The 56843-nt window shown below is 65.1% G+C and carries 53 protein-coding genes (1 of these 53 running past the window's edge); 30 read left to right on the forward strand and 23 right to left on the reverse strand.

The features are described 5' to 3' along the window. The 7 genes from P5705_RS16605 to P5705_RS16635 form a co-directional block, all read right to left on the reverse strand. Positions 1-774 (reverse strand): TenA family transcriptional regulator (locus P5705_RS16605; protein WP_277461941.1); only part of this gene is annotated, 774 nt, incomplete at its 3' end. A gap of 38 nt (positions 775-812) precedes the next feature. Further along, the gene (locus P5705_RS16610) at positions 813-3269 is read right to left on the reverse strand and encodes an EAL domain-containing protein (RefSeq protein WP_277461942.1); all 2457 of its coding nucleotides are present in this window, start codon (positions 3267-3269) and stop codon (positions 813-815) included. Between the two features lie 220 nt (positions 3270-3489). Further along, on the reverse strand, positions 3490-5322 hold the full coding sequence (locus P5705_RS16615; RefSeq protein WP_277461943.1) for an ABC transporter ATP-binding protein: 1833 nt from the start codon (positions 5320-5322) through the stop codon (positions 3490-3492). Next, positions 5315-5947: a DsbA family protein gene (locus tag P5705_RS16620; RefSeq protein ID WP_277461944.1), complete on the reverse strand. Its 633-nt coding sequence runs from the start codon at positions 5945-5947 to the stop codon at positions 5315-5317. Before P5705_RS16620 ends, P5705_RS16615 begins: the two co-directional genes overlap by 8 nt. Before the next feature lie 3 nt (positions 5948-5950). Further along, the gene (locus tag P5705_RS16625) at positions 5951-6883 is read right to left on the reverse strand and encodes a rhodanese-related sulfurtransferase (RefSeq protein WP_277461946.1); all 933 of its coding nucleotides are present in this window, start codon (positions 6881-6883) and stop codon (positions 5951-5953) included. A gap of 190 nt (positions 6884-7073) precedes the next feature. After that, positions 7074-7370 carry a BolA family protein gene (locus tag P5705_RS16630; RefSeq protein ID WP_248919132.1) on the reverse strand — a complete coding sequence of 99 codons (297 nt, stop codon included), beginning with the start codon at positions 7368-7370 and terminating at the stop codon, positions 7074-7076. A gap of 10 nt (positions 7371-7380) precedes the next feature. Beyond that, a complete protein-coding gene (locus P5705_RS16635; protein WP_213660036.1) occupies positions 7381-7899 on the reverse strand; it encodes a DUF2059 domain-containing protein in 519 nt (172 codons plus the stop codon). A gap of 153 nt (positions 7900-8052) precedes the next feature. On the opposite strand from P5705_RS16635, the gene P5705_RS16640 reads away from it, so the two are divergent. Continuing rightward, positions 8053-9447, forward strand: coding sequence for a class II fumarate hydratase (locus P5705_RS16640; protein ID WP_277461947.1), 1395 nt, complete (start codon positions 8053-8055; stop codon positions 9445-9447). 70 nt (positions 9448-9517) lie between these two features. Here the strand turns inward: P5705_RS16640 and P5705_RS16645 are convergent, their stop codons facing one another. Further along, positions 9518-10474, reverse strand: coding sequence for a DMT family transporter (locus P5705_RS16645; protein ID WP_277461948.1), 957 nt, complete (start codon positions 10472-10474; stop codon positions 9518-9520). Positions 10475-10716: 242 nt separating this feature from the next. Continuing rightward, positions 10717-12201 (reverse strand): polyphosphate:AMP phosphotransferase, encoded by a 1485-nt coding sequence (gene pap, locus P5705_RS16650; RefSeq protein WP_277461949.1) that lies wholly within the window; start codon positions 12199-12201, stop codon positions 10717-10719. A 176-nt stretch (positions 12202-12377) separates the two neighbouring features. Between pap and mnmC the strand changes: the two genes are divergently transcribed. The 5 genes from mnmC (at position 12378) to P5705_RS16675 (ending at position 19803) form a co-directional block, all read left to right on the forward strand. Further along, positions 12378-14342 carry a bifunctional tRNA (5-methylaminomethyl-2-thiouridine)(34)-methyltransferase MnmD/FAD-dependent 5-carboxymethylaminomethyl-2-thiouridine(34) oxidoreductase MnmC gene (mnmC, locus tag P5705_RS16655; RefSeq protein ID WP_277461950.1) on the forward strand — a complete coding sequence of 655 codons (1965 nt, stop codon included), beginning with the start codon at positions 12378-12380 and terminating at the stop codon, positions 14340-14342. 234 nt (positions 14343-14576) lie between these two features. Further along, a complete protein-coding gene (locus P5705_RS16660) occupies positions 14577-16364 on the forward strand; it encodes an N-acetylglutaminylglutamine amidotransferase (RefSeq protein ID WP_277461951.1) in 1788 nt (595 codons plus the stop codon). Between the two features lie 3 nt (positions 16365-16367). Further along, positions 16368-18113, forward strand: a complete 1746-nt coding sequence (gene ngg, locus P5705_RS16665; RefSeq protein ID WP_277461953.1) for an N-acetylglutaminylglutamine synthetase — start codon at positions 16368-16370, stop codon at positions 18111-18113. A 96-nt stretch (positions 18114-18209) separates the two neighbouring features. Then, positions 18210-19394: an osmoprotectant NAGGN system M42 family peptidase gene (locus P5705_RS16670; RefSeq protein ID WP_277461954.1), complete on the forward strand. Its 1185-nt coding sequence runs from the start codon at positions 18210-18212 to the stop codon at positions 19392-19394. 181 nt (positions 19395-19575) lie between these two features. Then, positions 19576-19803 carry a YheU family protein gene (locus P5705_RS16675; RefSeq protein ID WP_213660028.1) on the forward strand — a complete coding sequence of 76 codons (228 nt, stop codon included), beginning with the start codon at positions 19576-19578 and terminating at the stop codon, positions 19801-19803. A 6-nt stretch (positions 19804-19809) separates the two neighbouring features. Here the strand turns inward: P5705_RS16675 and csrA are convergent, their stop codons facing one another. Both csrA and P5705_RS16685 read right to left on the reverse strand, forming a co-directional pair. After that, complete coding sequence (gene csrA / locus P5705_RS16680) at positions 19810-19995, reverse strand: carbon storage regulator CsrA (RefSeq protein WP_277461955.1); 186 nt, start codon at positions 19993-19995, stop codon at positions 19810-19812. 124 nt (positions 19996-20119) lie between these two features. Further along, positions 20120-20935 (reverse strand): SDR family oxidoreductase, encoded by an 816-nt coding sequence (locus tag P5705_RS16685; protein ID WP_277461956.1) that lies wholly within the window; start codon positions 20933-20935, stop codon positions 20120-20122. A gap of 216 nt (positions 20936-21151) precedes the next feature. On the opposite strand from P5705_RS16685, the gene P5705_RS16690 reads away from it, so the two are divergent. After that, positions 21152-21304 (forward strand): DUF3309 family protein, encoded by a 153-nt coding sequence (locus P5705_RS16690; RefSeq protein ID WP_009682861.1) that lies wholly within the window; start codon positions 21152-21154, stop codon positions 21302-21304. Positions 21305-21435: 131 nt separating this feature from the next. Here P5705_RS16690 and P5705_RS16695 read toward each other — a convergent pair whose 3' ends face one another. From P5705_RS16695 to P5705_RS16705, 3 genes are all read right to left on the reverse strand, one after another. After that, complete coding sequence (locus P5705_RS16695; RefSeq protein WP_277461957.1) at positions 21436-23100, reverse strand: cation acetate symporter; 1665 nt, start codon at positions 23098-23100, stop codon at positions 21436-21438. Next, entirely contained in the window at positions 23097-23408 is a 312-nt protein-coding gene (locus tag P5705_RS16700) for a DUF485 domain-containing protein (protein WP_240065929.1), read from the reverse strand. Before P5705_RS16700 ends, P5705_RS16695 begins: the two co-directional genes overlap by 4 nt. A gap of 246 nt (positions 23409-23654) precedes the next feature. Beyond that, complete coding sequence (locus tag P5705_RS16705; RefSeq protein WP_277461958.1) at positions 23655-24515, reverse strand: glycine betaine ABC transporter substrate-binding protein; 861 nt, start codon at positions 24513-24515, stop codon at positions 23655-23657. Between the two features lie 249 nt (positions 24516-24764). On the opposite strand from P5705_RS16705, the gene P5705_RS16710 reads away from it, so the two are divergent. Beyond that, the gene (locus P5705_RS16710; protein ID WP_277461959.1) at positions 24765-26300 is read left to right on the forward strand and encodes a beta (1-6) glucans synthase; all 1536 of its coding nucleotides are present in this window, start codon (positions 24765-24767) and stop codon (positions 26298-26300) included. Between the two features lie 70 nt (positions 26301-26370). Here the strand turns inward: P5705_RS16710 and P5705_RS16715 are convergent, their stop codons facing one another. Then, positions 26371-26742: a hypothetical protein gene (locus P5705_RS16715; protein WP_277461960.1), complete on the reverse strand. Its 372-nt coding sequence runs from the start codon at positions 26740-26742 to the stop codon at positions 26371-26373. A gap of 218 nt (positions 26743-26960) precedes the next feature. Between P5705_RS16715 and P5705_RS16720 the strand changes: the two genes are divergently transcribed. Then, complete coding sequence (locus P5705_RS16720) at positions 26961-28259, forward strand: serine/threonine protein kinase (protein WP_277461962.1); 1299 nt, start codon at positions 26961-26963, stop codon at positions 28257-28259. After that, positions 28252-29067, forward strand: coding sequence for an MlaA family lipoprotein (locus tag P5705_RS16725; RefSeq protein WP_277461963.1), 816 nt, complete (start codon positions 28252-28254; stop codon positions 29065-29067). The genes P5705_RS16720 and P5705_RS16725 overlap by 8 nt, the downstream gene beginning before the upstream one ends. A 108-nt stretch (positions 29068-29175) precedes the next feature. On the opposite strand, the gene P5705_RS16730 is transcribed toward P5705_RS16725, so the two are convergent. Next, the gene (locus P5705_RS16730) at positions 29176-30324 is read right to left on the reverse strand and encodes a patatin-like phospholipase family protein (protein WP_277461964.1); all 1149 of its coding nucleotides are present in this window, start codon (positions 30322-30324) and stop codon (positions 29176-29178) included. A 92-nt stretch (positions 30325-30416) separates the two neighbouring features. Further along, positions 30417-31352, reverse strand: coding sequence for a lipid A biosynthesis lauroyl acyltransferase (locus P5705_RS16735; RefSeq protein WP_277461966.1), 936 nt, complete (start codon positions 31350-31352; stop codon positions 30417-30419). A gap of 100 nt (positions 31353-31452) precedes the next feature. On the opposite strand from P5705_RS16735, the gene minC reads away from it, so the two are divergent. The 7 genes from minC to P5705_RS16770 all read left to right on the forward strand — a co-directional run bounded on the left by minC (position 31453) and on the right by P5705_RS16770 (position 38139). Beyond that, positions 31453-32214 carry a septum site-determining protein MinC gene (minC, locus tag P5705_RS16740; protein WP_277461968.1) on the forward strand — a complete coding sequence of 254 codons (762 nt, stop codon included), beginning with the start codon at positions 31453-31455 and terminating at the stop codon, positions 32212-32214. A gap of 97 nt (positions 32215-32311) precedes the next feature. Then, the gene (minD, locus tag P5705_RS16745; RefSeq protein WP_277461969.1) at positions 32312-33124 is read left to right on the forward strand and encodes a septum site-determining protein MinD; all 813 of its coding nucleotides are present in this window, start codon (positions 32312-32314) and stop codon (positions 33122-33124) included. A 3-nt stretch (positions 33125-33127) separates the two neighbouring features. Next, positions 33128-33382 (forward strand): cell division topological specificity factor MinE, encoded by a 255-nt coding sequence (minE, locus tag P5705_RS16750; RefSeq protein ID WP_277461970.1) that lies wholly within the window; start codon positions 33128-33130, stop codon positions 33380-33382. Between the two features lie 150 nt (positions 33383-33532). Continuing rightward, on the forward strand, positions 33533-34168 hold the full coding sequence (locus P5705_RS16755; RefSeq protein WP_277461971.1) for an RluA family pseudouridine synthase: 636 nt from the start codon (positions 33533-33535) through the stop codon (positions 34166-34168). A gap of 133 nt (positions 34169-34301) precedes the next feature. Continuing rightward, the gene (locus P5705_RS16760) at positions 34302-35591 is read left to right on the forward strand and encodes a M18 family aminopeptidase (protein WP_213660013.1); all 1290 of its coding nucleotides are present in this window, start codon (positions 34302-34304) and stop codon (positions 35589-35591) included. Between the two features lie 203 nt (positions 35592-35794). Continuing rightward, complete coding sequence (locus P5705_RS16765) at positions 35795-35962, forward strand: hypothetical protein (RefSeq protein WP_011532728.1); 168 nt, start codon at positions 35795-35797, stop codon at positions 35960-35962. A gap of 44 nt (positions 35963-36006) precedes the next feature. Beyond that, positions 36007-38139, forward strand: coding sequence for a mechanosensitive ion channel family protein (locus tag P5705_RS16770; protein WP_277461972.1), 2133 nt, complete (start codon positions 36007-36009; stop codon positions 38137-38139). 109 nt (positions 38140-38248) lie between these two features. Here P5705_RS16770 and phnR read toward each other — a convergent pair whose 3' ends face one another. Further along, positions 38249-38962 carry a phosphonate utilization transcriptional regulator PhnR gene (phnR, locus tag P5705_RS16775; protein WP_277461973.1) on the reverse strand — a complete coding sequence of 238 codons (714 nt, stop codon included), beginning with the start codon at positions 38960-38962 and terminating at the stop codon, positions 38249-38251. Between the two features lie 325 nt (positions 38963-39287). Here phnR and P5705_RS16780 point away from each other — a divergent pair, with 325 nt between their 5' ends. The 6 genes from P5705_RS16780 to P5705_RS16805 all read left to right on the forward strand — a co-directional run bounded on the left by P5705_RS16780 (position 39288) and on the right by P5705_RS16805 (position 44587). Then, entirely contained in the window at positions 39288-40346 is a 1059-nt protein-coding gene (locus P5705_RS16780; protein ID WP_277461976.1) for an ABC transporter substrate-binding protein, read from the forward strand. A 156-nt stretch (positions 40347-40502) separates the two neighbouring features. Next, the gene (locus P5705_RS16785; RefSeq protein ID WP_011532724.1) at positions 40503-41309 is read left to right on the forward strand and encodes an alkaline phosphatase family protein; all 807 of its coding nucleotides are present in this window, start codon (positions 40503-40505) and stop codon (positions 41307-41309) included. After that, positions 41306-42145 (forward strand): ABC transporter permease, encoded by an 840-nt coding sequence (locus tag P5705_RS16790; RefSeq protein WP_277461977.1) that lies wholly within the window; start codon positions 41306-41308, stop codon positions 42143-42145. The genes P5705_RS16785 and P5705_RS16790 overlap by 4 nt, the downstream gene beginning before the upstream one ends. Next, positions 42135-42929: an ABC transporter permease gene (locus tag P5705_RS16795; RefSeq protein ID WP_277461978.1), complete on the forward strand. Its 795-nt coding sequence runs from the start codon at positions 42135-42137 to the stop codon at positions 42927-42929. The genes P5705_RS16790 and P5705_RS16795 overlap by 11 nt, the downstream gene beginning before the upstream one ends. A gap of 1 nt (position 42930) precedes the next feature. Further along, positions 42931-43920 carry an ABC transporter ATP-binding protein gene (locus tag P5705_RS16800; protein ID WP_277461979.1) on the forward strand — a complete coding sequence of 330 codons (990 nt, stop codon included), beginning with the start codon at positions 42931-42933 and terminating at the stop codon, positions 43918-43920. 13 nt (positions 43921-43933) lie between these two features. Beyond that, positions 43934-44587 (forward strand): HAD family hydrolase, encoded by a 654-nt coding sequence (locus P5705_RS16805; protein ID WP_277461981.1) that lies wholly within the window; start codon positions 43934-43936, stop codon positions 44585-44587. Between the two features lie 60 nt (positions 44588-44647). Here P5705_RS16805 and P5705_RS16810 read toward each other — a convergent pair whose 3' ends face one another. Further along, positions 44648-45610 (reverse strand): NAD(P)H-quinone oxidoreductase, encoded by a 963-nt coding sequence (locus tag P5705_RS16810; RefSeq protein WP_277461982.1) that lies wholly within the window; start codon positions 45608-45610, stop codon positions 44648-44650. A gap of 142 nt (positions 45611-45752) precedes the next feature. Here P5705_RS16810 and P5705_RS16815 point away from each other — a divergent pair, with 142 nt between their 5' ends. Both P5705_RS16815 and P5705_RS16820 read left to right on the forward strand, forming a co-directional pair. After that, positions 45753-47834: a carboxy terminal-processing peptidase gene (locus tag P5705_RS16815; protein ID WP_277461983.1), complete on the forward strand. Its 2082-nt coding sequence runs from the start codon at positions 45753-45755 to the stop codon at positions 47832-47834. A 108-nt stretch (positions 47835-47942) separates the two neighbouring features. Then, positions 47943-49694 carry a bifunctional diguanylate cyclase/phosphodiesterase gene (locus tag P5705_RS16820; protein WP_277461984.1) on the forward strand — a complete coding sequence of 584 codons (1752 nt, stop codon included), beginning with the start codon at positions 47943-47945 and terminating at the stop codon, positions 49692-49694. 100 nt (positions 49695-49794) lie between these two features. Here P5705_RS16820 and P5705_RS16825 read toward each other — a convergent pair whose 3' ends face one another. The 4 genes from P5705_RS16825 to P5705_RS16840 all read right to left on the reverse strand — a co-directional run bounded on the left by P5705_RS16825 (position 49795) and on the right by P5705_RS16840 (position 52053). Continuing rightward, complete coding sequence (locus tag P5705_RS16825) at positions 49795-50169, reverse strand: hypothetical protein (protein ID WP_011532716.1); 375 nt, start codon at positions 50167-50169, stop codon at positions 49795-49797. Further along, entirely contained in the window at positions 50166-50510 is a 345-nt protein-coding gene (locus P5705_RS16830; RefSeq protein ID WP_277461985.1) for a helix-turn-helix domain-containing protein, read from the reverse strand. The genes P5705_RS16825 and P5705_RS16830 overlap by 4 nt, the downstream gene beginning before the upstream one ends. Before the next feature lie 90 nt (positions 50511-50600). Continuing rightward, positions 50601-51041, reverse strand: coding sequence for a YkvA family protein (locus P5705_RS16835; RefSeq protein ID WP_011532714.1), 441 nt, complete (start codon positions 51039-51041; stop codon positions 50601-50603). 283 nt (positions 51042-51324) lie between these two features. Continuing rightward, a complete protein-coding gene (locus tag P5705_RS16840; protein WP_011532713.1) occupies positions 51325-52053 on the reverse strand; it encodes an FKBP-type peptidyl-prolyl cis-trans isomerase in 729 nt (242 codons plus the stop codon). Between the two features lie 258 nt (positions 52054-52311). Here P5705_RS16840 and P5705_RS16845 point away from each other — a divergent pair, with 258 nt between their 5' ends. From P5705_RS16845 to P5705_RS16865, 5 genes are all read left to right on the forward strand, one after another. Next, on the forward strand, positions 52312-53046 hold the full coding sequence (locus P5705_RS16845) for an AraC family transcriptional regulator (RefSeq protein ID WP_277461986.1): 735 nt from the start codon (positions 52312-52314) through the stop codon (positions 53044-53046). A gap of 206 nt (positions 53047-53252) precedes the next feature. Next, positions 53253-54308 (forward strand): SDR family oxidoreductase, encoded by a 1056-nt coding sequence (locus P5705_RS16850; protein ID WP_277461988.1) that lies wholly within the window; start codon positions 53253-53255, stop codon positions 54306-54308. Positions 54309-54331: 23 nt separating this feature from the next. Beyond that, positions 54332-55573 carry an aspartate aminotransferase family protein gene (locus tag P5705_RS16855; RefSeq protein WP_277461990.1) on the forward strand — a complete coding sequence of 414 codons (1242 nt, stop codon included), beginning with the start codon at positions 54332-54334 and terminating at the stop codon, positions 55571-55573. Between the two features lie 10 nt (positions 55574-55583). Next, complete coding sequence (locus P5705_RS16860; RefSeq protein ID WP_213659997.1) at positions 55584-56027, forward strand: type II toxin-antitoxin system RatA family toxin; 444 nt, start codon at positions 55584-55586, stop codon at positions 56025-56027. A 4-nt stretch (positions 56028-56031) separates the two neighbouring features. After that, positions 56032-56843 carry the 5' portion of an acyl-CoA dehydrogenase family protein gene (locus P5705_RS16865; protein ID WP_277461991.1) on the forward strand. Its footprint extends 334 nt past the window's final position, so 812 of the gene's 1146 nt are visible here — the first part of the coding sequence; the start codon lies at positions 56032-56034; its stop codon lies off the right edge, out of view.

Raw genomic sequence — 56843 nt, forward strand, 5'->3', positions numbered from 1 at the left:
CAATGCCGGGCGCACCCGCCCCTGCTGGCGCCCTTCCAGCTGCATGCAACGCTCCAGGAACAGGAACATGCAGTCGTAGCTCTTGCAGATCGACCTGCGCAGCTCGGTGCGCAGCCCCAGCGTGGGGTTCTCGCCGGCCAGCGTGCAGATGATCTCCAGCGCCTCCCACGGGTGGGCATCGTCGTACTGGGCGTGCATCTTCAGCCACTTCATCGCGCGCTTGCGGGTTTCCTCGGGGAAGCCCTGGGCGTAGGTGTCGGTCGAGCAGACCACCGCCGACCATTCGCCCGTGGCGCCTTCGATGGCGTAGTTGGTGGCCGCCATCGAGATGGCCAGCGACTCGGTGGCGCACACCCGCCAGCACCAGTCGTTCAGACCATTGAGCTCGGGTGGCACTTCCTGGGCCTGCAACTCGTGCAGGTGGATGCCATGGGCCTGGCACCAGTGCACCCAGTAGTCGGCATGGTTGAGTTCGACGCGAATGTTGCGCATCAGCCAGCGCCGCGCCATATCCTCTCCTGGATGACGGGCGTAACGGGTCTTGGTGAGGTTGTGGGCCATGTACAACGAAAACTGTTCGACCACCGGCCAGCCGCCTATCAGGTACTGGCGGATGGTGGCCGGCCGCAGCTGGCCATCGCGCAGGCGCTGATAGAACTCGTGCTCGACTACTCGGCGTTTGCTTTCGCGGCAATCCTCGATCAGTTGCTGGGCCCAATCCGGATAACTGGCCGGATCCATCAATGGTCCGATCCTTACGAACGAGTCAATCACTGTCAGCTCCTTGATTCCCTGTGATGACCGGGCAAAGTTCAGCGAAAGGTCCCCGGCGCCCGGTGCAGGAGGGGCCTCGCGGCAATCCGTTGGCGCTGCAGGCTGTCGCAGGTGAAGACCTGCGGTCGTTCGATGAGGTAGCCCTGGGCGTAGTCCACGCCGATCTCCTGCAACGCCTGCTCGATCAACGGCGTCTCGACGAACTCGGCGATGGTCCGCTTGCCCATGACGTGGCCGATGTGATTGATCACTTCGACCATCGCCCGGTTGATCGGGTCATCGAGCATGTCCTTGACGAAACTTCCGTCGATCTTCAGGAAGTCTACAGGCAAATGCTTCAAATAGGCGAATGACGACATTCCGGCACAGAAGTCATCCAGGGAGAACTTGCAGCCCAGTGCCTTCAATTCATTGATGAATCGAATCGCACTGCCCAGATTGGCGATCGCGCTGGTTTCGGTAATTTCAAAACAAATCAGCCAGGGCGGGATGGAAAACTCCTCGAACAGCCGCTGCAGGTACTCGAGGAACTTGTCATCGCCAATGCTCGACCCCGACAGGTTGATCGCGCACATCGCCAGCGGCCCCTCACGGCCTTCGTCCAGGCACTGGCGCACCACCTGGAACACACTGCGCACCACCCAGCGGTCGAGGGCGGTCATCAGGCCATAGCGCTCGGCGGCGGGGATGAAGCTGTCCGGCAGGATGGTGCGGCCGTTTTCGTCGTGCAGGCGCAGCAGGATCTCGAGATGCCCGGCGCCCTCCTGTGGCCGCAGGGGCGCGATCTCCTGGGCATAGAGGCAGAAGCGGTTCTCTTCCAGGGCCACATGCAGGCGCTGGATCCAGGCCATCTCGCCGAAACGCATGGACAGCTCGCTGTCGTCGGCGTGGTACACCTGGACGCGGTTGCGGCCTTTTTCCTTGGCCATGTAGCAGGCCATGTCGGCGGCGCGCAGCGAGGCTTCCAGGGTGCCGGGTGGCTGGGCAATGTGCACCAGGCCAATGCTGACCGTGGTGACGAATGGCCGCCCCTTCCAGACGAAATGCAGGCTTTGCACCGCCTGGCGCAGGAGCTCGGCGATGCGCTCAGCCTGATCCGACGGGCAGTTCTCCAGCAACACGCCGAACTCGTCGCCGCCCAGCCGGGCCAGTGTGTCACCCTCGCGCAGAGCGGATTGCAGCACCGCACAGATATGCCGCAGCAGTTCATCGCCGGCGGCATGCCCGCAAGTGTCGTTGACCAGCTTGAACTGATCGAGATCGAGGAACATCAGCGAGTGGCGCCCAGCCTGGCGCGCCAAGGCATTGAGCGCCTGTTCCAGGCGATACTCGAACTCGCGCCGGTTGGCCAGGCCAGTGAGCGCGTCATGGGTGGCCTGCCAGGACAGGTTGGCGATGTATTGGCGCTCCTGGGTCATGTCGTGCAGCACCACGACGATGCCGCTGACCTGCCCTTCGGTGAGGATGGGCGACCCCACCAGGTTGACCGACACGGTGCTGCCGTCCAGGCGCTGGATCAGCCGCGCGTGCTCGGCTCCACCCTTGAGGCTGCCACTGAGCACCTGCTCGACCAGGGTGCGGCTGTCGCTTTCGGCGTTCTCGTCGAGCAGGCTGAACAGGGCGGCCAGGGGCAGCCCCTGGGCCTGGGCGGCCTGCCAATGGGTCAACTGCTCGGCAGCCGGGTTCATATAGGCGATGCAGCCGTCGACATCGGCGGTGATCACCGCGTCACCGATAGACTCGAGGGTGATCTGCGCCCGCTCCTTCTCCTCTTGCAAGGCGATGGCGAAGGCTTGGCGCTGGGCCAGCAACTTGCTCGAGCGCCGCCAGGCCATGGCGATCAGGAACAGCGCCGTGGCCAGGTTGGTGAGCATGAGCACTTTGAGCAGTGCCCGCGAGCCTTCGCCCAGCGCATCGCTGAACGCCCTGGCGGCCGGTGTCACGCCATCGTTGATGGCAACGATATGCGCCTTCCAGTCCAGTACCTGCCGCGCCTCGATGCCACCGGCGTTGAAGCCGTCGCGCATCTGTACAGCCAGCACATCGAGCTGGCGCAGATAATCGTCACCGATATCCCAGTAGTCGATCGCGGTTTCCATGTAGCTGATATGACGGAAGTTGCGGTAGAACCAGATGATCCGGGCAACGTCGTCGGGGTGGTTGCCACCCTGCAGGATACCCGCGCGCGCGGCCTCAAGGTCTGGCTCGGGGCGATCCAGGGCCAGGCGCAGGTCATGGTCGCCTTTCGGCACGAGGATGGCTCGCTGGTAGCGTTCGAAGGTCCGCGGGTCACGGTCTTCGGCGTAGAGGCTCAGGTAGTAGATGGCATCTTTCTGTGCCTTGGACCACAGGCTCTCGCCCGCCACATAGGCGCGCACGGCGGACAATGCATAGAGGCTCAGGCTGCCCAGCAGCACCTGGAAGACCACAACGGCGACGAAAGGCCAGATGATACCCAGCAGCCTTGGTGCCTCGAGCGTCCGATTTCCCTTCATGTGGTCCCTGTCACTGAGGCAGATAAGGCACGAATCGACCTAGACAAGCACAGCGTAGGCCATTTGCCATGCCTGTGGGAGCAGGTTTGCCGGCGAAAATATCAACGCCAGCATTGTTACCGCCTGACACGGCACATTTGCACCCGCCCCCACAGATACCGCGCCGCCCCCGTAGGAGCCAGCCTTGCTGGCGATGCCCGGCACAGCCGGGCGAAAAATCTCAAGTTTGCTGCAAATGCCCGTACAACTTGGCATACAACCCACCTTCGGCGATCAATTGCTGATGCCCACCGTCCTCGGCCACATGCCCGCCATCGAACACCAGCACCCGGTCGGCCTGCTTCACCGCCGAAAGACGGTGGGCGATGATCAGGGTGGTACGACCACTGAGGAAACGCGCCAGGGCTTGGTGCAGGTTGTACTCGGTAGCCGCGTCCAGTGCCGAGGTGGCTTCGTCGAGAATGACCACCTTGGGCTCGGCCAGCACCATGCGGGCAATCGCCAATCGCTGACGCTGGCCTCCGGACAAACGCACCCCCGAGCGCCCGACCACGCTGTCCAGCCCCTGGGGCAAGGCGGCGATGGTGGCGTCCAGCTGGGCGATGCGCAGCGCCTGCCAGCAGGCTTCGTCACTGCAGTCACGGCCCATGGTGAGGTTGGCGCGCACGCTGTCGTTGAACAGCGACGGGTGCTGCAGCACCACCGCGACGTTCTCGCGCAAGGTCTCCAGGCCAATCTCCTGCAGGCTGGCGCCACCGAAGCGAATGGTTCCGGCCTGGGCGCTGTACAACCCCAGCAGCAACTGCACCAGGGTGCTCTTGCCACCGCCACTGGCCCCGACGATGGCCACCTTCTCACCCGGGGCAATGGACAGGTTGAGCTGGTCGAGTACCGGTTCTTCCGCGTAGGCAAAACGCAAGTCGCGCACCTCAAGCCCCACCGTCTCGCGCCCGGCGAACGGATCGCTGGCCGCCGGATACTGCGGCTCGTCGGCACGCGCCAGCAGCTCATTGAGCCGGCTGAGCGCACCACCTGCGGCGTAATAGGCGTACTGCAGGTTCAACAGCTGCTCCACCGGGCCGATCATGAACCACAGGTAGCTGAACACCGCCAGCATCTGGCCGATGGACAGGTCGGAGAACAACACGGTGAGCATGGCCGCGGCGCGGAAGATGTCGATACCGAACTGGAACAGCAGGCCACTGGCGCGGCCACTGGCATCGCTCTTCCACTGCGAGGCCACGGCATAGTCGCGCACCTCGCGGGCGCGCAGGCCCAGGCGCCCGAGGAAATAGCCCTGGCGATTGCCGGCGCGGATTTCCTGGATGGCGTCCAGCGTTTCGGTCAGCGCCTGGGTGAAACGCGCGGTACTGTCGTTCTCGAGCTTCTTCAGGTGCTTGACGCGCTTGCCCAACTGCACGGTGAAGTAGATCACCAGCGGGTTGAACAGCAGGATCAGCAATGCCAGCTGCCAGTGCATCCAGATCAGGATCGCGGCGGTGCCGGTGAGTGTCAGCACGGCTACCAGGAAACGGCTGAGGGTTTCGCCGACGAACTTGTCGAGGGTGTCCAGGTCGGTGACCAGGTGGGTGGTCACGGTGCCGCTGCCCAGGCTCTCGTATTCCTTGAGCGAAATGCGCTTGAGCCGCTCGATCAGGCGGATGCGCAGGCGGTAGACGATATCCTTGGCCAGCCCGGCGAACAGCTTGGCCTGGACCACGTTGAACGCCAGCGCGGCCAGGCGCAAGCCGAGGGTGGCGCACAGCATCAGGCCGATGTAGCCAGCCGCGACCTGCCAGCCGGCAGGCAGGAAGTTGTTCATCCACTTCAGCGCGGCGTCGCCATGCCCCAGCAGCACTTCGTCCACCAGCAGCGGCAGCAGCAACGGGATCGGCACGCTGCACAAGGCCGCGAGCACGGCCACCAGGTTGGCGGTCCACAGGGCTTTCTTGTGTTGCAGGGCCAGACGGCGGATTTCCGCCCAGCTCAGGCGATCAGGCACAGCGGGGGGCTTCCCTGGCACAGGGTCTGGCGACCCTGGCAGATCAAGCACAAGCGGCCTGCTGCAGCCAGCGGCCGAGCAAGGGTTGCAAGCTGTCCAGCGGCTGGTAGCCGTTGGTCAGCAGCGCCAGCTGGCCGTTGCGCTCGGCCAGCAGCGTGGGGAAGCCGGCGATGCCCAAGTCCTGCACCCAGGCGAAATCAGCGCTGGTGGCGGCACGGGTGTCGTGGCTGGCAAAACGCTGCGCGAACGGCTCACGGTCGTACCCGGCCTGCTCGGCCAGGTCCACCAGCTGCGGGGCGCGGGTGACGTCCACGCCCTGCTCGTAGAACGAACGCTGGATCAGCTTGAGCAAGCTCCAGGCCCGCTGGCCATCCAGCTCGCGCGCCGCGACCAGGGCGCGGCACGCAGGTTCTGTGTCATAGACGAAACCGTCGGGCATCGCGCCTTCGAAGCGGAACGGCTGCCCGGTGGCATCATGCACCGCCTGCCAATGCTCGAGGATGTACTTGCGGGTCGAGGCGTCCAGGGCGCTGCCGCCGCTGCGCAGGCCGCCCGGCACCAGCCGGGTGTCGACCCCGGCTTCACGGGCCTGGGCGATCAATGCCTCGGCCACCGGGGCGAAACCCCAGCACCAGGAGCACATCGGGTCCATCACATAGAGCAGGCGTGCGGACATGCATCAAGCCTCGGCTTTGTAGTTGTAGCCGATCGGGTGCGGCTGGTTGCGCGCCTTGGCCAGTTCGATCTGCTTCTGGCGGTCGATGGCGCTGCGCCGGGTCTTCTCGCTCAGGGTGTCCCAGCAATGCGGGCAGCTCACGCCTGGCGAATAGTGCTCCGACTCCCGGTCCTTCACATCGATCGGGTGGCGGCAAGCGTGGCACTGGTCGTACTCGCCTTCGCTCAGGTCGTGACGCACGGTGACCCGGTTGTCGAAGACGAAGCAGTCGCCGTCCCAGAGGCTTTCTTCCTGGGCCACTTCCTCGAAGTATTTCAGGATGCCGCCTTTGAGATGATAGACCGCTTCGAAGCCCTCACCGAGCATGTAGCTGGAGGCTTTTTCACAACGGATGCCGCCGGTGCAGAACATGGCCACTTTCTTGTGCTTGCTCGGGTCGAAGTTGGCCTTGATGTAGTCGGGGAACTCGCGGAAGGTTTCGGTCTTCGGGTCGACGGCGCCCTTGAAGGTACCGATGGCCACTTCATAGTCGTTGCGGGTGTCGATCAGCAGCACTTCCGGGTCGCTGATCAGGGCGTTCCAGTCTTTCGGGTCGACATAAGTACCCACCGCCTTGTTCGGGTCCACGCCGGGCACGCCCAGGGTGACGATCTCTTTCTTGAGCTTGACCTTGGTGCGATAGAACGGCTGCTCGTCGCAGTACGACTCTTTATGGTCGACATCCACCAGGCGCGGGTCGTTGCGCAGCCAGGCGAGCAGCGCGTCGATGCCTTCGCGGGTGGCCGACACGGTGCCGTTGATGCCTTCGTTGGCCAGCAGCAGGGTGCCTTTGACACCGTGGTCGGTCATGGCCTTGAGCAGGGGCTCGCGCAGTTCGACGTAGTCTTCCAGGGTGACGAACTTGTACAGCGCCGCCACGACGATCGGTTGGGACATGGATGTGTATCTCCAGGTGGTTGCCCTCGTAAGGGGCGGACCGGGTTTGACAAAAGCAAGGGGGCTGCTGCGCAGCCCATCGCCGGCAAGCCGGCCCCTACGGGATTTGTAGGAGCCGGCTTGCCGGCGATGGGCCGCACGGCGGCCCCCAAGGGAATGACGCGAATTGTACCAGAACGACGGAAAGGATTCAGTGCCCGCCGCCGGCGCACACCGGCGAGGCTGGCGCCACGCCGACCGCCGCCCACTCTTCGGGCGTGTAGGTATGAATGGCCAGGGCGTGGATCTCGCCCATCAGCTCACCCATGGTGGCGTAGACCTTCTGGTGGCGCTTGACGCTGTTCAGGCCGGCGAACTGCTCGCTGACCAGCACGGCCTTGTAGTGCGTTTCCTGGCCACGGCTGTGCATGTGGCTCTCGTTGTGCACTTCAAGGTGTTGCGTGGCCAGCGGCGCCAGTTGCTGTTCGATGCGTTGCTGCATGCTCATCGCGTCAGGCTCACTTCTTCGCTGGCGCCTTGCCGGCGTTCGGGTCGAGTTCCTTGGTCATGTCGTCGAGCAGCTTGTTCACCACCGGCACGGCCGGCTCCAGGCTTTGCTGGGTCAGTTGCGCCGATTGCTGGGTGACTTTAGGCATTTCGCGCAGGACTTTCTTGCCCAGCGGCGACTCGTAGAACTTGACCAGGTCGTTCAGCTCGCCTTCGGTGAAGGTGGCGGTGTACAGGTCGACCATCTTCGGCTTGAGTTTCTTCCAGCCGATGGCGTTGTCCAGGGCGGCGTTGGCCTTGGCCTGGTAGCTGTCGAGGACGGACTTCTTGGAGGCTGGCGCCTTGGTTTGCTCGAAACGCTGGGCGAACATCTGCTGGACCTGCATGTACACCGGGGTGCCCAGCTTGTCGGCATTGGCCAGGGTCAGGAATTTCTCGGCGGCAGCATTGTGGCTGGGGGTTGCGGCGAGTACCTGGCCGCTGGCGCAGACCAGGGCAACGGCGGCACAGAGGACACGAAGACGGGTCATTGCATTTCCTTCAAGAAAGAGAGGCGGGTACCTCAGAGTAGAGCATTCTGCGCCGTGGTGGCGAAGTGCTCAAGTGGCACGACGAGCGATGGAACCGCGCTGTCGAATCAGGGCCTAAACTGCGATTTCGGACTACAAAGGAGTGAGCGCAGCATGAGCCGTATCGAGACAGACAGCCTGGGCCCGGTCGAAGTTCCGGAGCAGGCCTACTGGGGTGCGCAGACCCAGCGTTCGCTGATCAACTTCGCCATCGGCAAGGAGCGCATGCCGCTCGCGGTGCTGCATGCCCTGGCGCTGATCAAGAAAGCGGCGGCGCGGGTCAACGATCGCAACGGCGACCTGCCCGCCGACATCGCCCGGCTGATCGAACAGGCTGCCGATGAAGTGCTGGATAGCGAACACGACGACCAGTTCCCGCTGGTGGTCTGGCAGACCGGCAGCGGCACCCAGAGCAACATGAACGTCAACGAAGTGATCGCCGGGCGCGCCAACGAACTGGCCGGCAAAGGCCGAGGCGGCAAGGTACCGGTCCACCCCAACGACCACGTCAACCGCTCGCAGAGCTCCAACGACTGCTTCCCCACCGCCATGCACATCGCCGCGGCCCAGGCGGTACACGCGAAGCTGTTGCCAGCGATCGGCGAGCTCGCCTCGGGGTTGGCGGAGTTGTCGGAGCGCCACGAAAAACTGGTGAAGACCGGCCGCACGCACATGATGGACGCCACCCCCATCACCTTCGGCCAGGAAGTCTCGGCGTTCGTCGCCCAGCTCGACTACGCCCAGCGCGCCATCCGCGCGACGTTGCCGGCGGTCTGCGAGCTGGCCCAGGGCGGCACCGCCGTGGGCACCGGGCTCAATGCCCCGCATGGTTTCGCCGAAGCCATCGCCGCCGAACTGGCCGCCCTGTCCGGCCTGCCGTTCGTGACCGCGCCGAACAAATTCGCCGCCCTCGCCGGCCACGAGCCATTGACCAGCCTGGCGGGCGCGCTGAAAACCCTGGCCGTGGCGTTGATGAAGATTGCCAACGATTTGCGCCTGCTCGGTTCGGGCCCGCGCGCGGGGCTTGCCGAAGTACGCCTGCCGGCCAACGAGCCCGGCAGTTCGATCATGCCCGGCAAGGTCAACCCGACCCAGTGCGAGGCATTGTCGATGCTGGCCTGCCAGGTGCTGGGCAACGACGCGGCGATCGGCTTCGCCGCCAGCCAGGGGCATTTGCAGTTGAACGTGTTCAAGCCGGTGATCATCCACAACCTGCTGCAGTCGATCGAGCTGCTGGCTGATGGCTGCCACAACTTCCAGCAGCATTGCGTGGCCGGCATCGAGCCGGATGCCGGGCAGATGGCGGCGCACCTGGAGCGCGGACTGATGCTGGTGACGGCGCTGAACCCGCACATCGGTTACGACAAGGCGGCAGAAATCGCCAAGAAGGCCTACAGCGAGGGCAAGACCCTGCGGGAGGCGGCGCTGGAGCTGAAGTACCTGACCAACGAGCAGTTCGACCAATGGGTGCGGCCGGAGAACATGCTGGCGCCGGGGGGCAAGGGCTGATCTGCTGGTTCGCCGGCAGCCGGCTCCTGCAGGGGATCGCACCCGCAGGAGCCGGCTGCCGGCGAACCGATCAACGCGACACTTCTGCCCTCCTCGCCTTCCACCCCGCCACCAGCGATGGCCCCAAGGCCACCAGCGCCGAGCCCAGCACCACCGTCACCGCGCCCACATACCCCAGGCCGTTGATATCCTCGGCATGCACATACTCCGGCCACACCCAGGCCGCCAATGCCACGGCAACAAAGGTCACCAGCGGCGTCAGCGCCAGCGTGGCGCTCACGCGTGAGGCCTCCCAATGCGCCAACGCCTCGGCGAACGCACCATAGGCCACCAGGGTATTGAGGCAGCAGGCCAGCAACAGCCAGCCCTGCACCGGGCTCAGTTGCAGCGCCTCCAGTGGATGCACCCAGGGCGTGAGCAGCAGCGCACAGCACAGGTAGATCACCATCATCACCTGCTGCGAGTTCCACACCGTCAACAATTGCTTCTGGCTCAAGGCGTAGAACACCCAGATGCTGGTGGCGAGGATGATGGTCAGCACACCGGTGGTGTAGGTGCCGAGCGATGTGAAAAGCTCCTCCAGGCGCTGGTTGAAGAACAACCCGAAGCCTGCCAGCAACACCAGCAACCCCAGGCCCTGCCCGAGGCTGAAGCGCTCCTTGAACACGAACACACTGGCCACCAGCAACAGCACCGGCCCGAGCTGCACCACCAGTTGCGCGGTGCCGGGGCTTAGCAGGTTGAGCCCGACCAGATACAGCACATAGTTGCCCACCAGGCCACCCACCGCGACCGCCACCAGCCCCTTGCCCTTGAGGCCCAGGCGCCCGAATGACGGCAGCCGTCGATTGGCCGCCAGCCAGGCGAACAGCAGGCCACCCGAGACGCTCAGGCGATACCAGGTGACCGTCACCGGGTCGATCACCTGCAGCACCTGCTTGAGCTTGATCGGCAGGATGCCCCAGAGAAACGCGGTCAACAGGGCCAGCGACAGGCCGTAGGCCCAGCGGCCGGAAGAAATGTGCATGGTGTCCTCGATCAGGCCGGTAGCGGGAGAAGTGCAGTCTAAGGGCTTGGCGGGGGGAACGTGGCGGGAAAAGATTTCATCAGGTCATTCCCTGAGTGCATGTCTGATTGCCCCTGCCGGGCTGACACCGTCTTGTAGGAGCGGCCTTGCGCCGCGAAAGGGCCGCTACGCGGCCCTCTGGACTGCTCGGTTTACACATGGACGGGGCCGCTACGCGGCCCTTTCGCGGCACAAGGCCGCTCCTACTTCTTGGCGAACGCCGCCTCCAGCGCTTCATTGATCGTGCGCAGCACCTTCACCCGTGCCCAGCGCTTGTCGTTGGCCTCCACCAGGGTCCACGGCGCGATCTCGGTGCTGGTACGGTCGACCATGTCGCCCACCGCCTCCGCGTACACATCCCACTTGTCACGGTTGCGCCAGTCTTCCTCGGTGATCTTGTAGCGCTTGAACGGGATCTGCTCGCGCTCCTCGAACCGCTCGAGCTGGGTCTGCTGGTCGATGGCCAACCAGAACTTGACCACCACCACGCCGGCATTACGCAACTGTTCCTCGAAATCGTTGATCTCGCCGTAGGCGCGCATCCAGTCGGTCGGGCTGCAGAAACCCTCGACCCGCTCCACCAGCACCCGGCCATACCAGGAGCGGTCGAAGACGGTGAATTTGCCGCGCGCCGGAATGTGCCGCCAGAACCGCCAGAGGTACGGCTGGGCACGCTCTTCCTCGGTGGGCGCGGCAATCGGCACGATGCGGTACTGGCGCGGGTCCAGCGCCGCCGCCACGCGGCGAATGGCACCGCCCTTGCCAGCCGCGTCGTTGCCTTCGAAAACCGCCACCAGCGCATGCCGGCGCATGTGCTTGTTACGCAGAAGCCCCGCCAGGCGCGCCTGCTCGGTGACCAACTGCTCCTCGTAGTCGCGCTTGTCCAGGCGCTTGCTCAGGTCGAGCGCACCCAGCAGGCTCTTCTGGTCGATGCTGCGCCCCAGCGGTGCGACGTTGCCCTGGTGCTTGGGCGGCTTGTTGCCCAGTGCGGCCTGCAAACTCTCCAGCAGGATGCGCCCCACCGCCAGGCTGCGGTAATGCGGGTCGACACCCTCGATCACGTGCCAGGGCGCATAGTCGCGGCTGGTGCGGCGCAGCACACGCTCGCCGAAGCGCACGAAACGGTCGTAGGTTTCCGATTGCTGCCAGTCCAGCGGGCTGATGCGCCAGTTGTGCAGCGGGTCTTCCTTGAGCGCCTTGAGCCGCGCCTTCATCTGCTTCTTCGACAGGTGGAACCAGAACTTGATGATCAGCGCGCCCTCGTCGCAGAGCATCTGTTCCAGGCGCTCAGCACCGGCGATGGCCTGGTCGAGCACGGCATCCTTGAACTGCCCATGCACGCGGCCTTCGAGCATCTGGCTGTACCAGTTGCCGAAGAACACCCCCATGCGCCCCTTCGGCGGCAGCGCCCGCCAATAGCGCCAGGCCGGGGGACGGGCCAGCTCTTCATCGGTCTGCTGGTCGAAGGTGCGCACTTCGATCAGCCGCGGGTCCATCCATTCGTTGAGCAGCTTGACCGTCTCGCCCTTGCCGGCACCCTCGATGCCGTTGATCAGCACGATCACCGGAAACCGCGCCTGCTGCTTGAGTTCGTACTGGGCTTCGAGCAGTGCCTCGCGCAATGCGGGGACTTCTGCTTCATACGTTTCCTTGTCGATGCTGTGACCGATTTCCGCGGATTCGAACATGGATGGCTCCCTCATTGGATAAGCAAGACTAGCGGAAATGTACTTCGCCTGTACCGGCCCTTTCGCCGGCAAGCCGGCTCCTACAAGGGGCACGCCGGCCATGGATGGGCAGGCACGAACTGCGCAAATTGCACGGATGACATAAAATCCGCCCATCCGCTGCAACCGAGCCAACCATGTCCACCCTTCTTCAGCATGCCCAGATCGACTGGGACGACCAGGGCCGCCCCCACTCGCGGCAATACGACGATGTCTATTTCGCCATCAACGAGGGCATCGACGAGACCCTGCACGTGTTCATCGAGCAGAACCATCTGCGCCAGCGCTTCGCTGAATTGACGCCGCACGACTGCCTGGTGATCGGCGAGACGGGCTTTGGCACCGGCATGAATTTTTTCTGTGCCTGGCAACTGTTCGCCGAACTGGCCCCGGCCGGGGCACGCCTGCACTTCGTCAGTGTCGAGAAGTACCCGCTGAGCCGCGACGACCTTGCCCGCGCCACGCAGCTTTGGCCAGGGCTGGCTGCGTTCACTCGGCCGTTGCTCGAACAGTACGTGGCCATCCACCCAGGCTTCCAGCAGTTCAACCTCGACGGTGGCCGGGTCACCCTGACCCTGATGATCGGCGATGCGCTGGAGCAGCTGCCGCAGCTCGACGCCCGCATCGACGCCTGGTTCCTCGACGGTTTCGCCCCGGCGAAGAACCCCGACATGTGGACCCCCGAACTGTTCAGCCAGCTGGCGCGCCTGTCACGGCCCGGGACCACGCTGGGCACCTTCACCACTACCGGCTGGGTGCGCCGTTCGCTGATCGAAGCCGGCTTCTCCATGAAGAAGGTGCCGGGCATCGGCAAGAAATGGGAAGTGATGCACGGCCTCTACAACGGCGCCGCGCCGGCGCCAGCCGCGCCCTGGTACGCGCGCCCGCCCAGCGTTCCGGGCCCACGCGAAGCGCTGGTGATCGGCGCCGGCCTGGCCGGCAGCGCCACGGCCAGGAGCCTGGCCGAGCGTGGCTGGCAGGTCAGCGTGCTGGAGCGCCATAGCGGTCCGGCCCAGGAGGCCTCGGGCAATCCGCAGGGGGTGCTGTACCTCAAGCTTTCCGCCCATGGCACTGCGCTGTCGCAGATGATCCTCTCGGGCTTTGGCTACACCCGCCGCTGGCTCGAACACCTGCAGCGCGGCCAGGACTGGGATGCCTGCGGTGTGCTGCAACTGGCCTTCGACGACCAGGAAGCCGCACGCCAGGCCAAACTGGCGGCTGCGTTCGACCAAAGCCTGCTGCAACGGCTGGAACGCGACCAGGCCGAGGCCGTGGCCGGCATCGCCCTGGCCAGTGGCGGCCTGTTCTATCCCGAAGGCGGCTGGGTGCATCCACCGGCCATGTGCCAGGCGCAACTGCGGCATCCAAATATTCGCCTGCTCAACCACCACGAGGTGATCGAACTGCGCAAGGCCGATGGCCTGTGGCAAGCCTGGGATGGCGAGCGCCTGCTGGCCTGCGCGCCGCTGGTGGTGCTGGCCGGCGCCGCCGATGTCCGCCGCTTCCCGGCCTGCGCCGAGCTGCCGCTCAAGCGTATTCGCGGGCAGATCACCCGCCTGCCGGCAACAGAAGCCAGCCGCGCGCTGCGCACGGTGGTCTGCGCCGATGGTTATGTCGCGCCGCCGCGTGGCGACGAGCACACCCTCGGGGCCAGCTTCGACTTCCACAACGAAGACCTCACACCGACCACCGCGGAGCACCAGGGCAACCTCGGGTTGCTGGAGGATATCTCGAGCGACCTGGCCACGCGCCTGGGTACCACCGAGCTAGATGCCGAACAGCTCGAAGGGCGCGCGGCGTTTCGCTGCACCAGCCCCGACTACCTGCCCATTGTCGGGCCAGTCGCGGATGTCCAGGCGTTCAACACGACCTATTCAATGCTGGCCAAGGATGCGCGACAGGTGCCGGATATCGCCTGCCCGTGGCTGGAGGGGTTGTATGTCAACAGCGGGCATGGATCGCGCGGGTTGATCACGGCGCCGTTGTCCGGCGAACTGATCGCGGCGTGGGTCTGCGGCGAACCGTTGCCGGTCCCCAGGGCCGTTGCCGAGGCGTGCCATCCCAACCGGTTTGCATTGCGCCGCCTGATTCGCGGTAAATAACGCGCGATCCGATAAGACCACCGTAGGAGCGGCTTCAGCCGCGATCACCCGCGCAGCGGGTGCCAGGCACCGTGATGCCCCCATCGCGGCTGAAGCCGCTCCTACAGAGGGCAGGCAAACTGCCGCCACCCTATATAACAGATCGATATAAAACTCTCGCAACTCACCCATGTCCTTCACTAGGTGCCCGGAATAAAGGGCACACCTCCCCAACGGCAAAACCGGTAAGGACCTATGTGCGGATTAGCAGGAGAGTTACGTTTCACCCCCCTCGACCAAGCCCCACGCCCGGCGGACCTTGCCGCCGTGGAGCGCATCACTCACCACCTGGCGCCCCGCGGCCCCGACGCCTGGGGCTTCCATAGCCAGGGCCCGATCGCCCTCGGCCACCGCAGGCTGAAGATCATGGACCTGTCCGACGGCTCGGCCCAGCCCATGGTCGATACCCCCCTGGGGCTGTCGCTGGCCTTCAACGGCGCCATCTACAACTTCCCCGAACTGCGCCAGGAGCTTCAGGACCTGGGCTACCGCTTCCACTCGGACGGCGACACCGAAGTGCTGCTCAAGGGCTACCACGCCTGGGGCGCGGCGCTGCTGCCCAAGCTCAACGGCATGTTTGCCCTGGCCATCTGGGAGCGCGACAACCAGCGCCTGTTCCTGGCCCGCGACCGCCTCGGCGTCAAGCCGCTGTACCTGTCGCGCAACGGCGAACGCCTGCGTTTCGCCTCGACATTGCCGGCGCTGCTCAAGGGCGGCGACATCGACCCGATGATCGACCCGGTGGCGCTCAACCACTATCTCAACTTCCACGCCGTGGTGCCCGCGCCACGCACCCTGCTGGCCAATGTGCAGAAGCTCGAACCCGGCACCTGGATGCGTATCGACCACCACGGTGAAGTCGAACGCCAGGCCTGGTGGTACTTGCACTACGGCCCGAACCCGGATGAGCACGAACTCGACCTCGAAGGCTGGACCACCCGGGTGCTCGATACCACGCGCGACGCCGTGGCGATCCGCCAGCGCGCGGCGGTGGATGTCGGCGTGCTGTTGTCCGGTGGCGTCGACTCCAGCCTGCTGGTCGGCCTGCTGCGCGAAACCGGGGTGGACGACCTGTCGACCTTCTCCATCGGCTTCGAGGATGCCGGCGGTGAACGTGGCGACGAGTTCCAGTATTCCGACCTGATCGCCAGGCACTACGGCACCCGCCACCACAAGCTGCGCATCGCCGAACACGAGATCATCGAGCAGTTGCCGGCGGCCTTCCGCGCCATGAGCGAACCGATGGTCAGCCATGACTGCATCGCCTTCTACCTGCTCTCGCGGGAAGTCGCGAAGCACTGCAAGGGCGTGCAGAGCGGCCAGGGCGCCGACGAACTGTTCGCCGGCTATCACTGGTACCCGCAGGTCGACGGCGCCGAAGACGCATTCGGTGCCTACCGCGCCGCCTTCTTCGACCGCAGCCACGATGAATACCGCGAGACCGTGCAAGCGCCCTGGCTGCTGGAGAGCGATGCCGCAGGTGACTTCGTGCGCGAGCATTTCGCCCGCCCGGGTGCGCCCGATGCGGTGGACAAGGCCCTGCGCCTGGACAGCACGGTGATGCTGGTGGACGACCCGGTCAAGCGGGTGGACAACATGACCATGGCCTGGGGCCTGGAGGCGCGCACGCCGTTCCTCGACTATCGCCTGGTGGAGCTGTCGGCGCGCATCCCGGCGCGCTTCAAGCTGCCCGACGGCGGCAAGCAGGTACTCAAGCAGGCGGCGCGACGGGTCATCCCCCATGAGGTGATCGACCGCAAGAAAGGCTACTTCCCGGTCCCCGGCCTCAAGCACCTGCAAGGCGCGACCCTGGAGTGGGTGCGCGAGCTGCTGACCGACCCCAGCCAGGATCGCGGCCTGTTCAACCCGGCGATGCTCGACCGCTTGCTGAGCAACCCGCACGGCCAGCTCACCCCGCTGCGCGGCTCCAAGCTGTGGCAGCTGGCCGCCTTGAACCTGTGGCTCAGCGAGCAAGGAATCTGATCGATGAAAGCGCATGAAATTGCCTACGGGCAACGCCTGCTGCGCGGCCAGGCGCCCTCCTACGAACGCCTGCAGGCGCGCCTTGCGGGTGACGGCAACCAGCCCCACGACCAGCCGCGCGCGTTGCACTGTGGCTGGGGACGGCTGCTGATCGGGCACACCTTCCCCGACCCGGCCAGCCTTGCCGAAGCCCTGTTGGAGGAGCAGGCCGGCGAGCGCGACATCGCCCTGTACGTGGCCGCCCCTCAGCAGGTACTGGCCCAGGCGCCGCAACAACTGTTCCTCGATCCGTCCGATACCCTGCGCCTGTGGTTCACCGACTACCGCCCGGCGCAACGGGTATTCCGCGGCTTTCGTATCCGCCGCGCGCAAAGCACCGCGGACTGGCAGGCGATCAACAGGCTGTACCAGGCCCGTGGCATGCTGCCAGTTGATGCGCAGTTGCTCACCCCACGCCACCTCGGTGGCCCGGTCTACTGGTTGGCCGAGGATGAAGACAGCAACGCGGTGATCGGCAGTGTCATGGGCCTGGATCATCACAAGGCCTTCGACGATCCCGAACATGGCTGCAGCCTCTGGTGCCTGGCCGTCGAGCCACATTGCACGCGCCCGGGCGTCGGTGAGGTGCTGGTACGCCATCTGGTCGAACACTACCTGAGCCGGGGCCTGGCCTACCTCGACCTCTCGGTGCTGCACGACAATCGCCAGGCCAAGCGCTTGTACCACAAGCTCGGTTTTCGCAACCTGCCGACCTTCGCGATCAAGCGCAAGAACGGCATCAACCAGCCATTGTTCCTGGGCCCGGGGCCGGAAGCCGGGCTCAACCCTTATGCCCGCATCATCGTTGACGAAGCCCTGCGTCGCGGCATCGAGGTGCACGTAGACGATGCCGCCAGCGGCTTGTTCACCCTGAGCCTTGGCGGGCGACGCATTCGTTGCCGTGAGTCGCTCAGCGACCTGACCAGCGCCCTGACCATGACCCTCTGCCAGGACAAGTGCCTGACCCGCAAAGTACTGCACGCTGCCGGCCTGCAAGTACCGGCGCAGCAACTGGCCGGCGCCGCCGACGACAACCAGGCGTTCCTCGACGAGCATGGCGCGGTGGTGGTCAAGCCGGTGGACGGCGAACAAGGCCAGGGGGTAGCGGTGAACCTGAGCCAAATCGACGAACTCGACCAGGCCATCGAGCAGGCCCGGCGCTTCGACAGCCGCGTGCTGCTGGAGAGTTTTCACCCGGGCAGCGACTTGCGCATCCTGGTGATCGGCTACGAAGTGGTGGCCGCTGCCATCCGCCATCCGGCGCAGGTGATCGGCGACGGCAGGCACAACCTCCACGCGCTGATCGACGCCCAGAGCCGCAGGCGCCAGGCCGCCACGGGCGGCGAAAGCCGCATCCCCCTCGACGATGAGACCGAGCGCACACTCAAGGCCGCCGGCCTGGGCTACCACCATGTGCTGCCAGCCGGTCAGCGCCTGGCCGTGCGACGCACCGCCAACCTGCACACCGGTGGCACCCTGGAGGACGTCACCGCGCGCCTGCACCCGGTGCTGGCCGATGCCGCCGTGCGCGCCGCCCGCGCGCTGGAGATCCCGGTCGTGGGGCTGGACTTGATGGTTCGCGATGCCGAACACCCGGACTACGTGATCATCGAAGCCAACGAGCGTGCGGGGTTGGCCAATCATGAGCCGCAACCCACCGCCGAGCGATTCGTCGACCTGCTGTTTCCCCATAGCCGGCCATTGGTGTGAGCCCGTGCCGGCCTGACGATCGGCGCCGTACCTGTAGGAGCCGGCTTCGCCGGCGAAAGGGCCCGCAAACATGACACAACGCCCAAGGAGTGCCCCATGCCTTCATGCCCCCCCGAACCCGACCTCGACTACCTGAAGAGCGTCCTGCTGGAAATGCTCGCCATCCCCAGCCCCACCGGCTTCACCGACACCATCGTGCGCTATGTGGCCGAACGCCTGGACGAACTGGGCATCCCCTACGAGCTGACCCGCCGCGGCACCATCCGCGCCACCCTCAAGGGCCGCCAGAGCTCTCCCGACCGTGCGGTGTCCGCGCACCTGGACACCATCGGCGCCAGCGTGCGTCAGTTGCAGGACAACGGGCGCCTGGCCCTGGCCCCGGTTGGCTGCTGGTCGAGCCGCTTCGCCGAAGGCAGCCGGGTCAGCGTGTTCACCGATACCGGCGTGTTTCGCGGCAGCGTGCTGCCATTGATGGCCAGTGGGCACGCGTTCAATACCGCCATCGACCAGATGCCGATCAGCTGGGACCACGTAGAGGTGCGCCTGGACGCCTACTGCGCCACCCGCGCCGATTGCGAGGCGCTGGGTATCGCCATCGGTGACTGTGTGGCGTTCGACCCGCTGCCGGAATTCACCGAAAGCGGCCATGTCAGTGCCCGCCACCTGGACGACAAGGCCGGCGTGGCAGCCCTGCTGGCCGCGCTCAAGGCCGTGCTGGAAAGTGGTCGCCAGCCGCTGATCGACTGCCACCCGCTGTTCACCATCACCGAGGAAACCGGCTCCGGTGCCGCGGCCGCCCTGCCTTGGGATGTCAGCGAGTTCGTCGGTATCGACATCGCCCCGGTGGCGCCGGGGCAAGCCTCCAGCGAACATGCGGTGAGCGTGGCCATGCAGGATTCATCCGGCCCTTACGACTACCACCTGTCACGCCACTTGCTGAAGCTTGCCGGCGATCAGGGCCTGCCTGTGCGCCGCGACCTGTTCCGCTACTACTTCAGCGACGCCCATTCGGCAGTGACCGCGGGACACGATATCCGCACCGCCTTGATAGCCTTCGGCTGCGACGCCACTCACGGATACGAACGCACCCATATCGACAGCCTGGCCGCGCTCAGCCGGCTGCTATCGGGTTATCTGCTCAGCCCGCCGGTGTTCGCCAGCGACTCGCAGCCGACCAATGCCTCGCTGGAGCGCTTCAGCCACCAGCTGGAGCATGATGCGCAGATGGAGAGCGAGACACGGGTGCCAGCGGTGGACAGCCTGGTGGGTAACAAGGGTTGACCAGCACTCTGTGTAGGAGCGGCTTCAGCCGCGATGCAGCCGGCGCGATATCCGGCACCCGCTTCGCGGGTGATCGCGGCTGAAGCCGCTCCTACAAAGGTTGCGCCGGTTCAATGAGTGGCTGCGCATGTCCGCGGATTTCACGTAGCATGCACCCACGCCCACCACTGCATCCCAGACCATGCTGATCCCCCACGACCAACTCGAAGCCGAAACCCTGACCCGCCTGATCGAGGACTTCGTCACCCGCGACGGCACCGACAACGGCGACGACACGCCCCTGGAAACCCGCGTACTGCGCGTGCGCCAGGCGCTGGCCAAGGGCCAGGCGTTCATCCTGTTCGACGTGGAAAGCCAGCAATGCCAGCTACTGGCCAGGCATGACGTGCCGCGCGAGCTGCTGGGCTGACGCCCATCAGGCTTGCTGCTTCTCCTGGGCCAACGCCTTGATCCGCTTGTACACCTCGACCCGGTGCACCTCGACATGACGAGGGGCCTGGATGCCGAAGCGCACCTGGCCGTTTTCCACCGCCATCACCTGGATCCTGATGTCATCGGCGATGACAATCACCTCGCCGATTTCGCGTCCGATTACCAGCATGCTCCGATCCTCCAGCTACAGGGAAAATCGGAGACTGCACCCAGGCCTTTTGCCTACACAATCGTTCACCAGACAAATAGACCGTTCCTACCAGCGACAGTAAAAGATCCTACAAGAGCACCGCTCAGTTGCCGCCTCTACGAGACTTCGCCCGCATCTTCACGGCCATATCCGCCATCTCGTCATAGAGACGCTGCGGTGCCTGGCACTTGAGCTGCCAGGCTTGGCGCCCAGCCTCATGGGGCAGGATCAGAAACTCGCCCGCGGCCACCCGCCCATGAATGTGCTCGGCAATGTCGGCGGCATTGATGGGCGAACCATCCAGCAATTTGCCGATCTGTGCCTTCATCGCCGGGTCCGGTCCACGAAACGAGTCGAGCAGGTTGGTCTGGAAGAACGACGGGCAGACCACATGCACCGCGACTTCCGACTGGCGCAGTTCCACCAGCAGGCTTTCCGACAGCGCCAGCACGCCGGCCTTGGCCACGTTGTAGTTGCTCATGCCCGGGCCTTGCATCAATGCAGCCATGGAAGCGATGTTGATGATCCGCCCCTTGCTGCGTTCCAGCAGCGGCAGGAAGGCCTTGCACCCCTTGACCACGCCCATCAGGTTGACCGCGATCTGCCAGTCCCAGTCCTCAAGCGACAACTCGGCGAAGAAACCGCCCGAGGCAACCCCGGCATTGTTGACGATCACGTCGATGCCCGCGAACTTCTCCTCACAGGCCTGGGCCAAGGCCGTGAGCTGGCTGTAGTCGCGCACGTCACAGCGTTGGCTGAAACCATCGCCACCCGCTTGGCGAACCAGTTCCAGTGTCTCGCGCAGCCCGGCTTCGTTGACATCAGCCAATGCCAGGCGCCAGCCGTCCTGGGCCCAGCGCAGGGCAATCTCGCGTCCAAGGCCAGAGCCGGCACCGGTGATCATCATTCGGTTGTGCATGGGGAAATCGAGTCCTGATCGGTGGGAATGGGCTGGAGTCTAGCCACAACCCAAGGTGCCTCGGTGCGGCATCAGGATGCTGAATAAGAGGGTATCGGAACCTTCGCAGGCCGGTGGCCACGATCCGATGGAATCTTTACCCACCTGCAACAGTCGCAAACAGTAAGCGCCCAGCATTCCCAGGCCCTTGACCCTCAACCACGCAAGGACTCCATCATGACCACGATCCTCATCATCATCCTGATCCTGCTGCTGATCGGTGGCTTGCCGGTCTTCCCGCATTCGCGCAGCTGGGGCTATGGCCCGTCCGGCATCGTCGGCGTGGTGCTGGTGGTACTGCTGGTGCTGTTGCTGCTCGGCAGGATATGACGACCCGCCCACCCTTCCTGCACTGCCAGCTTCCTTCTGCGCGGGCGCTTGACGCGCCCTGTTGCAACAAGCCTGCTCTGGAAACGACGACGCCCCGGCAAGCCGGGGCGTCGTTCAAGCCATAAGGCCTATCAGTGAGAAACCGCCCCACTGGCCCCCAGGCCGGTCTGCGAACGCACGAACTGCGGGAAGAACAGCGCCCGCTCGTCCTCGGCGGCCTTGGACTTGTCGGTGACCGAGAAGAACCAGATACCGGCGAAGGCGATGATCATCGAGAACAGCGCCGGGTACTCGTACGGGTAGATGGCTTTCTCATGACCGAGGATCTGCACCCAGATGGTCGGCCCGAGGATCATCAGGCCCACTGCGCTGACCAGGCCCATCCAGCCGCCGATCATGGCACCCCGGGTGGTCAGCTTCTTCCAGTACATCGAGAGCAGCAGCACCGGGAAGTTGCAGCTGGCGGCGATGGAGAAGGCCAGGCCGACCATGAAGGCGATGTTCTGCTTCTCGAACAGGATGCCCAGGCCGATCGCCAGCACGCCCAGGGCGACGGTGGTGATCTTCGACACGCGGATCTCATCCTTGTCATTGGCCTTGCCCTTGCGCCATACGCTGGCGTACAGGTCATGGGACACCGCCGAGGCACCGGCCAGGGTCAGGCCGGCGACCACCGCCAGGATGGTGGCGAAGGCCACCGCCGAGATGAAACCGAGGAACACGCTACCGCCCACGGCATCGGCCAGGTGCACCGCCGCCATGTTGTTGCCGCCAATCAGGGCGCCGGCAGCGTCCTTGAAGTCGGGGTTGGTGCTGACCAGCAGGATCGCGCCGAAGCCGATGATGAAGGTCAGGATGTAGAAGTAGCCAATGAAACCGGTGGCGTAGAGCACGCTCTTGCGCGCTTCCTTGGCGTCGCTGACGGTGAAGAAGCGCATCAGGATATGCGGCAGGCCAGCGGTACCGAACATCAGCGCCAGCCCAAGGGAGAACGCCGAGATCGGGTCCTTGACCAGGCCGCCCGGGCTCATGATCGCTTCGCCCTTGGCGTGCACCTTGATCGCCTCGGAGAACAGGGTGTTGAAATCAAAGCCGACGTGCTTCATCACCATCAGCGCCATGAAGCTGGCACCGGACAGCAGCAGCACCGCCTTGATGATCTGCACCCAGGTGGTGGCCAGCATGCCGCCGAACAGCACGTACAGGCACATCAGGATGCCGACAAGAATCACCGCCACGTGGTAGTCCAGGCCGAACAGCAGCTCGATGAGCTTGCCGGCCCCCACCATCTGGGCGATCAGGTAGAACGCCACCACCACCAGCGAACCGGAGGCCGACAGGGTGCGGATTTCCTTCTGCCCGAGGCGATACGAGGCCACGTCGGCGAAGGTGTACTTGCCCAGGTTGCGCAGGCGCTCGGCGATCAGGAACAGGATGATCGGCCAGCCGACCAGGAAGCCGATGGAGTAGATCAGGCCGTCGTAGCCAGAGGTGAACACCAGTGCGGAAATGCCCAGGAACGAGGCCGCCGACATGTAGTCACCGGCGATCGCCAGGCCGTTCTGGAAGCCGGTGATCTTGCCGCCGGCCGCATAATAGTCGGCGGCCGACTTGTTGCGCTTGGAGGCCCAGTAGGTGATCCCCAGGGTGAAGGCGACGAAGGCCACGAACATGGCGATCGCCGCGACGTTCAGCGGCTGTTTCTGCACCTCGCCGGTCAGGGCATCGGCGGCCCACACGGCGGGTGCGAAAGCGCCGCAGGCCAGGACGGCCACGGTTTTCATGTGACGGATCATTGCTTGGCCTCCTCGAGGATCGCCTTGTTCAACTGATCGAACTCGCCGTTGGCGCGACGCACGTAGATGGCGGTGAGCACGAATGCCGAGAGGATCAGGCCGACGCCCAGGGGAATGCCCCAGGTAATCGACGAGCCAGGGCTGAGCTTGCTGCCCAGCACGTGCGGGCCATAGGCGATGAGGAGGATGAAGGCGCAGTAGAGGCCGAGCATGATCGCCGAGAGAATCCAGGCGAAGCGCTCGCGCTTGGTGACCAGTTCCTTGAAGCGCGGACTGTTCTGTATCGATTGGTAGATGCTGTCGTTCATTGTTTTTGTCCTAGCAGCACAGAGTAGGGAGAACCCGACTCCAACTTTATGCTGCCGTTGGACGCCAACCAGACGACCTTAGTCTTAGATGCAACGGTGTTTTACAGATTTCGCAACAACCGTTGACCCTGTAGGAGCGGCTTCAGCCGCGATGGGAACTTCGCGGTGCCTGGCACCCGCTTCGCGGGTGATCGCGGCTGAAGCCGCTCCTACAGCGGTCGTATCAGATCAATGGGCCAAATCGCGCTACTTGCCGGTCCACTCCTTGACCCGCTCCGGATGCTTGGCCACCCAGTCCTTGGCTGCCGCCTCGGGCTTGGCGCCTTCCTGGATCGCCAACATCACTTCACCGATCTCGTCCTTGGACTGCCACTGGAACTTCTTCAGGAACTCGGCCACTTCCGGGGCCTTGCCGGCCAGTTCCTTGCTACCGATGCTGTTGACTGTCTCGGCCGCGCCATAAACGCCTTTCGGGTCCTCGAGGAACTTCAGCTTCCACTTGGCGAACATCCAGTGCGGTACCCAGCCGGTCACGGCGATGGATTGATTCTTGGCGTAGGAGCGACCCAGTTCGGCGGTCATCGCCGCGCCGGAACTGGCGGTCAGCTTGTAACCGGTCAGGTCGTAGTCCTTGATCGCCTGCTCGGTCTTGAGCATCACCCCGGAGCCTGCATCGATACCGACGATCTTCTGCTTGAAGCTCGGGTCGGTCTTGAGGTCCTCGATGCTGTTGGCCTTGACGTACTCGGGGACGATCAGGCCGATCTTGGCATCCTTGAAGTTGGGCCCGTAGTCGACGACGTTGTCCTTGTTCTTGGCCCAGTACTCGCCGTGGGTGACCGGCAGCCAGGCCGAGAGCATGGCGTCGAGCTTGCCGGTGGCCACGCCCTGCCACATGATCCCGGTGGCCACGGCCTGCAGTTTCACGTCGTAGCCGAGCTTCTGCCTGATGACTTCGGCAGCCACGTTGGTGGTCGCCACGCTGTCGGACCAACCATCCACGTAACCGATGCTCACTTCTTTGGCCATTGCCTGCGCAGTGCTCATGGCCAATACCAGGGCGGTGCCCACCCCCAGGAAACGTCGCATTCTTGTAATAGTCGCCATCAAAGCATCCCCTCGTCAGGTCTTGGAGACTGCATCATCGACCTGCCCCGGCGCACGACCTGCTCTGTCAGCGACCTCCAGCGAACGATCAGCGACAGCACTGTGCCATTAGCGTCATCGCGCGATGAGGGTCTGCGCGATCCTTGCATGCCAAAGGCTTGGCGCCGGGCTACTATCACAGCCTTTGGCCGCTCTGTACCGGCCCGTTCGCCGGCAAGGCCGGCTCCTACAGGGGAACGTGATCGCCCGATGCTCCGCACGACCTACCTGCTCGCCTGCCTGCTTGCCTTTACCTGCCTGGGTGCCCTCTGGTACGGCCTGGGCAAGCCGGTGCACCTGCCCGATGCGGCCAGCCCGACGCACAAGCTGCAGTGCGCCTCCTACACCCCGTTCGACAAGGACCAGTCGCCGTTCGACCAGCCGTTCCGCCTGCGCCCGGCGCGCATGGACGCCGACCTGGCGCTGCTGGCCGAGCGCTTCCAGTGCATCCGCACCTACTCGATGACCGGCCTGGAGGCGATCCCGGCGCTGGCGCGCAAGCATGGCCTGAAGGTGATGCTCGGCGCCTGGGTCAACGCCAACCCGGTGGACACCGACAAGGAGATCGACCTGCTGATCGCCGCGGCCAATGCCAACCCGGATGTGGTCAGCGCAGTGATCGTCGGCAACGAGGCGCTGCTGCGCAAGGAAGTGACCGGCGAGCGCCTGGCGGCACTGATCGGCAAGGTGAAAAGCCAGGTCAGCGTGCCGGTGACCTATGCCGATGTCTGGGAGTTCTGGCTGCAGCACCCGCAAATCGCACCAGTTGTGGACTTCCTGACGATCCACCTGTTGCCCTACTGGGAGGACGACCCACGCGGCATCGATGCGGCCCTGGCCCATGTGGCCGAGGTGCGCCAGGTGTTCGGCAACCGCTTCGCGCCCAAGGACATCCTGATCGGCGAGACCGGCTGGCCCAGCGAGGGTCGCCAGCGCGAGACGGCGGTGCCGAGCCGGGTCAACGAAGCGCGCTTCATCCGCGGCTTCGTGGCGCTGGCCGAGGCCAACGGCTGGCACTACAACCTGATCGAAGCCTTCGACCAACCGTGGAAGCGCGCCAGCGAAGGTGCCGTGGGCGGCTACTGGGGCCTGTACGACGCCGACCGCCAGGACAAAGGCGTGCTCGAAGGGCCGGTGAGCAACCTGGCGCTGTGGCCGCAATGGTTGCTGGCCAGCGTGCTGCTGATGCTGGCCACCCTGGCCCTGGCCGGGCGCCCGGCCAATGCCCGCGCCGCGCTGCTGCTGCCGCTGCTGGCGGCCCTGGGTGCCGGCAGCCTGGGGCTATGGGGCGAGTTGATGCGCACCAATGCCCGTTTTGCCGGGGAATGGCTGTGGGCCGTGGCCCTGGCCGGGCTGAACCTGCTGGTACTGGCCCAAGGCGCGCTGGCCCTGGCCCGTCGCGAAGGGTGGCGCCAGCGCTGGTTCGCCTGGCTCGAGCGCCATGGTGGCACGTGGTTGCTGCTGGCGGGGTTCGCCACGGCGGTGAGCATGCTGGCGATGGTGTTCGACCCGCGCTATCGCAGCTTCCCCAGTGCAGCGCTGCTGCTGCCGGCAGTGGTGTACCTGCTGCGGCCGTTGGCTGCGCGGCGGGCGGAAGTCGCGCTGCTGGCGTTCATCATCGGCGCGGGCATCGCGCCGCAGCTGTTCCAGGAGGGGTTGAGCAATCAGCAGGCCTGGGGGTGGGCAGTGGTCAGCGTGATGATGACCGGGGCATTGTGGCGCAGCCTGCGCCTGCGCTCGACGTGAGGTTCGCCGGCAAGGCCGGCTCCTACGGGTCCGCGCGCACCTGTAGGAGCCGGCTTTGCCGGCGAACGCGTCATCCATCGCCCCGCACTTGCCGAACCAAGCGCAACCCCGCCAGCACCACCGTGAACACCGCGATGCTGGCGGTATACAGCACCAGCGAAGGTACCCCGAACACCAACGCCAGCACCGCCAGCCACCAGCCGCCCCTCGCTGGCAGCAACTGGGCGATCAGCGCCAGCCCCAATCCAGCCCAGGCAATCACCTGGAAATGAATCGCCAACCCCAGCAGCGAACGCACCTGGCATTGCCACTGCTCGCCCGACACGCTGCACAGCCCCACCCAACGGGCATCCTCCATCAACGCGTAGCGCACGCCATAACTGGCGGCCAGCCACAGGGCCAGGCACAGCATCAAGGCAACCACCGGAAGCGACCGCGACATCCCGTTCTCCAATAGCGGTAATCGACACGCCGCATGATCGCCCAAGGCCCGATGTAAGGCAAAATCACCCGCCTGCAGCTATGTTGCACAAGACAAACATTGCCCGGCGCGGCAACATCTGGCACGACAAAGGTATGAACGGCGGCAACTTTGCTCCGCCAACCGTGGTCCTAGCCTGCGTCTTGATTGCACGACCTTGCGTTTTCCTGGGGGACTTCATGCTTCGACCTTTGCGCCTCGCCGCCCTGCTTGGCGGCCTGCTCATGGCTGCGGCCGCCCTGGCACGGGACATCGACGCCGCGAGCTACGGCTTTCCGCTGACCAACCCGTTCGAGGCGACCATCGCCACCACGCCGCCGGACCACCGCCCGACGCTGCCCAGCGACGATGACATCGACCAGGCCGACTACAGCCTCACGCTACGCCCTGAGCGCGAATTCACCTTGCCCGACAACTTCTGGTCGGTGAAGAAGCTGCGCTATCGCCTGGCCAGGCAGGACCACGAGGCGCCGCTGATCTTCCTGATCGCCGGCACCGGCGCGCCCTACTCCAGCAGCATCAACGAATACCTGAAGAAACTGTTCTATCAGGCCGGCTACCACGTGGTGCAACTGTCCTCGCCCACCAGCTGGGACTTCATGAGCGCCGCCTCGCGCTTCGCCACCCCGGGCGTGACCAGCGAGGATGCCAAGGACCTGTACCGGGTCATGCAGGCGGTGCGCGCGCAACACCCGCGCCTGCCGGTCAGCGAGTACTACCTCACCGGCTACAGCCTGGGGGCGCTGGACGCGGCGTTCGTCAGCAAGCTGGACGAAACCCGCCAGAGCTTCAAGTTCAAGCGCGTGCTGCTGCTCAACCCACCGGTCAACCTGTACACCTCGGTCACCAACCTGGACAAGCTGGTACAGACCCGGGTCAAGGGCATCGACAAGAGCACCACGTTCTACGAGCTGATGCTGGAAAAACTCACCCGCTACTTCCAGGAAAAGGGCTACATCGACCTCAACGACGCCCTGCTGTACGACTTCCAGAGGTCCCGCGAGCACCTGTCCAACGAACAGATGGCCATGCTCATCGGCACCTCGTTCCGCTTCTCGGCGGCCGACATCGCCTTCACCTCCGACCTGATCAACCGCCGTGGCCTGATCATTCCGCCGAAGCTGCCGATCACCGAGGGCAGCAGCCTGGAGCCGTTCTTCAAGCGCGCCCTGCAATGCGACTTCGACTGCTACATCACCGAGCAGGTGATCCCGATGTGGCGCGCACGCACCGACGGCAACAGCGTGTTGCAACTGATCGACCAGGTCAGCCTGTACGCCCTGGAAGACTACCTGCGCGACAGCCCCAAGATCGCCGTGATGCACAACGCCGACGACGTGATCCTCGGGCCCGGCGATATCGGCTTCCTGCGCCGGGTGTTCGGCGACCGTCTCACGCTCTACCCCCATGGCGGCCATTGCGGCAACCTCAACTACCGCGTCAACAGCGACGCCATGCTGGAGTTCTTCCGTGGTTAACCGACTGCTGCTCGTCACCGCCCTGCTCGCCAGCGGCTGCGCCCTGGCCGAGGAGACCGCGCCGCGTGCCAGCGTGGTCGAATCCGAAACCATCGGCACCCTCTCGGCGGAACCCGACGGTTTCCTCGATCCGCTGCGCGAACTGAAATTCAACCCGGGCCTGGACCAGCGCGAGTTCGAGCGCTCGACCCTGGCTGCGCTGAACGTGTACGACCCGCTGGAGTCGCTGAACCGGCGTATCTATCACTTCAACTACCGCTTCGACGAGTGGGTATTCCTGCCGGTGGTCAATGGTTACCGCTACGTCACGCCGGGCTTCGTGCGTACCGGCGTCAGCAACTTCTTCAGCAACCTGGGTGATGTGCCCAACCTGTTCAACAGCGTGCTGCAGCTCAAGCCCAGGCGTTCGGCGGAAATCACCGCGCGGCTGATGTTCAACACCCTCATTGGCGTCGGTGGGTTGTGGGACCCGGCAACGAAGATGGGCCTGCCGAAACAGAACGAGGACTTCGGCCAGACCCTGGGGGTCTATGGCGTGCCGGAAGGGCCGTACATCATGCTGCCGATCCTGGGGCCGTCGAACCTGCGCGACACCACCGGGCTGGTGGTGGACTACGTCGGCGAGCGGGAGCTCAACTACCTCAACATGGCCGAGGCGGCCGAGGACCATCCCGAAATCACCCTGCTGCGCGTCATCGACCGGCGCTACACCAACAACTTCCGCTACGGGCAGACCAATTCGCCGTTCGAGTACGAGAAGCTGCGCTACGTGTACACCCAGGCGCGCAAGTTGCAGATCGCCGAATAGCTGCAATTCGTTGTAGGAGCGGCTTCAGCCGCGATCCAGGCAATGCGGTGCCCGGCACCCGCTGCGCGGGTGATCGCGGCTGAAGCCGCTCCTGCACAGGCGAACCGGTCACCCCGCCAATCCCAGAAACTGCACCAGCTCGCGCTTCTTCGCCAGGGCATCCTGGCGCCCCAGCTCGATAAGCTCGCTGCAATAGCTCGCCTCGAACAACAAATAGCTCAACACCCCCGCTCCACTGGTTTTGGTCGCCCCTGGCCCGCGCAGGAACAGGCGCAGCGCCGCAGGCAGCTCGCGCCGGTGCCGCGCGGCGATCTCGTCCAGCGGTTGGCTGGGCGCCACCACCAGCACCTCGATCGGCGACAGGCCCAGGCGCCGGGTATCCAGGTGCGCGGGCAGCAGGTGGCTGAGGTGGTTCAGCCGCTGCAGCAGCTCGATGTCGTCCTCGAGGCTGTCGATGAAGGTGCTGTTGAGCATGTGCCCGCCGATCTGTGCCAGGCTCGGCTGCTGGCCGCTGAACACGCGCTGGGTCGGCAACGGCGGCGCCGGCCGCTGGGGGTTGCCGCTGACCCCCACCACCAGCACGCGGCTGGCGCCCAGGTGCAGTGCCGGGCTGATCGGCGCCGACTGGCGCACCGCGCCATCGCCGAAGTACTCCTCGCCCAGGCGCACCGGGGCGAACAGCAACGGGATCGCCGAGCTGGCCAGCAAGTGGTCGATGGTCAGCGGCGTGGGCATGCCGATGCGGCGGTGGCGCAGCCAGGGCTCGATGGTGTCGCGGCCTTGGTAGAAGGTCACGGCCTGGCCCGACTCGTAGCCGAAGGCGGTGATGGCGACGGCGCGCAGCTGGTTGGACGCCAGGGAGTGGCCGATGCCATCGAGGTCGAGGTGCTTGTGCAGCAGGGCGCGCAAAGGGCGGCTATCGAGCAGCGCCACCGGTACATGGCTACCCAGCCCCAGCAGGCTGTGCCCGACGAAGCGGCTGGCCTGGCGGATGACCCCCGGCCAGTCGCTGCGTACCACCTGATGGCTGCGAAAGTGCTGCCAGAAGGTGGTGAGGTGCTGCACCGACTCGGCGAAACGCGTGGCGCCACTGGCCAGTTTGACGGCATTGATGGCGCCAGCCGACGTGCCGACGATCACCGGGAACGGGTTAGGGGCGCCAGGGGGCAGCAGCTCGGCGATGCCGGCGAGCACGCCGACCTGGTAGGCGGCGCGGGCGCCGCCGCCGGAGAGGATCAGGCCGGTGGTGGGGGTCATGGTTCCTTCCTGGATCTTCGCCCGTTCGCCGGCAAGCCGGCTCCTACAGGGCCAGCGTAGGAGCCGGCTTGCCGGCGAACGGGCCGGACAATTCAGCGTGCTTTCTTGTCGTACAACCGCGGCTCGCCCTCGGGCCGCGACTTGAAACGCCGGTGCGCCCACAGGTATTGCTCGGGGCACTCACGCAACACACCCTCGACCCACTGGTTGATGCGCAGGCAATCGGCTTCTTCGGTCTCACCCGGGAAGCCCTCGAGCGGCGGGTGCACCACCAGACGATAGCCGCTGCCGTCCTCCAGGCGCCTCTGGGTGAACGGAATCACCCGGGCCTTGCCCAGCCGGGCGAACTTGGTGGTGGCGGTAACGGTAGCGGCCTGGATGCCGAACAGCGGCACGAAGATGCTCTGCTTGATGCCGTAGTCCTGGTCCGGGGCGTACCAGATCGCCCGCCCCTTGCGCAGCAGCTTGAGCATGCCGCGCACGTCGTCGCGCTCCACCGCCAGCGAGTCGAGGTTGTGGCGCTCGCGGCCACGGCGCTGGATGAAGTCGAACACCGCGTTGCCGTGCTCGCGGTACATGCCGTCGATGGTGTGGACCTGCCCCAGCAATGCGGCGCCGATCTCCAGGGTGGTGAAATGCACGGCCATGAGAATGGCGCCCTCGCCTTCACGCTGGGCAGCCTGCAGGTGCTCGATGCCCTCGATATGGGCCAGGCGCGCCAATCGGGCCTTTGGCCACCACCAGCTCATGGCCATCTCGAAGAAGGCGATGCCGGTGGAGGCGAAATTTTCCTTGAGCAGGCGCTGCCGTTCGTCGCCGGACAGTTCCGGGAAACACAGTTCGAGGTTGCGCGCGGCGATGCGCCGGCGCTCACCTGCCGCCCGGTACATCACCGCGCCCAGGGCGCGCCCCAGCGCCAGCAGGGCCCGGTACGGCAGCTGGGCGACCAGCCACAGCAGCCCCAGGCCCAGCCACAGGCCCCAGAATCGTGGGTGAAGGAAAGAGGATCGAAAACGCGGGCGTTCCATTGAAGCTTCCGGCAAGACATGAGCCCGGCATTCTACATCGGTTGCGGGCAATCGGTCTTATCGCTATAAGTCAGGGCACTTTTCTCGCAACAAGCCGTCTATGCAGACCATGAGCCCCAACCAGACACCCGACAACGCCCCCGTGTTCCAGCTCAAGGGCAGCATGCTTGCCATCACCGTGCTGGAACTGGCGCGCAACGACCTCGAATCCCTCGACCGCCAGTTGGCGGCGAAGGTGGCGCAGGCGCCGAATTTCTTCAGCAACACCCCGCTGGTGCTGGCCCTGGACAAGCTGCCGGCTGACGAAGGCGCCATCGACCTGCCCGGTTTGATGCGCATCTGCCGTCACCATGGCCTGCGCACCCTGGCAATCCGCGCCAGCCGCATCGAGGACATCGCCGCGGCGATCGCCATCGACCTGCCGGTGCTGCCCCCGTCGGGCGCCCGCGAGCGCCCGCTGGAGCCAGAGCCTGAGGTGAAGAAGCCCGAGCCAGAGCCCGCTCCACCACCTGCCCCCGCAGAGCCGGAAGTCCGCCCGACGCGCATCATCACCTCGACGGTACGCGGTGGCCAGCAGATCTACGCCCAGGGCGGCGACCTGGTGGTGACCGGCTCGGTCAGCCCCGGCGCGGAACTTCTTGCCGATGGCAATATCCATGTGTACGGCGCCATGCGTGGCCGGGCCCTGGCCGGTATCAAGGGTAATACCAAGGCGCGTATCTTCTGCCTGCAGATGACTGCGGAAATGGTCTCCATCGCCGGCCAGTACAAAGTATGCGAAGACCTGCGCCGGGACCCGCTGTGGGGCTCGGGCGTGCAAGTCAGCCTGTCCGGCGACGTGTTGAACATCACCCGTCTTTAACGGATACTTGCCGGCATTTTTAGCGCAACTTTTTTCACGTTGCCGTTTTTTGTATTTGCAGGGACCTGCGTCCCATTTTATTTAGGGGTGAAACACCTTGGCCAAGATTCTCGTGGTTACATCCGGCAAGGGGGGTGTGGGCAAGACCACCACCAGCGCCGCCATTGGTACCGGCCTCGCGCTGCGCGGGCACAAGACGGTCATCGTCGACTTCGACGTCGGTCTGCGTAACCTCGACCTGATCATGGGCTGCGAGCGCCGTGTGGTGTACGACTTCGTCAACGTGGTCAATGGCGAAGCCAACCTGCAGCAAGCCCTGATCAAGGACAAGCGCCTGGAGAACCTGTTCGTGCTGGCCGCCAGCCAGACCCGCGACAAGGACGCCCTGACCAAGGAAGGCGTCGAGAAGGTGCTGATGGAGCTCAAGGAGCAGTTCGACTTCGTGGTCTGCGACTCGCCTGCCGGTATCGAAAAAGGCGCACACTTGGCGATGTACTTCGCTGACGAGGCCATCGTCGTGACCAACCCGGAAGTCTCGTCGGTGCGTGACTCCGACCGCATGATCGGCCTGCTGTCCAGCAAATCGCGCCGCGCAGAGCAAGGCGAGGACCCGATCAAGGAACACCTGCTGATCACCCGCTACCACCCTGAGCGCGTCGAGAAAGGCGAAATGCTTGGCGTCGAAGACGTCAAGGAAATCCTCTCGGTCGAGCTCCTGGGTGTCATTCCCGAATCTCAAGCAGTGCTCAAGGCCTCCAACCAAGGCATCCCGGTCATCCTTGACGACCAGAGCGATGCCGGCCAGGCCTACAGCGACACCGTCGACCGCCTGCTGGGTAAAGACAAGCCACTGCGGTTCATCGAAGTGCCGAAGCAAGGATTCTTCGCGCGCCTGTTTGGAGGCAAATAAACCATGAACCTTCTTGACTTCTTTCGTGGCAGACAGAAACAAAGCAGCGCGTCGGTAGCGAAAGAGCGTCTACAGATCATCGTGGCGCACGAGCGCGGCCAGCGCAGCACCCCGGACTACCTGCCCGCTCTGCAGAAGGAGCTGGTCGAGGTGATCCGCAAGTACGTCAACATCGGCAATGACGACGTGCACATCGAGCTGGAAAACCAGGGCAGTTGCTCGATCCTCGAGCTGAACATCACCCTGCCTGAGCGCTGATCCAGCACCTTTTGGCCATCCTGGGGCTGCTTCGCAGCCCTTTCGCGGCACAAGGCCGCTCCTACAGGGATTTCGCGATCCCTGTAGGAGCGGCCTTGTGCCGCGAAAGGGCCGCAAAGCGGCCCCAAATGTCTATATAGAGAACCTGCAATGCCGCTGTCGAACATCCAGATCCTTCACAAAGACGCCGCCATCCTGGTGATCAACAAGCCGACCCTGCTGCTGTCGGTGCCAGGCCGCGCCGAGGACAACAAGGACTGCCTGATCACCCGCCTGCAGGAAAACGGCTACCCCGATGCGCTGATCGTCCATCGCCTGGACTGGGAAACCTCGGGCATCATCCTGCTGGCCCGCGACGCCGACAGCCACCGCGAGCTGTCGCGCCAGTTCCACGACCGCGAGACGGAAAAGGCCTATACCGCGCTGTGCTGGGGCCAGCCGGCGCTGGACAGCGGCAGCATCGACCTGCCGCTGCGCTACGACCCGCCCACCAAGCCACGGCATGTGGTCGACCACGAGCAGGGCAAGCACGCCCTGACCTTCTGGCGCATCGTCGAGCGTTGCGGTGATCATTGCCGGGTCGAGCTGACGCCGATCACCGGGCGTTCGCACCAGTTGCGTGTGCACATGCTGTCGATCGGGCACCCGTTGCTGGGGGATCGGCTATATGCCAACCCCGAGGCGCTGGCGGCCCATGAACGGCTGTGCCTGCATGCGTCGATGCTGAGCTTCACCCATCCGGTGACGGGCGAACGTCTGAAATTCGAGTGCCCGGCGCCGTTTTGAAGCTATTCGCCGGCAAGGCCGGCTCCTACAGGAAAGCGCCATACCTGTAGGAGCCGGCCTTGCCGGCGAAGGGGTCGACACAATTTGTCGAGCAATTACGCTAAACTCGCGCCACTGCTGTCTGGAGTGACTTATGCGCGACGCCCTGAATGCCGGCCTGATCGAATTCCTCAAGGCCTCCCCGACGCCCTTCCACGCCACCGCCAGCCTCGTGCAACGCCTCGAGGCCGCCGGCTACCAGCGCCTGGACGAGCGCGACAGCTGGGCCACGGTGCCTGGCGGTCGCTACTACGTGACCCGCAACGATTCCTCGATCATCGCCATCAAGCTGGGCAAGCTCTCGCCGCTGCTGGGCGGGATCCGCATGGTCGGCGCCCACACCGACAGCCCCTGCCTGCGGGTCAAGCCGCAGCCCGAGCTGCAGCGCCAGGGCTTCCTGCAACTGGGTGTCGAAGTGTACGGCGGCGCCCTGCTCGCCCCCTGGTTCGACCGCGACCTGTCGCTGGCCGGCCGGGTGACCTTCCGCCGTGACGGCAAGGTCGAAAGCCAGCTGATCGACTTCAAGCTGCCGATCGCGGTGATCCCGAACCTGGCGATCCACCTCAACCGCACCGCCAACGAAGGCTGGCAGATCAACCCGCAGACCGAGCTGCCGCCGATCCTGGCGCAAGTGGCCGGCGACGAACGTGTCGACTTCCGCGCCCTGCTCACCGAGCAACTGGCCCGCGAGCACGACCTCAACGCCGACGTGGTGCTCGATTACGAGCTGAGCTTCTACGACACGCAAGACGCCGCGCTGATCGGCCTGAACGGCGACTTCATCGCCGCCGCCCGCCTGGACAACCTGCTGTCGTGCTATGCCGGCCTGCAGGCGCTGCTCGCCGCCGATAGCGACGAAACCTGCGTGCTGGTGTGCAACGACCATGAAGAGGTCGGCTCCTGCTCGGCCTGTGGCGCCGATGGCCCGATGCTCGAGCAGACCTTGCAGCGCCTGCTGCCGGACGGCGACGATTATGTGCGCGCCATCCAGCGCTCGCTGATGGTCTCGGCCGACAATGCCCATGGCGTGCACCCCAACTACGCCGACAAGCACGACGGCAATCACGGGCCCAAGCTCAACGCCGGCCCCGTGATCAAGGTCAACAACAACCAGCGCTACGCCACCAACAGCGAAACCGCCGGTTTCTTCCGCCATCTGTGCATGGCCGAAGAGGTGCCGGTGCAGAGCTTCGTGGTGCGCAGCGACATGGGCTGTGGCTCGACCATCGGCCCGATCACCGCCAGCCACCTGGGTGTGCGCACCGTCGATATCGGTCTGCCGACCTTCGCCATGCACTCGATCCGCGAGCTGTGCGGCAGCCATGACCTGGCGCACCTGGTGAAGGTGCTCACCGCCTTCTATCGCAGCCGCGAACTGCCTTGAGGCCACAAACCATAACCCATTGATTCAGCATGACCTCTGTAGGAGCGGCTTGAGCCGCGATCACCCGCGAAGCGGGTGCCAGCCACCGCGTTGCCTGCATCGCGGCTAAAGCCGCTCCTACAGCGAACATGCCCCGGGTCAACGCCCCACCGCCGCAACCCGCTATGCTTAGGGCATGCCCCGAAGCAAAAGGATTGCCATACATGTCCCCCTTCCTCTCCCTGTTCGTGCCCGTCTTCCTGTTCCTTATGCTGCTGACCATCGGTTTCAGCCTGCGCGAGCGCAACATCGGCGTGCTGATGATGTGGATCGGCACCCTGGGCATCTTCGGCCTCACCTGCTGGAAGATCCTCGAGAAACTCCCCACATAAAGCTCTACACTCGGGCAATCGTTTGACCTGAGGTAGATTTCCCGGTGCCTGCATTCCTGCGCTGCCTGACCCTTCTGTTGTTCCTGTTCGTCACCCCGGCCCACGCCGCCGGCCTGCCGGGCCTGCTCGGTTCGAGCGCGCCCAGCCAGCCCGAGGCCAGCGAACCCCTGGGCAAATCCCTGGACGAGGTGATCAAGAACCTGGAAAACGACCAGCAGCGGGCCAAGCTGCTGAGCGACCTGAAGAAACTGCGCGACGCCAGCAAGCAATCGCAACCCACCGTCGAGCAAGGTGTGCTGGGATTGATCGGCGGCGCCCTGCATGACTTCGAGCAACAGTTCAGCGGCGAGGCCAGCCCGTTCAACCGCTGGTCGCTGGAGATCAGCCAGGCGCGTGACGAACTGACCGCGTTGGTGGTGCCGGTGCACCAATGGCCGGCGATGCTGTTCGGTTTCGCCGCGATCATCGCGGTGTGGAGCCTGTTGGCCTATGCCTTCAACTGGGTTGGCCACCAAGTGCGGGTACGCTTCGGCCTGAGCGAGGAGCTGCCCCAGCATCCGCGCACCTGGGACCTGGTGCGCTTCGCCCTGCGCAAGCTCGGCCCCTGGCTGGTGGCCCTTGTCTTCACCGTCTACCTGAGCTTTGCCCTGCCCTCCTCCCTGGGCAAGTCCATGGCCATGGTCCTGGCCTACGCCCTGGTGGTCGGCACGCTGTTCTCGGCCATCTGCGTGATCGCCTTCTCCCTGCTCGACGGCCCGCACCGCCGCCGCGCGTTGCACATCCTGCGCCACCAGGCGTTTCGCCCGCTGTGGATGATCGGCAGCTTCGCCGCGTTCGGCGAGGCGATGAGCGACCCCCGCCTGACCACCGCCCTGGGCAGCCACCTGGCCCACGCCCTGGCCACCCTCGCCAACGTCATCGCCGCAGTGTGCACCGGCCTGTTCATCCTGCGCTTCCGCCGCCCGATCGCCCACCTGATCCGCAACCAGCCGCTGGCCCGGCGCCTGACCCGCCGTACCCTGAGCGACACCATCGAGATCCTCGGCAGCTTCTGGTACATCCCGGCCCTGATCCTGGTGGCGATCTCGCTGTTCGCCACCTTCGTTTCCGCCGGCGACACCAGCACCGCCCTGCGCCAGTCACTGATGTGCACGGTGCTGGTGGTGGTGTGCATGGTGCTCAACGGCCTGGTGCGCCGCCACGCCGCCAACCCCAAGCGCGCCAACAAGCGCCAGGCGGTCTACACCGAACGCCTGCGCAACTTCGGCTATGTGCTGGTGCACCTGTTCATCTGGCTGGCGTTCATCGAGTTGGGCCTGCGCGTGTGGGGCCGTTCGATGATCAGCTTCGCCGAGGGCGACGGCCATGAAGTGAGCCTGCGCCTGCTGGGCCTGGCCGGCACGCTGATCGTCGCCTGGCTGGTGTGGATCCTCGCCGACACCGCCGTGCACCACGCCCTGGTGCGCTCGCGCCGGGGCCTGGCCAACGCCCGGGCGCAGACCATGATGCCGCTGATCCGCAACGTGATGTTCGTGGTGATCTTCATCATCGCGGTGATCGTCGCCCTGGCCAACATGGGCATGAACGTCACCCCGCTGCTGGCCGGTGCCGGTGTCATCGGCCTGGCCATCGGTTTCGGCGCGCAGTCGCTGGTGGCCGACCTGATCACCGGGCTGTTCATCATCATCGAGGACTCGCTGGCCATCGACGACTACGTCGACGTCGGCGGCCACCTGGGCACGGTGGAGGGCCTGACCATCCGCACCGTGCGCCTGCGCGACATCGACGGCATCGTCCACACCATCCCGTTCAGCGAGATCAAGAGCATCAAGAACTACTCGCGGGAGTTCGGCTACGCGATCTTCCGCGTGGCCATCCCCCACAGCATGAACATCGACCAGGCCATCACATTGATCCGCGAGGTAGGGCAGAAGCTGCGCAACGACCCGCTGATGCGCCGCAATATCTGGTCACCGCTGGAGTTGCAGGGGGTGGAGAGCTTCGAGTCGGGCTCGGCGATCCTGCGGGCACGGTTCAAGACCGCGCCGATCAAGCAGTGGGAAGTGTCGCGGGCGTTCAACCTGGCGTTGAAGCGCCAGCTGGATGAAGCCGGGCTGGACCTGGCGACGCCGCGGTTGTCGGTGCAGGTGGTGACCGCTGGCGGCGACACGAAGTAACGCCAGCTCCCTGTAGGAGCGGCTTCAGCCGCGATCACCCGCAAGGCGGGTGCCAGGTACCGCGTCGCCTGCATCGCGGCTGAAGCCGCTCCTACAAATAAAGAACGCCTTAACCCGCCTCGGCGCAGATGCGAATCGCATCATGCCGCCAATACTCCAGGTCACAGTCGATCAGATGCCCATGCTGGTCACTGTTGACCCGGGTGATATGCAACCCCGGACTGCCCGCCGACATCTTCAACGCGCTGGCCGCCGCCACCGGCAACGCCGTCGGCAGGATCTCGAAACACACCTGCCCGTACTGAATCCCATACTCGCGCGCATAGATCTCGGTCAGCGACCGCGCCAGGTCCAGTTCGAGTATCCCGGGGAAGTAACGCGGATTGAGATAGTGCTCGGCATACAGCACCGCCCGCCCATCGATGCGCCGCAGGCGGCAGATGCACACCACGCTGGACAGCGCCGGCAGGCGCAAGCGCGCGCAGATCGCCGCCGGCGCCGGCTGCAGCCGCGCCGACAGCAGCTCGGTGCGCGGCTCGCGCCCCTGGTCACGGACCATCGCGTGGAAGTGGCTACGCTGGATCAGGTCGTAGGTCAGCCGCTCGGGGGCGACGAACCAGCCACGCCGCTCTTCGCGATAGATCAGGCCCTGCGCTTCCAACTGCACCAGCGCCTCGCGCAGGGTGATGCGCGTGGTGTCGAACACCTCGCTGAGCTTGCGTTCGGCCGGCAGCTTGCCGCCCGGTGCCAGCAGACCATGTTCGATCTGCTCCTGCAGGGCCTGGCAGATGGCTGTTACCGCGCGCGGTGGCGTCGCTTGCATCAAAGGTTACCTATCTGGACTAGTCCAGCCCCATGACAGGGCATTCGGAGAATAGTGCAAGCCTAGGCACAGCTGATGAACATCCTGTGACAAAGCCTTGATTCACACTTGCCAGATTCGGGCCAGCCCCCGTAAATCCGGGCCTCGCGATGTGGTCTACGCTGTATTTCCAGGGCCGTCGCCGCCCTTGGGGACGCCCGCCTTACATCAAACTGTCACGCAACAGGCCTACCTTGGCTCAAGGTTTGCTGACCTAGACCAACGGTTCGCAAGCGCAGGTCCATTCATAACAACGAATGCAAGGCACCCACCAAAGGAGCTTCGGATGAAAAAGTTGTTCATGGCGTCACTGCTCGGTTCAGCCATCGCTTTTTGCACCTCGGCCATGGCCGATGACCTCAAGGCCCTTGAAGACGCCGCCCGCAAGGAGGGCACGGTCAACAGCGTGGGCATGCCCGATGCCTGGGCCAACTGGAAAGGCACCTGGGAGGACCTGGCGAAGAAATACGGCCTCAATCACAGCGACACCGACATGAGCTCGGCCCAGGAAGTCGCCAAGTTCGACGCGGAAAAGGACAACGCCAGCGCCGACATCGGCGACGTCGGCGCCGCCTTCGGCCCGATCGCCGCCACCAAGGGCGTGACGCAGCCATACAAACCAAGCACCTGGGACCAGGTCCCGGCATGGGCCAAGGACAAGGACGGCCACTGGGCCCTGGCCTATACCGGCACCATCGCCTTCATCATCAACAAGGACCTGGTCAAGGAAGGCGAGCGCCCCACCAGCTGGCACGACCTGGAGAAAGGCAAGTACAAGGTCGCCATCGGTGACGTCGGTACCGCCGCCCAGGCCGCCAATGGCGTGCTCGCCGCCGCCATCGCCTACAAGGGCGACGAGAGCAACATCGAGCCGGGCCTGCAACTGTTCACCAAGCTGGCCCAGCAGAAACGCCTGTCGCTGGCCAACCCGACCATCCAGACCCTCGAGAAGGGCGAGGTGGAAGTCGGCGTGGTGTGGGACTTCAACGGCCTGAGCTACCGCGACCAGATCGACCCGAAGCGCTTTGAAGTGCTGATCCCGTCGGATGGCTCGGTCACCTCCGGCTACACCACCATCATCAACAAGTACGCCAAGCACCCGAACGCCGCCAAGCTGGCCCGCGAGTACATCTTCAGCGACGCCGGGCAGACCAACCTGGCCATCGGCCACGCCCGGCCGATCCGCGCCGAGCACCTGAAGCTGCCGGCGGACGTGCAGGCCAAGCTGCTGCCCAACGAGCAGTACAAGGCGGCCCAACCGATCAAGAACGCCGAAGCCTGGGAAGCGACCTCCAAGGCCCTGCCGCAGAAGTGGCAGGAGCAAGTGATCATCGAGATGGAATAAAGCAGGACCATCCCGGGGCTGCTGCGCAGCCCATCGCGACGCAAGGCCGCTCCCACAGGGCACGCGTCGCCCCCGAGGTTTGCACGACCTCTGTGGGAGCGGCCTTGCGTCGCGAAAGGAGGGCAAGGCCCTCCCCGTTTTTTTGCGGAGTCATAAATGAACCACAACGTCATCCTGGTCCTGCTCGACGGCCTCAACCACCAGGTCGCGCACCACGCCATGGGCCACCTGCACGCCTATGTCGAGGCCGACCGCGCCGCGCTGTATCGCGTGGAATGCGAACTGCCGTCGCTGTCGCGGCCGCTGTACGAATGCATCCTCACCGGCGTGCCGCCCATCGACAGCGGCATCGTGCACAACAACGTCAACCGCCTGTCCAACCAGCGCAGCGTGTTCCACTACGCCCGCGAGGCGGGCCTGGGCACCGCGGCGGCGGCCTATCACTGGATGAGCGAGCTGTACAACCGCTCGCCGTTCGACCCGCTGCGCGACCGCCACACCCACGCGCCGAAGCTGCCCATCCAGCACGGCCTGTTCTATTACGCCGACCACTACCCCGATTCGCACCTGCTGGCCGACGCCGAGTACCTGCGACGCCGCCACGCCCCCAACTTCCTGCTGGTGCACCCGATGAACATCGACGACGCCGGCCACCGCCACGGCCTGGACAGCAGCCAGTACCGCAACGCCGCGCGCAGCGCCGACATCCTGCTGGCCGACTACCTGCCGCGCTGGCTGGAAGAGGGCTACCAGGTGCTGGTCACCGCCGACCACGGCATGAACAACGACCGCTCGCATAACGGCCTGCTGGCCGAGGAACGCGAAGTGCCGCTGTTCGTCTTCGGCGAGGCGTTCAGCCTCGACCCGGCGGCCAAGCCATTGCAGACCGAGCTGTGCGGGACGATCTGCGAGCTGCTGGGGGCGCCCCACGACAAGCCGGTCTGCCGGGAGCTGCTCAAGTGAATGCAAGCCATCGCGGCCGCTACCTGGCCCTGCTCTGCCTGCTGCCGTTCGCCGTGTTCTTCATCATTTTCCAGGTCGCGCCGCTGGCCTGGGTCGCCCTCAACAGCCTGCAGGGCGAAAGCGGCTGGGGCCTGGCCAACTTCAGCAAGATCTTCGCCTCGAAGTTCTACCTGCAGGCGCTGCAGCGCAGCCTGGAGATCAGCTTCTGGTCGAGCCTGTTCGGCATCGTCATCGCCACGCTGGGCGCCTACTCGCTACGCCGGGTCGACTCGAAGCTGCGCGACTTCGTCAGCGCCTTCGCCAACATGACCAGCAACTTCGCCGGCGTGCCGCTGGCGTTCGCCTTCATCATCCTGCTGGGTTTCAACGGCGCGCTGACGCTGCTGCTCAAGCAGATGGGCCTGCTCGGTGATTTCAGCATCTACTCCAAGACCGGCCTGATCCTGGTCTACACCTACTTCCAGATTCCCCTGGGCGTGCTGCTGCTCTACCCCGCCTTCGACGCCCTGCGTGAAGACTGGCGCGAATCCGCCGCGCTGCTGGGCGCCAGCCACTGGCAGTTCTGGCGGCACATCGGTTTGCCGGTGCTCACCCCGGCACTGCTGGGCACATTCGTCATCCTGCTGGCCAACGCCCTGGGCGCCTACGCCACCGTCTATGCCCTGACCACCGGCAACTTCAACGTGCTGCCGATCCGCATCGCCGGGCTGGTGGCCGGCGACATCAGCCTCGACCCGAACCTGGCCAGTGCCCTGGCGATGGTACTGGTGGGGCTGATGACCGTGGTCACGGTGGTCCATCAATGGCTGCTCAAGAGGAGCTACCATGCGCGCTGAACACAATGCAGGCGGGCTCTACCACCGGGTGGTGGTGTACCTGCTGTTCCTGATCCTGCTGCTGCCGCTGGCCGGCACCCTGCTCTACTCGCTGGCCACCAGCTGGTCGGCGACCCTGCTGCCCAGTGGCCTGACCTTGAAGTGGTACATCGCGCTGTGGAGCGAACCGCGCTTCCTCGCCGCCTTCGGCCAGTCGCTGCTGGTGTGCGTGGGTGCACTGGTGCTGTCGGTGGTACTGATCCTGCCGCTGTTGTTCGTGGTGCATTACCACTTCCCGAAACTCGACGCGCTGATGAACGTGCTGATCCTGCTGCCGTTCGCGGTGCCGCCGGTGGTGTCTTCGGTGGGCCTGCTGCAGCTGTACGGCAGCGGGCCGATGGCCATGGTCGGCACGCCGTGGATCCTGATCGGCTGCTACTTCACCATCGCCCTGCCGTTCATGTACCGGGCCATCACCAACAACCTGCAGGCCATCAACCTGCGCGACCTGATGGACGCCGCCCAGCTGCTGGGCGCCAGCACCTGGCAGGCCGCCTTCCTGGTGGTGCTGCCCAACCTGCGCAAGGGCCTGATGGTGGCGTTGCTGCTGTCGTTCTCGTTCCTGTTCGGCGAGTTCGTATTCGCCAACCTGCTGGTGGGCACCCGCTACGAAACCCTGCAGGTGTACCTCAACAACATGCGCAACAGCAGCGGCCACTTCAACAGCGCCCTGGTGATTTCCTACTTCGCCTTCGTGCTGGTGCTGACCTGGGTCGCCAACCGCTTGAACAAGGACAAGACCTGACATGAGCTTCGTCAGCGTACAGAAACTGCAAAAAAGCTACGCCGGCAGCCCGGTGTTCGAGAACATCGACTGCCAGATCGAGCGCGGCGAGTTCGTCACCCTGCTCGGCCCCTCCGGCTGCGGCAAGTCCACCCTGCTGCGCTGCATCGCCGGGCTGACGCCGGTGGACCAAGGGCGGATCCTGCTCGACGGCCAGGACATCGTCCCGCTCAGCCCGCAGAGGCGCGGCATCGGCATGGTGTTCCAGAGCTACGCGCTGTTCCCCAACATGACCGTGGAGCAGAACGTCGCGTTCGGCCTGCGCATGCAGAAGGTCAAAACCGACGAGAGCCAGGCCCGGGTGCGCGAAGTGCTCGACCTGGTGGAACTGGGCAGCTTTGCCGGCCGCTACCCGCATCAACTGTCCGGTGGCCAATGCCAGCGCGTGGCCCTGGCCCGCTCACTGGTCACCCGTCCGCGCCTGCTGCTGCTCGACGAGCCGCTGTCGGCGCTGGATGCGCGCATCCGCAAGCACCTGCGCGAGCAGATCCGCGCGATCCAGCGCGAGCTGGGGCTGACCACCATCTTCGTCACCCACGACCAGGAAGAAGCACTGACCATGTCGGACCGCATCGTCCTGATGAACCAGGGCCGCATCGTCCAGAGCGGCGACGCCGAGACCCTCTACACCGCCCCCGTCGACCTGTTCGCCGCGGGCTTCATCGGCAACTACAACCTGCTCGACGCCGACAGCGCCAGCCGCCTGCTGCAACGCCAGGTGACCAGCCGCCTGGCGATCCGCCCGGAGTCCATCACCCTCGGATTGAACGGTGAGCTGGACGGCGAGGTGCGCAGCCACAGCCTGCTGGGCAACGTCATCCGCTATCGGGTCAAGGTACGCGACGTGGAGCTGGTGGTCGACGTGCTCAACCGTTCGGCGGCCGACCTGCACGCCGACGGCCAGCGGGTATCCTTGTCGATCGACCCCACGGCGCTACGGGAAGTAGCCTAAGGAGCATCAACGCATGGCACTGGCAATTTTCGATCTGGACGAAACCCTCATCCATGGTGACTGCGCGTCGCTGTGGAGCGAGCAGATGGCCCGGCTGGGCTGGGTCGACGGCAAGGCGTTCCTCAAGCGCGACCATGAGCTGATGGAGGCCTATGGCAAGGGCCACCTGGCCATGGAGGACTACATGGCCTTCAGCCTGGAGCCCATCGCCGGGCGCACCCTGGAAGAAGTCGAGCACCTGGTCGAACCGTGGGTGGAGGATGTGATCGAGCCGATCATCCATGGCGACGCCTGCCGCTGCATCGCCGAGCACCGCAAGCGTGGCGATCGGATCCTGATCATCTCGGCGAGCGGCACGCACCTGGTGGGGCCGATCGCGGCACGCCTGGGCGTGGATGAATACCTGGCGATCGAACTGGAGGCGGTGAACGGGGTGTTTACCGGCAAGACCCACGGCGTGTTGACCTACCGTGAAGGCAAGATCACCCGGTTGCTGGAGTGGCTGGACCAGGAGCAGGAAAATCTGGAGGGGGCGAGTTTCTATTCCGATTCAAGGAACGACTTGCCATTGTTGCTGAAGGTGGATCATCCGCATGTGGTGAATCCGGATTCGGTGTTGCGCGAGCATGCCCAGATCAATGGCTGGCCGATCCTGAGCTGGTCGTGAAACCGCTATTCGCCGGCGAGGCCGGCTCCTACAGGGAGCGTGCCTTGCCGGCGAACGGATCTAACTCAAGCTCGGATCGATCACCATGACCAGCTTGCCCGACACCTGGTTGCTCTCGAGCTCGGCATACGCCGCCTGGGCGAATTCGACTGGGTAAGTGTCAACCAACTGCGGCGACAACCGTCCTTCGCTGAACAACGGCCACACCTGCTGCTGCAGTTCGCGCAGCAACTCGGCCTTGAACCCGTCGTCGCGGTTGCGCAGGGTCGACCCGGTGATCTCCAGGCGCTTGCCCAGCACCAGCGCCAGGTCCAGCTCGAACTTGCGTCCGCCCATCAAACCAATGATCACCCAGCGTCCGTCGCGGGCCAGCACGTTGAGGTTCAACTGCCCGTAACCAGCCCCCACCGGATCGAGGATCACATCGAATGGCCCGAGCTGCTCCAGCTCGTCGAGGTTGGCGTTGCGCACCACGCCACCCGCCGCGCCCAGGCCTTGGCAGTAAGCCAGGCGCTCCGGCGAGCCTACGCTGACCCACACCGGGCTGCCAAAGGCCTTGCACAGCTGGATGGCCGCCGAGCCCACGCCACTGGCGCCGGCATGCACCAACACCTTCTCGCCAGCCTTCAGGCCACCGAGCTGGAAGATGTTCAACCAGGCCGTGGCGTACACCTCCGGCAGCGCCGCCGCCTCGTGCAGGCTCAGGCCCTCGGGTACCGGCAGCACATGGCGGGCATCGACCACCACTTCCTCGGCCATGGCCCCGCTGGCCAGCAGCGCGCACACCCGGTCGCCCACGCGCCAGGCGGCGCCGGCACCGACTTCCTCGACCACGCCGGCGCACTCCAGGCCCATGTACGGGCTGGCGCCTGGCGGTGGCGGATACAGCCCCTTCATCTGCAACAGGTCAGCGCGGTTCAGCCCTGCAGCGGCCACGCGAATACGCACCTGCCCCGCGTCACAGGCCGGACGATCAGCCTCGACCCAGGCCACATGTCCGTCAACGCCTTGCAATGCCTTCACAGTGCCTCCATAGTTGAATCATATGACTGAGCCTGGGCGAGCACGTCCCAGGCTTTTTGCAGTATGCGTCCGGTTTCATGGAACCGGCGAACGGAAAAGACGGCCTACTATGCGTGATCAATTGCCTCCACGTCGAATCAGCATGAAGCATTTCCTCCCCAGCACCGCCCTCGCCCTGGTGATCGGGCTCGGCAGCCTCGCGCTCGGTGGCAATGCGGCCGCCGCCAACAAGTGGGACAGCCTGCAGCCGGACCGCGACGAAGTCGTCGCCAGCCTCAACATCGTCGAGCTGCTCAAGCGCCACCACTACAGCAAGCCGCCGCTGGACGACGCCCGTTCGGTCATCATCTATGACAGCTACATCAAGCTGCTCGACCCTTCGCGCAGCTACTTCACCGCCGCGGACATCGCCGAGTTCGACAAGTGGAAAACCCAGTTCGACGACTTCCTCAAGAGCGGCAACCTCGAACCCGGCTTCACCATCTACAAGCGCTACCTGGACCGCGTGAAGCAGCGCCTGGACTTCGCCCTGGCTGAGCTCAACAAAGGCGTCGACAAGATCGACTTCACGGTGAAGGAAGACCTGCTGGTCGACCGCAAGGACGCCCCGTGGATGAAGAACCAGGCCGAACTCGACGACCTGTGGCGCAAACGCGTCAAGGACGAGGTGTTGCGCCAGAAGATCTCCGGCAAAGAGCTCAAGCAGGTCCAGGAAACCCTCACCAAGCGCTACAAGAACCAGCTGTCGCGCCTGGACCAGACCCGTGCCGAAGACATCTTCCAGGCCTACATCAACACCTTCGCCCAGTCCTACGACCCGCACACCAATTACCTGTCGCCGGACAACGCCGAGAACTTCGACATCAACATGAGCCTGTCGCTCGAAGGCATCGGCGCGGTGCTGCAGAGCGACAACGACCAGGTCAAGATCGTGCGCCTGGTGCCGGCCGGCCCGGCGGCGAAGACCAAGCAGGTCGCCCCCGCCGACAAGATCATCGGCGTCGCCCAGGGCAACAAGGAAATGGTCGACGTGGTCGGCTGGCGCCTGGACGAAGTGGTCAAGCTGATCCGCGGCCCGAAAGGCTCGGTGGTGCGCCTGGAGGTCATCCCGGCCAGCAACGCGCCGAACGACCAGACCAGCAAGATCGTCGCGATCACCCGCGAAGCCGTGAAGCTCGAGGAGCAGGCGGCGAAGAAGTCGGTGCTCAAGCTCAAGCAGGACGGCCGCGACTACAAGCTGGGGATCATCGAGATCCCGGCCTTCTACCTCGACTTCAAGGCCTACCGCGCGGGTGACCCCGACTACAAGAGCACCACCCGCGACGTGAAAAAACTGCTGACCGAACTGCAGAAGGAAAAGGTCGACGGCGTGGTCATCGACCTGCGCAACAACGGCGGCGGCTCGCTGCAGGAAGCCACCGAACTGACCAGCCTGTTCATCGAGAAAGGCCCGACCGTGCTGGTGCGCAACGCCGACGGCCGTGTCGACGTGCTCGAGGACGAGAACCCCGGCGCCTTCTACAAGGGCCCGCTGGCGCTGCTGGTCAACCGCCTTTCGGCGTCCGCCTCGGAGATCTTCGCCGGTGCCATGCAGGACTACCACCGCGCGCTGATCATCGGTGGCCAGACCTTCGGCAAGGGCACCGTGCAAACCATCCAGCCGCTCAACCACGGCGAACTCAAGCTCACCCTGGCCAAGTTCTACCGGGTTTCCGGGCAGAGCACCCAACACCAGGGCGTGCTGCCGGACATCGCCTATCCGTCGATCATCGATACCAAGGAAATCGGCGAAAGCGCGCTGCCTGAAGCCATGCCCTGGGACACCATCCGCCCGGTGGTCAAGCCGGCTTCCGACCCGTTCAAGCCGTTCCTGGCCCAACTCAAGGCGCAGCATGACGCACGTAGCGACAAGGACGCCGAGTTCGTCTACATCCGCGACCGCCTGGCATTGACGCAGAAGCTGATGAACGAGAAGACCGTCAGCCTCAACGAGCAGGAGCGTCGCGCCCGCCACGACGAGATCGAGGCCAAGCAACTGGCGCTTGAGAACATTCGTCGCAAAGCCAAGGGCGAGGAGCCGCTCAAAGAGCTGAAGAAGGAAGACGAGGATGCGCTGCCGGCCGAGCCGGAAGACACCAAGCCCGAGGACGACGCCTACCTGTCCGAGACTGGTCGCATCCTGCTCGACTACCTGGGCCTGAGCACTTCGGTGGCCAAGCACTGAAGTGATGGCAGAATAATGTGACCTGTCATCAAACAGTCATCGGGCTGTCGTGAAATAGAAGGGCCGGACGTGCAAGCGTCCGGCCTTTTTTCATTCAGGAAGCAGTCCATGACCGTCACCGAACAGCTCAGCGCATTGAGCGCCATCCTGGCTCAACGCAGCGTCCATAGCCTGTTCCAGCCCATCGTCTGCCTGTCCGAACGCCGCATCCTCGGTTACGAGGCCCTCAGCCGCGGCCCGTCCAACAGCCCGCTGCACTCGCCGTTGAACCTGTTCGCCATCGCCCGTCAGGCCGGGCGCCTGAGCGAGCTGGAAGTGTTGTGTCGGGAAAGCGCTTGCCGCCGCTTCAGCGAGCAGGGCCTGGAAGGCAAGCTGTTCCTCAACATTTCGCCGGAATCGCTGCTCGAACCCCACCACCCCTCCGGACGCACCCTGAAAATGCTCGAACAGGTTGGTCTGCCGCCCAGCCGCGTGGTCATCGAGCTGACCGAACAGACCCCCACCGAAGACTTCCAGTTGCTGTACAACGCCTTGCACCACTACCGCGACATGGGTTTCTCCATCGCCCTGGACGACCTCGGGGCCGGTTATTCGAGCCTGCGCCTGTGGTCGGAACTGCGCCCCGACTATGTGAAGATCGACCGCCACTTCATCGACGGTATTCACCTGGACCCGCTCAAGCGCGAATTCGTCGGCTCCATCCTGCAGATCGCCCGCGCTTCCCGTGCCCAGGTGATCGCCGAAGGTATCGAGCTGAAAGAAGAACTGGCGGTACTCGGCGAGATGGGCGTCGACCTGGTGCAGGGCTACCTGCTTGGCCGTCCCCAGGAGTTTCCACCACGCGACACCCTCACCCTGCTGCCCCAGGCACCGGGTACCGGCGTGGCCCTGGGCGAAGACAGCCGCGACCTCAGCGCCCTGCTCATCGAGCAACCGGCGGTGACCCTCGACACCGCCACGCAGCACGTGCTCGAAGCCTTTCGCCGCCAGGCCAACCTGAACTCCCTGGCCGTGCTGGACGAGCGCGGCAAACCCTGCGGCATCGTGCATCGCCATTCGCTGGCCGATGCCCTGCTCAAGCCCTTCGGTACCGACCTGTTCGCGCGCAAGCCGATCAGCCGGCTGATGAGCCAGGACTACCTGGCCGTCGAGCGCGGCCAATCGCTGCAACAGGTCAGCCGCCTGCTCACCAGCCGTGCCCGCCAGCGTATCGAGGAAGATTTCATCATCACCCAGAGCGGCCGTTACCTGGGGCTGGGGCGGGTGATCGACGTGCTCAAGCTGATCACCGAGCAGAAGCTCCAGCAGGCCCGGCATGCCAACCCGTTGACCCTGCTGCCGGGCAACGTGCCGATCCAGCAGTGCCTGGCCCGCCTGCTGGAACAGCAGCGCGAGGCGGCGGTGTGCTACGTCGATATCGACAGCTTCAAGCCGTTCAACGACATCTACGGTTACGCCCGGGGCGATGAAGTACTACTGTGCCTGGCCCAGTGCCTGAACGATTGCGTGGACCCGAGCCGTGACTTCGTCGGGCATATCGGTGGGGACGATTTCATGCTGGTGCTGGGGTCCAGGGACTGGCACGCGCGCCTGCAACTGCTGCTGGAAGCCTTTGCCCGGCAGTGCCGGCGCTTCTACCGCAGCGAGCACCTGGAGGCAGGGTGCTTCACCTCGCACAACCGCCAGGGCCAGCGCGAAACGTTTGCGTTGCTGTCGCTCTCGATCGGAGTGGTGTGGCTGGCGGCCGGGAGCAGCCTCGAGCTGGATGCCGGGCAACTGGCGGAACTGGCCTCCCAGGCCAAGCGCCAGGCCAAGGATACCCGCGGGCCGAGCCTGAGCCTGATTGATACCACGCTGTAGGAGCGGCTTCAGCCGCGATCACCCGCGAAGCGGGTGCCAGGTACCGCGTTGCCTGCATCGCGGCTGAAGCCGCTCCTACAAAGGTGTGTTGGGGCGAACATCAGGCCCGTTCGGCCTCCGGATAGCGGTATTCGAACACCCGCACCACCTCCGAGGCATGCCAGGACGCCGCCTCCATGCCATCCACCGGTCCCGAGAACCGTCCCAGCCGCTCGACACATTCGAAGAACCCGGTACGCGGCAGGCGGCTGGCGCCCTGGCTGATCACCAGCGAGCTGCGCAAGGGTTGCTCGGCGCGGGCATCGAGTACGGCGAGATACTCCAGGGCGGCGGTCAGGGTCTGCATGGCCGGGCTGGGCAGCTGCAGACGCTCGAGCAGCGCGCGGTAAGTGAGCAGGTGGCGTTGACGGCGGGCCAGGTCGAGCTCGGTCAACAGGTTCTCCCATTGCTGACGGCTGATCCTGACCTGGCTCATGACGGTTCGCTCCAGCCCGCCACACCCAGGTGCCAGGCCAGGCTGCGCAGGATCGCCGCATCCGGGCGTCGCTCGCCGGCCTCGATCATGGCGAGATAAGCCGGGCTGATGCCAACCGTACGCGCCAGTTGTTCAGGCGCCAGCCCCTTCGCCTGACGCAACGACGCCAGCTGATCCAGAGAGGACAAGCTGGCGCTCCGAGGTGTGCTTTCGACGTTGTCGGTGGTGCCTGATACGTTGGCAGGTGCCTGGCCTGCGGCCACGAGCAGCGCCTGGTATTGCTCCCAGGGCACGACGGCGTACTCGGGCTGACCGTCCCGGCTGATGACCTGAATACCCATAACAACCCCCTTGACGTTGGATCACGGCATGTAATCCGTAGGCATAACGCTTATGCCAATTATATTACCAACCTCGGGGATCCGGTGAACTCAGTTGCCAGGTCGTTCCAGGCGCAGGGCTTCAGGGGTGTCCGGCAGGCGTTCGACCACCCGCAGCTTCTCTGGAGCCTGGCTGTCGCGCCAGGCCTTGAAGCGGCCCAGCTCGTCGGCGACGGTCTTGAGTACCCAGCCCAGCACGGCGATGTCGTCGAGCAAACCAACACCGAGCAACCAGTCCGGGATCGCGTCCAACGGGCTGACGAAGTACAGCAGCCCGGCGACGATGGTGACCAACGCCTTGGGGCTCACGGCACGGTACTCGCCACGCCACCAGGCCAGGCACAGCGCCTGCATCAGCCGCACATCCTCACGCAGTTGCCCAAGCTTGGGGCCCTTGCGGGCCACGGCGAACAGCAGCGCCGGCAAGCGCCCGCGGCTGAGCAGGCGCTCGGCCAAGGGCAGGAAGCGGGCAAAATTCCAGGGTGCGCTCATGAAACCTCCAGAGGAGCCAGGAAGGTTATCCACAAAAATTGTGGATAACCTTGTGAACAGGGTCGCCTTCACGGCACCAGGTGCCCGCCAGGCAAGGGCCGGGCACGGATCGGGCGTTTTTTACACAGTCGTTTCAATGACGCAAACGTTTTGCGACAACCACACCCGTGTTCGCGGGCCAGCATAGTTTGCGACAGTGGCGCAGGCCATCGTTCGCGTCAAGCGACCCTGAAAACGACGACGCCCCGTCGAAACGGGGCGCCAGGGAGCAGCAAGCCAGGGTTTACTTGGCTGGAGCTTCTTCGACTTCAGCCTTGCTCAGGTCCTTGATGCCCAGCAGTTCCAGGTCGAATACCAGGACCGAGTTGGCCGGGATCAGCGGGCTCGGGCTCTGGGCGCCGTAGGCCAGTTCAGCCGGGATGTACAGCTTGTACTTCTCGCCGACGTGCATCAGTTGCAGGCCTTCGACCCAGCCTGGGATCACGCCGCTGACCGGCAGGTCGATCGGGCTGCCGCGCTCGACGGAGCTGTCGAATACCTTGCCGTCGATCAGCTTGCCTTCGTAGTGGACAGTGACCACGTCGGTTGGTTTGGGCTGCGGGCCATCGGCCTTCTTGACCACTTCGTACTGCAGGCCGGACGCGGTGGTGACCACGCCTGGTTTCTTGGCGTTTTCCTCGAGGAATTTCTTGCCGCTGGCGGCCGCTTCCTCGCTGGCCTTGGCCAGGCGCTCCTCGGCGCGCTTCTGCAGGGCGCTGAAGGCCTCGACCAGCTCTTCGTCCTTCAGGCGCTGTTCTTTCTTGCCGACAGCGTCTTCGATACCTTGGGCGACGGCTTTGGAATCCAGGTCGTCCATGCCTTCCTGAGCCAGGCTCTTGCCCATGTTCAGGCCGATACCGTAGGAGGCTTTCTGTGCCGGAGTCTTCAGCTCGACGCTGCTGGTCTGGGCGTCGCAACCGGCCAGGACCAGGCCTACCAGGGCAACCGCAGCCGCCAAACGATGCTGTTTCATGCTATTTCCTTGTTCATGCGCCATAGGGGCAATCAGGGTAAAGCCGCGAGCTTATCAGGCGGCCACGACCAATGGCTACCGGCATGAGAGCGACAAAAGTTCAAGAAGTTCCAGTGCTGAAACGGCTGGCGTCAGTGCAAATGATTATATGTTGCGAATTGTATCGACCGGCATATATCAGACCGCTATCATTGCCGGCGATTCAGTGGCTGGCCGAGGGATGGCCAGCCTGTCAGGGACGGGCTTCAGGGACGTGCGATGAGATGGGATGGCGAGGTAACCTTCGGTGACTACTGGCTGGGCTATACCGGCAAGGCCGACCAGACCAGCGCCCATGCCCATGTTGCCATCCAGCTCTGTATCGGCCTGCGCGGCGACATCACCGTGGAGCTCGCTGGCCGCACGCTGACCGGGGCCGGGGTGATCATCGGCCCCTTTGTCGACCACCGTTCCCTGCCCAGCCCCGACCGCATCGCGTTCCTCTATCTCTACCCCGACGCGCCGCTGGGCCGGGCGCTGAATGCCCTGGTCGACGCCAGCGGCACGGCAGTGGCCAGCGCCGAGATCGTCAACTGCATCCGCCAGGCCGACAGCTTCCAGGAGGTGGTCGAAACCCTGGAGCGCCTGCTAGTGACCGACGATGCCTTCGACCCTCGGCTCTCCAATGCCCTGCACCTGTTGCGCGACGATTGCGCGGGGATCGGCGCGATCTCCCGCGCGGCCAGCGCCGTCGGCCTTTCCAGCCCGCGCCTGCGCTTCTTCGCCACCCGCCACATGGGCGTGCCGCTCTCGCAATGGATCATCTGGCGCAAGCTCGAACGTGCCTGCCACGCCCTCGCCCACGATGCCAGCCTCAGCGACGCGGCCATGGCCGGCGGTTTCGCCGACCAGGCCCACCTCACCCGCATGATGCGGCGCATGGTCGGGATGTCGCCCAGCCGCGTCGCCCTGGTGCTGCGCAATACGAGCGATTCGTTCAAGAATCAGCAGTAGTGAAACGCCATCATCCCTTCCGACCTCCGCTGACCGGGATCTCCACTTCCTAGCGCAGGCATTGCCGCCGGCCCAGGCCGGCTTTTTTCTTCGTTTCGATCACGTGGTCGCTTGCACAGGCGTGCGGGCGGCCGCCCATGAAAAAACTGCCATTTCACCCACTTTCTGCGAGCAAGGAGTGCAAGCACATGTCCGGTCCCTCACGGATGACTGTTTTCCTTACCGGCGGTGCCGGCGTACTGGGCGATACCCTGATTGACCAACTGGCCGAGCGCTACGACCTGATCTGCCTGACCCGGCGCAGCGCGATTCGCCACCCCGGCGTCGAGACCCTGCGCGGCGACATCTGCCAACCACGCCTGGGCCTGAGCGCCGCCGACTACCTGGCCCTGCTGCCACGCATCGACTGGGTGATCCACAGCGCCGCCATCACCCGCCTGGACGGCCATGCCGAAGCCGTGTTCTCGGTCAATTACCAGGGTACCGAGCAGGTGCTGCAGCTGGTGCGCGACGCCCAGGTACCGCTCTACCACATCAGCACCGCGTTCACCCACCCGTGCGACTACCACCCCGGCGTGATGCCCTCGACGCCCTACGAGATCGTCAAGCGCCAGGCCGAGACCCTGGTGCGCGAGGCCGGTGTGCCGGTGTCGATCTTCCGCCCGTCGATCATCATCGGTGACAGCCAGACTGGCCACATGCCCATCCTGCAAGGCTTCCACCTGACCATGGGGCTGATGATGTCGGGCTACCTGCCGATCATCCCGTGCCCCGAGGACGGCCGGGTCGACGTGATCGCCCGCGACGTCGCCGCCGCGGCCATCGTCAGCGCGCTGGACCAGCGCCTGATCGGCGACGACTACTTCCTCAGCAATGGCCCGCAGGCGCTGGACATCCGCACGCTGCTGGACCTGATGTGCGCCGAGATGGCCCAGCAAGGCAAGCCGTTCCAGCGCCCGCGCTGCATGAACCCCGACATCTACGAGCGCCTGGTGCGCCCGGTGTTCCTGCCTGCGCTTGAAGAGAACATCCGCGCGGCCCTTGGCCGGGCCACCCAGCTGTGCCGCTACGCCAGCCTGCTGCAGCCACTGCCCAGCTCGCTGGCCCAACTGCTGCCGGCCAGGCGCCTGGCGCAACGCTCGCCGCGCGAAGAGCTGGCGCTCACCCTCGCCCGCCTGTCGCCCAAGCTCTCGGCCATGCAACGCATGCTGAAAGTGCCCACCCCGACGCAACGCCGCGCCGACGTCGCCCTGGAGGCCTGAGCACGATGAACAGTTTCAGCACAATGCCCGATGTCTTTGACTCGGCGCTGATCCAGCAGCAATACCGCGATCACGTCAACGCCGGCTACGCCCGCCTGGCCTCGATGATGAACCTGCCGATCGAGGCCTCGAGCGCCGGGGTGTACCTGTTCGACAGCCAGGGCAATCGTTACCTGGACGCCGGCGGCTATGGCGTGTTCCTGCTGGGTCACGGGCACCCCGACGTGCTCGAGCGGGTCAGCCACCAGCTGCACAGCCATCCGCTGGCCAGCAAGCTGCTGCTCAACCCGTACCAGGCCCAGGCCGCCGCCGCGCTGGCCGCGGTCTGCCCCGGCAACCTGCAATATGTGTACTTCTGCAGCTCCGGCACCGAAGCCACCGAGGCGGCGCTCAAGCTGGCCTGGCTCAACGACTGCAAGCACGTGATCTCGACCGTCGGCGGCTACCACGGCAAGACCTTGGGCGCGCTGGCGGTGACCGGCCGGGAGCTCTATCGCTCGCCGTTCGCCAACCGCCTGGGCGAGAGCCAGTTCGTGCCCTTCGGTGACATCGAGGCACTGCGTCACACCCTCGAAGGGCTGCCTGAACGCGCCTGCGTGATCCTCGAGCCAGTGCAGGCCGAAGCCGGCGTGATCCTGCCGCCAACCGGCTACCTGCGCCAGGTGCGCGAGCTGTGCGACCAGCACAACGCGGTGCTGATCGCCGACGAGATCCAGTCGGGGCTGGGCCGGACCGGGCGCTGGTGGGCCTGCGACCACGAAGGCGTGGTGCCCGACATCCTGCTGGTGGGCAAGAGCCTGTCCGGCGGCTGCGTGCCGGTCAGCGCCATGGTCTGCACCCCCGACATCCAGGCGCCGCTCAACCGCAACCCGTTGATGCACACCACCACCTTCGGCGCCAACCCGCTGGCCATGGCCGCGGTACTGGCCACGCTGCAGGTCATGCAACGCGACGGCCTGGTGGCGCGGGCCGAGGCCCTCGGGCAGCAGGTGCAAAGCGGCCTGCAAGCCGTGCTGCGCCAGCACCCTCGCGCCGACCAGGTGCGCCTGCGCTGCACCGGCCTGCTGCTGGGGCTGGAGTTCGCCGACGCGGGGCTGGCCGCCAACATGGTCATGCACCTGATCGACCAGCGCATCGTCGTCAATCACTCGCTCAACGATCACCGGGTGATCCGCCTCACGCCACCCGCGCTGTACAGCGACAGCGATGTGGCCTGGCTGCTCGACGGCCTCGCCACCGCCCTCGCCCGCACTTTCGCCCAATAAGGAGAGCGACATGAAAGAAGTCAGCCTCAACGCCTACGTTCCCAGCCAGAGCGCCGAGCAGGTGTATGCCGCCATCAGCAACTTCAGCCTGTACCCGCAACTGTGCGAGTCGGTGCGCAACATCGAGATCGAGTCGATCGACGACAACCAGGTGCTCAGCAACTGGGAGGTGAACTTCCACAGCGGCATTCTCAAGTGGCAGGAGCGCGATGTCTTCGACCCCGCCAACCTGCACATCCACTTCCGCCAGACCGCCGGCGACATCGACCACTTCTCGGGGTACTGGCAGGTCAGCGAAGCGCCCGAGGGCGCCAGCATCGCCTTCCACTCCTGCTTCGACCTGGGCATGCCGATGCTCGCCGACATGCTCGACCCCGTGGCCCGCCAGGCGATCCGCGACAACATCAGCGCCATCATCAATGGCCTGTTCCCGAACAGTCAGATCAAGGATTGATGTAATGCCCTTGTCATTGCTACAGCGCTCCAGGCAGACCCTGGAACACTTCGCCCCCGGCTTCGCCCGCTTGCTGGCGGAGCTGCCCTTCGACCAGCGCGAAGCCCATGGCAGCCCGGTCGTGGACTGGTTCAAGCGCACCGGCCCGGTGGGCCTGCTGGTGCCCAAGGCGGCTGGCGGCCTGGGTGCCACGGCGCTCGAGGCGGTACAGGTGCAGGTGGCCATCGGCGCCCTGTCGCCCTCGCTGGCGATCGCCAGCACCATGCACCAGTTCTCCGTCGCCAGCCTGGTCGCCGTGGCGGCCAAGGGCGCGGGCGCCGAAGGCCTGCTGCTGTCGGCCATCGCCCAGCAACGCCTGCTGGTGGCCTCTGGCTTCGCCGAAGGCGTGCCGGGTGGTGGCATCCTCGACGCCGGCATGGAAGCGGTGCGCCTGGCCGACGGCGTGCGCCTCAATGGCAGCAAGCAACCCTGCAGCCTGGCCAGTTCCATGGACCTGCTGACCGCCAGTTTCAGCCGTGACACCGACCAGGGCGAAGAGCTGATGATCGCCTTGATTCCGGCTGCGGCGCCCGGCATGAGCCGCCACCCGTTCTGGGCCAACAGCGCGCTGGCCGGGGCGCAGAGCCTGGAGCTGCGCCTGGAGGACGTCTACGTCAACGACAAGATGATCTTCTCGGCCGGGCTCAAGGCGCAGCTGGGCGAAGTGCAGACCATCGGCTTCGTCTGGTTCGAGCTGCTGATCTGCGCCACCTACCTGGGCGCCTGCCTGGGGATGGCCGAGACCGTGGTCGGCGAGCGGCGCTGGAACGACCTGCA

The sequence above is a fragment of the Pseudomonas entomophila genome, from assembly GCF_029478665.1.
GTDB lineage: Bacteria > Pseudomonadota > Gammaproteobacteria > Pseudomonadales > Pseudomonadaceae > Aquipseudomonas > Aquipseudomonas entomophila_F.

Coding starts and splice junctions, on each gene's coding strand:
- P5705_RS16840 (WP_011532713.1), bottom strand. CDS start 52,053: ATGAAACAGCATCGTTTGGCGGCTGCGGTTGCCCTGGTAGGCCTGGTC.
- P5705_RS16780 (WP_277461976.1), top strand. CDS start 39,288: ATGAAAAAGTTGTTCATGGCGTCACTGCTCGGTTCAGCCATCGCTTTT.
- P5705_RS16620 (WP_277461944.1), bottom strand. CDS start 5,947: ATGTCCGCACGCCTGCTCTATGTGATGGACCCGATGTGCTCCTGGTGC.
- ngg (WP_277461953.1), top strand. CDS start 16,368: ATGAAAGCGCATGAAATTGCCTACGGGCAACGCCTGCTGCGCGGCCAG.
- mnmC (WP_277461950.1), top strand. CDS start 12,378: ATGTCCACCCTTCTTCAGCATGCCCAGATCGACTGGGACGACCAGGGC.
- P5705_RS16755 (WP_277461971.1), top strand. CDS start 33,533: ATGCCGCTGTCGAACATCCAGATCCTTCACAAAGACGCCGCCATCCTG.
- P5705_RS16820 (WP_277461984.1), top strand. CDS start 47,943: ATGACCGTCACCGAACAGCTCAGCGCATTGAGCGCCATCCTGGCTCAA.
- P5705_RS16720 (WP_277461962.1), top strand. CDS start 26,961: ATGCTTCGACCTTTGCGCCTCGCCGCCCTGCTTGGCGGCCTGCTCATG.
- P5705_RS16705 (WP_277461958.1), bottom strand. CDS start 24,515: ATGGCGACTATTACAAGAATGCGACGTTTCCTGGGGGTGGGCACCGCC.
- P5705_RS16640 (WP_277461947.1), top strand. CDS start 8,053: ATGAGCCGTATCGAGACAGACAGCCTGGGCCCGGTCGAAGTTCCGGAG.
- phnR (WP_277461973.1), bottom strand. CDS start 38,962: ATGCAAGCGACGCCACCGCGCGCGGTAACAGCCATCTGCCAGGCCCTG.
- P5705_RS16710 (WP_277461959.1), top strand. CDS start 24,765: ATGCTCCGCACGACCTACCTGCTCGCCTGCCTGCTTGCCTTTACCTGC.
- P5705_RS16715 (WP_277461960.1), bottom strand. CDS start 26,742: ATGTCGCGGTCGCTTCCGGTGGTTGCCTTGATGCTGTGCCTGGCCCTG.
- pap (WP_277461949.1), bottom strand. CDS start 12,201: ATGTTCGAATCCGCGGAAATCGGTCACAGCATCGACAAGGAAACGTAT.
- P5705_RS16645 (WP_277461948.1), bottom strand. CDS start 10,474: ATGCACATTTCTTCCGGCCGCTGGGCCTACGGCCTGTCGCTGGCCCTG.
- P5705_RS16830 (WP_277461985.1), bottom strand. CDS start 50,510: ATGGGTATTCAGGTCATCAGCCGGGACGGTCAGCCCGAGTACGCCGTC.
- P5705_RS16695 (WP_277461957.1), bottom strand. CDS start 23,100: ATGATCCGTCACATGAAAACCGTGGCCGTCCTGGCCTGCGGCGCTTTC.
- P5705_RS16670 (WP_277461954.1), top strand. CDS start 18,210: ATGCCTTCATGCCCCCCCGAACCCGACCTCGACTACCTGAAGAGCGTC.
- P5705_RS16625 (WP_277461946.1), bottom strand. CDS start 6,883: ATGTCCCAACCGATCGTCGTGGCGGCGCTGTACAAGTTCGTCACCCTG.
- P5705_RS16795 (WP_277461978.1), top strand. CDS start 42,135: ATGCGCGCTGAACACAATGCAGGCGGGCTCTACCACCGGGTGGTGGTG.
- P5705_RS16860 (WP_213659997.1), top strand. CDS start 55,584: ATGAAAGAAGTCAGCCTCAACGCCTACGTTCCCAGCCAGAGCGCCGAG.
- P5705_RS16785 (WP_011532724.1), top strand. CDS start 40,503: ATGAACCACAACGTCATCCTGGTCCTGCTCGACGGCCTCAACCACCAG.
- P5705_RS16765 (WP_011532728.1), top strand. CDS start 35,795: ATGTCCCCCTTCCTCTCCCTGTTCGTGCCCGTCTTCCTGTTCCTTATG.
- P5705_RS16630 (WP_248919132.1), bottom strand. CDS start 7,370: ATGAGCATGCAGCAACGCATCGAACAGCAACTGGCGCCGCTGGCCACG.
- P5705_RS16675 (WP_213660028.1), top strand. CDS start 19,576: ATGCTGATCCCCCACGACCAACTCGAAGCCGAAACCCTGACCCGCCTG.
- minC (WP_277461968.1), top strand. CDS start 31,453: ATGCAGACCATGAGCCCCAACCAGACACCCGACAACGCCCCCGTGTTC.
- P5705_RS16850 (WP_277461988.1), top strand. CDS start 53,253: ATGACTGTTTTCCTTACCGGCGGTGCCGGCGTACTGGGCGATACCCTG.
- P5705_RS16610 (WP_277461942.1), bottom strand. CDS start 3,269: ATGAAGGGAAATCGGACGCTCGAGGCACCAAGGCTGCTGGGTATCATC.
- P5705_RS16690 (WP_009682861.1), top strand. CDS start 21,152: ATGACCACGATCCTCATCATCATCCTGATCCTGCTGCTGATCGGTGGC.
- P5705_RS16805 (WP_277461981.1), top strand. CDS start 43,934: ATGGCACTGGCAATTTTCGATCTGGACGAAACCCTCATCCATGGTGAC.
- P5705_RS16760 (WP_213660013.1), top strand. CDS start 34,302: ATGCGCGACGCCCTGAATGCCGGCCTGATCGAATTCCTCAAGGCCTCC.
- minE (WP_277461970.1), top strand. CDS start 33,128: ATGAACCTTCTTGACTTCTTTCGTGGCAGACAGAAACAAAGCAGCGCG.
- P5705_RS16700 (WP_240065929.1), bottom strand. CDS start 23,408: ATGAACGACAGCATCTACCAATCGATACAGAACAGTCCGCGCTTCAAG.
- P5705_RS16660 (WP_277461951.1), top strand. CDS start 14,577: ATGTGCGGATTAGCAGGAGAGTTACGTTTCACCCCCCTCGACCAAGCC.
- P5705_RS16815 (WP_277461983.1), top strand. CDS start 45,753: ATGAAGCATTTCCTCCCCAGCACCGCCCTCGCCCTGGTGATCGGGCTC.
- P5705_RS16845 (WP_277461986.1), top strand. CDS start 52,312: ATGAGATGGGATGGCGAGGTAACCTTCGGTGACTACTGGCTGGGCTAT.
- P5705_RS16855 (WP_277461990.1), top strand. CDS start 54,332: ATGCCCGATGTCTTTGACTCGGCGCTGATCCAGCAGCAATACCGCGAT.
- P5705_RS16685 (WP_277461956.1), bottom strand. CDS start 20,935: ATGCACAACCGAATGATGATCACCGGTGCCGGCTCTGGCCTTGGACGC.
- P5705_RS16835 (WP_011532714.1), bottom strand. CDS start 51,041: ATGAGCGCACCCTGGAATTTTGCCCGCTTCCTGCCCTTGGCCGAGCGC.
- csrA (WP_277461955.1), bottom strand. CDS start 19,995: ATGCTGGTAATCGGACGCGAAATCGGCGAGGTGATTGTCATCGCCGAT.
- P5705_RS16800 (WP_277461979.1), top strand. CDS start 42,931: ATGAGCTTCGTCAGCGTACAGAAACTGCAAAAAAGCTACGCCGGCAGC.
- P5705_RS16635 (WP_213660036.1), bottom strand. CDS start 7,899: ATGACCCGTCTTCGTGTCCTCTGTGCCGCCGTTGCCCTGGTCTGCGCC.
- P5705_RS16735 (WP_277461966.1), bottom strand. CDS start 31,352: ATGGAACGCCCGCGTTTTCGATCCTCTTTCCTTCACCCACGATTCTGG.
- P5705_RS16825 (WP_011532716.1), bottom strand. CDS start 50,169: ATGAGCCAGGTCAGGATCAGCCGTCAGCAATGGGAGAACCTGTTGACC.
- P5705_RS16730 (WP_277461964.1), bottom strand. CDS start 30,324: ATGACCCCCACCACCGGCCTGATCCTCTCCGGCGGCGGCGCCCGCGCC.